At 33.3% G+C, this 57671-nt stretch carries 49 protein-coding genes (2 of these 49 cut by a window edge); 20 read left to right on the top strand and 29 right to left on the bottom strand.

Going from position 1 to position 57671, the window contains the following annotated elements:
• The 3 genes from DFQ09_RS15290 to DFQ09_RS15280 all read right to left on the bottom strand — a co-directional run.
• A protein-coding gene (locus tag DFQ09_RS15290) for a M14 metallopeptidase family protein (RefSeq protein WP_115811872.1) crosses the window boundary here: on the bottom strand, nt 1-2006 show its 5' portion. 502 nt of this gene lie to the left of the window's left edge; only the first 2006 of its 2508 coding nucleotides appear in the window; its start codon is at nt 2004-2006; its stop codon lies off the left edge, out of view.
• Between the two features lie 85 nt (nt 2007-2091).
• Nucleotides 2092-2481 (bottom strand): PUR family DNA/RNA-binding protein, encoded by a 390-nt coding sequence (locus DFQ09_RS15285; RefSeq protein WP_115811870.1) that lies wholly within the window; start codon nt 2479-2481, stop codon nt 2092-2094.
• A gap of 64 nt (nt 2482-2545) precedes the next feature.
• Entirely contained in the window at nt 2546-4300 is a 1755-nt protein-coding gene (locus DFQ09_RS15280) for an ABC transporter ATP-binding protein (RefSeq protein ID WP_115811868.1), read from the bottom strand.
• A 132-nt stretch (nt 4301-4432) separates the two neighbouring features.
• Here DFQ09_RS15280 and DFQ09_RS15275 point away from each other — a divergent pair, with 132 nt between their 5' ends.
• The 4 genes from DFQ09_RS15275 to yajC all read left to right on the top strand — a co-directional run bounded on the left by DFQ09_RS15275 (nt 4433) and on the right by yajC (nt 7649).
• Nucleotides 4433-5536 carry a Glu/Leu/Phe/Val family dehydrogenase gene (locus DFQ09_RS15275; RefSeq protein WP_115811866.1) on the top strand — a complete coding sequence of 368 codons (1104 nt, stop codon included), beginning with the start codon at nt 4433-4435 and terminating at the stop codon, nt 5534-5536.
• A 107-nt stretch (nt 5537-5643) separates the two neighbouring features.
• Nucleotides 5644-6588 (top strand): transcription antitermination factor NusB, encoded by a 945-nt coding sequence (gene nusB / locus DFQ09_RS15270; protein ID WP_245940371.1) that lies wholly within the window; start codon nt 5644-5646, stop codon nt 6586-6588.
• 173 nt (nt 6589-6761) lie between these two features.
• Nucleotides 6762-7334, top strand: coding sequence for a DUF1573 domain-containing protein (locus DFQ09_RS15265; protein WP_115811864.1), 573 nt, complete (start codon nt 6762-6764; stop codon nt 7332-7334).
• A gap of 24 nt (nt 7335-7358) precedes the next feature.
• A complete protein-coding gene (gene yajC / locus DFQ09_RS15260; protein WP_115811862.1) occupies nt 7359-7649 on the top strand; it encodes a preprotein translocase subunit YajC in 291 nt (96 codons plus the stop codon).
• 160 nt (nt 7650-7809) lie between these two features.
• Here the strand turns inward: yajC and DFQ09_RS15255 are convergent, their stop codons facing one another.
• The 5 genes from DFQ09_RS15255 to DFQ09_RS15235 form a co-directional block, all read right to left on the bottom strand.
• A complete protein-coding gene (locus DFQ09_RS15255) occupies nt 7810-7962 on the bottom strand; it encodes a DUF1801 domain-containing protein (protein WP_181897197.1) in 153 nt (50 codons plus the stop codon).
• 115 nt (nt 7963-8077) lie between these two features.
• Nucleotides 8078-8698 carry an SMI1/KNR4 family protein gene (locus DFQ09_RS15250; RefSeq protein WP_115811861.1) on the bottom strand — a complete coding sequence of 207 codons (621 nt, stop codon included), beginning with the start codon at nt 8696-8698 and terminating at the stop codon, nt 8078-8080.
• A gap of 59 nt (nt 8699-8757) precedes the next feature.
• On the bottom strand, nt 8758-9123 hold the full coding sequence (locus tag DFQ09_RS15245; protein WP_115811860.1) for a DUF2200 domain-containing protein: 366 nt from the start codon (nt 9121-9123) through the stop codon (nt 8758-8760).
• A 133-nt stretch (nt 9124-9256) separates the two neighbouring features.
• On the bottom strand, nt 9257-10486 hold the full coding sequence (gene pepT / locus DFQ09_RS15240; RefSeq protein ID WP_115811859.1) for a peptidase T: 1230 nt from the start codon (nt 10484-10486) through the stop codon (nt 9257-9259).
• Between the two features lie 21 nt (nt 10487-10507).
• Entirely contained in the window at nt 10508-11338 is an 831-nt protein-coding gene (locus DFQ09_RS15235; protein ID WP_115811858.1) for a universal stress protein, read from the bottom strand.
• Between the two features lie 136 nt (nt 11339-11474).
• Here DFQ09_RS15235 and DFQ09_RS15230 point away from each other — a divergent pair, with 136 nt between their 5' ends.
• The 6 genes from DFQ09_RS15230 to DFQ09_RS15205 all read left to right on the top strand — a co-directional run bounded on the left by DFQ09_RS15230 (nt 11475) and on the right by DFQ09_RS15205 (nt 16548).
• Nucleotides 11475-12509, top strand: a complete 1035-nt coding sequence (locus tag DFQ09_RS15230) for a quinone-dependent dihydroorotate dehydrogenase (RefSeq protein ID WP_115811857.1) — start codon at nt 11475-11477, stop codon at nt 12507-12509.
• Nucleotides 12510-12511: 2 nt separating this feature from the next.
• Entirely contained in the window at nt 12512-13129 is a 618-nt protein-coding gene (locus DFQ09_RS15225; protein WP_181897196.1) for a LysE family translocator, read from the top strand.
• A 144-nt stretch (nt 13130-13273) separates the two neighbouring features.
• Nucleotides 13274-14137, top strand: coding sequence for a hydroxymethylglutaryl-CoA lyase (locus DFQ09_RS15220; RefSeq protein ID WP_115811855.1), 864 nt, complete (start codon nt 13274-13276; stop codon nt 14135-14137).
• A 199-nt stretch (nt 14138-14336) separates the two neighbouring features.
• Nucleotides 14337-15494, top strand: a complete 1158-nt coding sequence (locus DFQ09_RS15215; RefSeq protein WP_115811853.1) for a porin — start codon at nt 14337-14339, stop codon at nt 15492-15494.
• A gap of 26 nt (nt 15495-15520) precedes the next feature.
• Nucleotides 15521-16042: an FMN-binding protein gene (locus DFQ09_RS15210; protein WP_115811851.1), complete on the top strand. Its 522-nt coding sequence runs from the start codon at nt 15521-15523 to the stop codon at nt 16040-16042.
• Nucleotides 16042-16548, top strand: coding sequence for a hypothetical protein (locus tag DFQ09_RS15205; RefSeq protein WP_115811849.1), 507 nt, complete (start codon nt 16042-16044; stop codon nt 16546-16548). Before DFQ09_RS15210 ends, DFQ09_RS15205 begins: the two co-directional genes overlap by 1 nt.
• Nucleotides 16549-16645: 97 nt before the next feature.
• On the opposite strand, the gene DFQ09_RS15200 is transcribed toward DFQ09_RS15205, so the two are convergent.
• Both DFQ09_RS15200 and DFQ09_RS15195 read right to left on the bottom strand, forming a co-directional pair.
• A complete protein-coding gene (locus DFQ09_RS15200; RefSeq protein WP_115811847.1) occupies nt 16646-17743 on the bottom strand; it encodes an HmuY family protein in 1098 nt (365 codons plus the stop codon).
• A gap of 12 nt (nt 17744-17755) precedes the next feature.
• Nucleotides 17756-19894 (bottom strand): TonB-dependent receptor plug domain-containing protein, encoded by a 2139-nt coding sequence (locus DFQ09_RS15195; RefSeq protein WP_115811845.1) that lies wholly within the window; start codon nt 19892-19894, stop codon nt 17756-17758.
• A gap of 102 nt (nt 19895-19996) precedes the next feature.
• Here DFQ09_RS15195 and DFQ09_RS15190 point away from each other — a divergent pair, with 102 nt between their 5' ends.
• The 5 genes from DFQ09_RS15190 to guaB all read left to right on the top strand — a co-directional run bounded on the left by DFQ09_RS15190 (nt 19997) and on the right by guaB (nt 26685).
• Nucleotides 19997-20899: a DUF6607 family protein gene (locus tag DFQ09_RS15190; protein WP_115811843.1), complete on the top strand. Its 903-nt coding sequence runs from the start codon at nt 19997-19999 to the stop codon at nt 20897-20899.
• Between the two features lie 26 nt (nt 20900-20925).
• A complete protein-coding gene (locus tag DFQ09_RS15185; RefSeq protein ID WP_115811841.1) occupies nt 20926-22407 on the top strand; it encodes an ankyrin repeat domain-containing protein in 1482 nt (493 codons plus the stop codon).
• 13 nt (nt 22408-22420) lie between these two features.
• Nucleotides 22421-22906, top strand: coding sequence for a DUF2271 domain-containing protein (locus tag DFQ09_RS15180; protein WP_115811839.1), 486 nt, complete (start codon nt 22421-22423; stop codon nt 22904-22906).
• A gap of 10 nt (nt 22907-22916) precedes the next feature.
• Nucleotides 22917-25115: a PepSY domain-containing protein gene (locus tag DFQ09_RS15175; RefSeq protein ID WP_115811837.1), complete on the top strand. Its 2199-nt coding sequence runs from the start codon at nt 22917-22919 to the stop codon at nt 25113-25115.
• Between the two features lie 97 nt (nt 25116-25212).
• Nucleotides 25213-26685 (top strand): IMP dehydrogenase, encoded by a 1473-nt coding sequence (guaB, locus tag DFQ09_RS15170; RefSeq protein WP_115811835.1) that lies wholly within the window; start codon nt 25213-25215, stop codon nt 26683-26685.
• Between the two features lie 120 nt (nt 26686-26805).
• Here guaB and DFQ09_RS15165 read toward each other — a convergent pair whose 3' ends face one another.
• The 12 genes from DFQ09_RS15165 to thrA all read right to left on the bottom strand — a co-directional run bounded on the left by DFQ09_RS15165 (nt 26806) and on the right by thrA (nt 37643).
• Nucleotides 26806-27534, bottom strand: coding sequence for a siderophore-interacting protein (locus tag DFQ09_RS15165; RefSeq protein WP_115811833.1), 729 nt, complete (start codon nt 27532-27534; stop codon nt 26806-26808).
• A gap of 11 nt (nt 27535-27545) precedes the next feature.
• Nucleotides 27546-28406, bottom strand: coding sequence for an SDR family oxidoreductase (locus DFQ09_RS15160; RefSeq protein ID WP_114309540.1), 861 nt, complete (start codon nt 28404-28406; stop codon nt 27546-27548).
• Between the two features lie 13 nt (nt 28407-28419).
• A complete protein-coding gene (locus DFQ09_RS15155) occupies nt 28420-28620 on the bottom strand; it encodes a hypothetical protein (protein ID WP_147298357.1) in 201 nt (66 codons plus the stop codon).
• Between the two features lie 87 nt (nt 28621-28707).
• The gene (locus DFQ09_RS15150) at nt 28708-29571 is read right to left on the bottom strand and encodes a helix-turn-helix domain-containing protein (protein WP_115811829.1); all 864 of its coding nucleotides are present in this window, start codon (nt 29569-29571) and stop codon (nt 28708-28710) included.
• Nucleotides 29572-29717: 146 nt separating this feature from the next.
• Complete coding sequence (locus DFQ09_RS15145) at nt 29718-30485, bottom strand: thioredoxin family protein (RefSeq protein WP_115811827.1); 768 nt, start codon at nt 30483-30485, stop codon at nt 29718-29720.
• Between the two features lie 7 nt (nt 30486-30492).
• Entirely contained in the window at nt 30493-30969 is a 477-nt protein-coding gene (locus tag DFQ09_RS15140) for a TlpA family protein disulfide reductase (protein WP_115811825.1), read from the bottom strand.
• 136 nt (nt 30970-31105) lie between these two features.
• A complete protein-coding gene (locus DFQ09_RS15135) occupies nt 31106-31456 on the bottom strand; it encodes a ribose-5-phosphate isomerase (RefSeq protein ID WP_115811823.1) in 351 nt (116 codons plus the stop codon).
• Nucleotides 31457-31612: 156 nt separating this feature from the next.
• A complete protein-coding gene (locus DFQ09_RS15130; RefSeq protein ID WP_115811821.1) occupies nt 31613-32449 on the bottom strand; it encodes a DUF6503 family protein in 837 nt (278 codons plus the stop codon).
• A 34-nt stretch (nt 32450-32483) separates the two neighbouring features.
• Nucleotides 32484-33773 carry a threonine synthase gene (gene thrC, locus DFQ09_RS15125; RefSeq protein ID WP_115811819.1) on the bottom strand — a complete coding sequence of 430 codons (1290 nt, stop codon included), beginning with the start codon at nt 33771-33773 and terminating at the stop codon, nt 32484-32486.
• Nucleotides 33774-33823: 50 nt separating this feature from the next.
• Complete coding sequence (locus DFQ09_RS15120; protein WP_020894840.1) at nt 33824-34180, bottom strand: four helix bundle protein; 357 nt, start codon at nt 34178-34180, stop codon at nt 33824-33826.
• A 60-nt stretch (nt 34181-34240) separates the two neighbouring features.
• Nucleotides 34241-35164: a homoserine kinase gene (locus DFQ09_RS15115; protein ID WP_115812052.1), complete on the bottom strand. Its 924-nt coding sequence runs from the start codon at nt 35162-35164 to the stop codon at nt 34241-34243.
• Between the two features lie 4 nt (nt 35165-35168).
• Entirely contained in the window at nt 35169-37643 is a 2475-nt protein-coding gene (thrA, locus tag DFQ09_RS15110) for a bifunctional aspartate kinase/homoserine dehydrogenase I (protein WP_115811817.1), read from the bottom strand.
• Between the two features lie 386 nt (nt 37644-38029).
• Here thrA and DFQ09_RS15105 point away from each other — a divergent pair, with 386 nt between their 5' ends.
• A complete protein-coding gene (locus DFQ09_RS15105) occupies nt 38030-39583 on the top strand; it encodes an NAD(P)H-hydrate dehydratase (RefSeq protein ID WP_115811815.1) in 1554 nt (517 codons plus the stop codon).
• Nucleotides 39584-39644: 61 nt separating this feature from the next.
• Here DFQ09_RS15105 and DFQ09_RS15100 read toward each other — a convergent pair whose 3' ends face one another.
• Nucleotides 39645-40682 (bottom strand): TlpA family protein disulfide reductase, encoded by a 1038-nt coding sequence (locus tag DFQ09_RS15100; protein ID WP_115811813.1) that lies wholly within the window; start codon nt 40680-40682, stop codon nt 39645-39647.
• 128 nt (nt 40683-40810) lie between these two features.
• On the opposite strand from DFQ09_RS15100, the gene hutH reads away from it, so the two are divergent.
• Nucleotides 40811-42340, top strand: coding sequence for a histidine ammonia-lyase (gene hutH, locus DFQ09_RS15095; RefSeq protein WP_115811811.1), 1530 nt, complete (start codon nt 40811-40813; stop codon nt 42338-42340).
• A 38-nt stretch (nt 42341-42378) separates the two neighbouring features.
• Here hutH and DFQ09_RS15090 read toward each other — a convergent pair whose 3' ends face one another.
• Both DFQ09_RS15090 and DFQ09_RS15085 read right to left on the bottom strand, forming a co-directional pair.
• On the bottom strand, nt 42379-42750 hold the full coding sequence (locus DFQ09_RS15090) for a hypothetical protein (RefSeq protein WP_115811809.1): 372 nt from the start codon (nt 42748-42750) through the stop codon (nt 42379-42381).
• Nucleotides 42751-42834: 84 nt separating this feature from the next.
• Nucleotides 42835-45384: an ATP-dependent Clp protease ATP-binding subunit gene (locus DFQ09_RS15085; protein WP_115811807.1), complete on the bottom strand. Its 2550-nt coding sequence runs from the start codon at nt 45382-45384 to the stop codon at nt 42835-42837.
• 423 nt (nt 45385-45807) lie between these two features.
• Here DFQ09_RS15085 and gyrA point away from each other — a divergent pair, with 423 nt between their 5' ends.
• Together gyrA and DFQ09_RS15075 are read left to right on the top strand one after the other, a co-directional pair.
• Nucleotides 45808-48351 (top strand): DNA gyrase subunit A, encoded by a 2544-nt coding sequence (gyrA, locus tag DFQ09_RS15080; protein WP_115811805.1) that lies wholly within the window; start codon nt 45808-45810, stop codon nt 48349-48351.
• 26 nt (nt 48352-48377) lie between these two features.
• Nucleotides 48378-49664 (top strand): tetratricopeptide repeat protein, encoded by a 1287-nt coding sequence (locus tag DFQ09_RS15075; protein ID WP_115811803.1) that lies wholly within the window; start codon nt 48378-48380, stop codon nt 49662-49664.
• 50 nt (nt 49665-49714) lie between these two features.
• Here the strand turns inward: DFQ09_RS15075 and DFQ09_RS15070 are convergent, their stop codons facing one another.
• Nucleotides 49715-50464 carry a C40 family peptidase gene (locus tag DFQ09_RS15070; RefSeq protein ID WP_115811801.1) on the bottom strand — a complete coding sequence of 250 codons (750 nt, stop codon included), beginning with the start codon at nt 50462-50464 and terminating at the stop codon, nt 49715-49717.
• 9 nt (nt 50465-50473) lie between these two features.
• Nucleotides 50474-51652, bottom strand: coding sequence for an acetyl-CoA C-acyltransferase (locus DFQ09_RS15065; protein ID WP_115811799.1), 1179 nt, complete (start codon nt 51650-51652; stop codon nt 50474-50476).
• Between the two features lie 114 nt (nt 51653-51766).
• Here DFQ09_RS15065 and DFQ09_RS15060 point away from each other — a divergent pair, with 114 nt between their 5' ends.
• Nucleotides 51767-53818: an HD family phosphohydrolase gene (locus DFQ09_RS15060; protein ID WP_115811797.1), complete on the top strand. Its 2052-nt coding sequence runs from the start codon at nt 51767-51769 to the stop codon at nt 53816-53818.
• A 399-nt stretch (nt 53819-54217) separates the two neighbouring features.
• Here DFQ09_RS15060 and DFQ09_RS15055 read toward each other — a convergent pair whose 3' ends face one another.
• Nucleotides 54218-56485 (bottom strand): T9SS type A sorting domain-containing protein, encoded by a 2268-nt coding sequence (locus tag DFQ09_RS15055; protein ID WP_115811795.1) that lies wholly within the window; start codon nt 56483-56485, stop codon nt 54218-54220.
• Nucleotides 56486-56591: 106 nt separating this feature from the next.
• Nucleotides 56592-57671, bottom strand: the 3' portion of a protein-coding gene (locus DFQ09_RS15050; RefSeq protein WP_115811793.1) for a tetratricopeptide repeat protein. Its footprint extends 558 nt past the window's final position; only the last 1080 of its 1638 coding nucleotides appear in the window; its start codon lies off the right edge, out of view — the gene reads right to left on this strand; the stop codon is at nt 56592-56594.

Below are 57671 nucleotides of genomic sequence, written 5' to 3'. Positions count from 1 at the left end.
TTTTTTGTGTTGTTCGCATCTAAACCAGAATTAGAATTTACCATGATTATTGTATTGTAACGGCTTAAATCTGCTCTGCTCATACTTTTAGTATCTAACTTCGTTGCTATAATATCATAACGTGTATCAAATAAATGCCATATTTCACCAGCATCGTAAGAGGTCATTCCGTCACCAACTAAAAGTGCGATTTTTGGTAATTCTAAATTGCTGAAATTGCGGCTTCCTAAGTCAATACCTTCGTTTAAACCTGTAGAAACAACATCAATTTTAATATGACTGTCTTGTGCTGTTTTATTTAAAAAGTTATAAATTTCAGTAGTGCTTAAATCTTGGTTTTTTGCAGGAATCATAATCGTACCATAATCGTATGATTTGCCATTAGCCTTAAAACGCTTTAAGGCCACTTTAGCTCTTAAACCTTTCTTTAAAATTGAATTTAAAAGTTTAGGAGAATAGTATTCGTGCCACTCAAATAAGTAAGCGTATTCACTTTTAGAATCAACACCTCCATTTAGGTGTTCTAAATTGGTGACTTCATTTCCTGCATTTGCAGTTGTTGTTTCTGTATAATCCAAATTAAACGCTAATGGGAATGTCCAAGCAGAAATATCATAAAACAAGCTGTCTTCAAACGTTGTTCGTTTTTCGAACATGGCATTTATCAATCGTGTGTTTTTTTGATTTTTTGGAACCACATAACTATACCCTTTCTTGTAATTCTTCCCGTTCTTTGAAAAATCAGATTTTAAGTCGTGAAATGTAATACGATGACGTTTTAATATTTCGGCTAAATGATACGTTTTAGCTGCATCTTTCTCATCCCCAAAAACTATCGCATTTTTACCTTCTTTAGAGGCTTCTGCTCTGGCATTCTTAAAGAAATTATGCTGATATTCTAGAATATCTTTTCGCATAGCACTTGCAGCGGCAAGCGTTGAAAAAGCAGCTGTATATTGATTTTTAATCGTGAATGGAAAAGTTAGTAAACCATTCTCACTTTCTTGCACATGACCACGAGAACTTGCTTGTTCAAACAATATCCCAATACCTCCATTAATATCTGGAAAGGTTGAGCCTTTTCCGTAGTAGAAATCATCAAAACTTTCTTCAGAATAATACAAAGAGCCAATTTTATCTAAAGCTTTAGCATGATATGTTGCAATACTTTTTGTGAGATCTTGGTTTAATTGTGGAGTTAACGGATGTGTACGTGATGGGATGCCTGGTTGAAAAAAGAAACTAGTGTTGGTACCCATTTCATGATGATCCGTTAAGATATTAGGCATCCAATTATGAAACGTTTCTATGCGTGCTCTAGATTCTGGTAACTGTACCGGTAACCAATCTCTGTTCATGTCAAACCAATAATGATTGGTACGCGAACCAGGCCAAACTTCGCTGTATTCTCTGTCGTTAGGATCTGGATTTAGATTAATATTTTTATTGGTATTAGCCCAATACGCAAAACGTTGTAAACCATCTGGGTTTAAAGATGGATCTAATAATATAACTGTATTCTTTAATAAATCCTCAATTTCTGCACCTTCTGCAGCAGCTAAATAATAAGCGACTAATAATGCGGCATTTGAGCCACTTGGTTCATTACCATGAATGGAAAAGCCTTGGTACACCACAATCGGGCGGTTTTTTGTATTTGCAGAATTTGATTCTGTTGCTTCAATATGTGCTGACTGAATAGCATCTAAATTTTCATGGTTTTCTACAGCTGTAATAGTCAGTAGTAATAGTGGTCTGCCTTCAAACGTTTTGCCTCTATCCTCAATTGTAATTCTATCGGACGCATTTGCAAGGGCTTTCATGTACTCAGCGAGTTTATCGTGAGTAATGTGCCATTCTCCAACATTATGACCAATCACACTTTGTGGTGTTGGTATCTCTGGGTTTAATTCCGCATTCTGAGGTAAATAATAAGATAGTTCTGTTTGCGATTGCGAAAAGAGGGTTGTGGTCGCTAGAATTAAAAGTAAAAGGATACGTTGCATAGTACGGAAGGTTGGTTAGAGTCTAAAAATAAAAAAACCCTGACATAATTGTCAAGGTTTAGTGTTATTTAACAGAAGCTAATTTTTAAATATCGTCGAAACTAATATCTGTAAAGCTGTCTATGTTTTTTGTGTCTTCAGGTGTTTTTGCTTCTTGAGTTACAAAATCATCTTCGCGTTTAAAGTCTTTTTGGTGACGTTCGCTAATGACTTCCTGACCTTTTTCGTTAATGATATAATCAGTCATTTCAGATAAGATTTCTTTAAACTCAGTAAAATCTTCTTTATATAAGTAGATTTTATGCTTTTTGTAATGAAAAGAACCATCGTCATTCGTGAATTTTTTACTCTCAGTAACCGTCAAATAATAATCACCAGCTTTTGTAGCTCTAACATCAAAGAAATAGGTTCTTCTTCCTGCACGTAATACTTTAGAATATATTTCTTCCTTATCCATCATTTCATAATCACTCATAACTCAATCTATTTTTTATTTCAATCCAAAAATCTAAAAAAAAACTTACCTAAACAACAAATAATTACATTTCTTTTTCAGAGAGTTGTTTGTTATATAATTCCTTGTAGTAGCCATTTGTATTCATAAGGCTTTCGTGATTTCCAGACTCTATCACTTTTCCTTCATCTAAAACAATAATACGGTCTGCATTTTTTGCAGAAGACACACGATGGCTTACTATAATCGTAGTTTTATCCTTGGTCAGTTTTACAAGATTTTTAAGAATTTTTTCTTCTGTTTCGGTATCTACAGCAGATAAACAATCGTCAAATAACAAAATATCTGGCTTTTTAATAATGGCTCTAGCAATAGAAACACGTTGTTTCTGACCACCAGATAATGTAATACCACGTTCACCTAAAATAGTATCGTAGCCTTTAGTAAAACCGATGATATTTTTATGAACTTTAGCGTTTTGTGCAGCTTCAATAACATCATCATCCGTAGCATCTTCTTTTCCAAATTTGATGTTATTTTTTATAGTATCAGAAAACAAGAATGCATCTTGTGGTACATAACCAATGCTGTTTCTTAGGCTGAAAAGATTCAAATCAGAAATACGCGTATCATCAATTAAAATAGAACCTTTATCGATATCATATAAGCGACCAATTAAATCTAAAATGGTTGATTTTCCTGAACCTGTATTCCCTAAAATAGCTAAAGTTTCTCCTGATTTTAAGGTGAAACTTACATCTTTTAAAGCTTCAATATTAGTGTCTGGGTATACAAAAGATACATTTTTAAATTCGATATCCCCTTTAATAGGTGTTAATTCTTTCGCATTGTTTTTAATATCGGGTTCAGTATCTAAAAACTCATTGATGCGTTCTTGCGAAGCTTCAGCTTGCTGAATTAAAGAGGTTACCCAGCCTACAGTAGCAACTGGCCATGTTAATAAATTGACATAAATAATAAACTCAGCAATGGTACCTATTTGTTCAATTTCGCCATTCATATATTGCATACCGCCAACATAAATAACAATAAGGTTACTAATCCCAATTAGTAAAATCATCATTGGAAAAAACAAAGCTTGTACCTTCGTAAGATTAATTTGTTTTTGACGGTTTTCTGCTGAAAGATTTTCAAATTCTAGATTTGTTCTAGGTTCAATACCATAAGATTTTATAACCGAAATGCCACTAAATGTTTCTTGCGAATACGTAGAAAGTGTAGAAAGTGATTGTTGCACAATAGTACTTCGCTTGTTAATTAAACGACTTAATTTGTATATAACGGCCGATAAAAAGGGTAGAGGAAGTAGTGTATATAATGTTAATGTAGGTGACCTATCGATCATATAAATTATGGCAACGGCAAATAAAGTAATGGTGTTAATGGTATACATTATAGCCGGACCAACGTACATTCTTACTTTTCCAACGTCTTCACTGATACGGTTCATTAAATCACCAGTTCGGTTTGATTTGTAAAATTTTAAAGACAGAATTTGGTAATGCTGATAGATTTCATTTTTAAGGTCAAATTCGATGTAACGCGATACGTTAATGATGGTTTGACGCATTAAAAAAGTAAATATTCCTGCGATAATAGCCGCTCCAACCAGGTAGAAAACGTTAATCATTAACTCACTTCTAAAAATTTCATCGGAAATTTTTCCATCCAATCGGTCAGAAACAATATTAATTGATGCGCCGACTAATCGCGGTGTGAAAAGGGCAAAGATCTTGGCAACGATGGTAATAAGGATGCCAATGATTATGCGGAATCTGTACTTGTAAAAATATTTATTAAGATGTTTTAGTGCCTTCATTCTATGACTTTAATACCTCAAAAGTATTATGATAATCGCATTTAATAGTTAATGTTTTGCTAATCCTTTAATTATGATTTACTTTTGCATGCTGTTTTTAGAATATATTTAAACGCCCTTAAATTAACAAAAATGACTTCAGATATTATTACTGCAAAAGAATTGAAAAAAATGGATCCTGTTTTTGGACAACATTCTTTTGATGACCATGAGCAAATTGTTTTTTGCAATGACAAAGATACTGGTTTAAAAGCTATAATTGGTATTCATAATACAGTTTTAGGCCCAGCATTAGGTGGTACTAGAATGTGGAATTATGCAAACGAGTGGGAAGCACTTAATGATGTATTGCGCTTGTCTAGAGGTATGACATTTAAATCTGCAATTACTGGTTTAAATCTTGGTGGTGGTAAAGCCGTTATTATTGGCGATGCTAAAACGCAAAAAACACCGGAATTAATGAGGCGATTTGGTGAGTTTGTACATTCACTAAGTGGACGTTACATCACAGCAGAAGATGTTGGTATGACCACTGAAGATATGGATACAGTGAGAGAGGTGACTCCTTATGTAACCGGAATTTCAGAAAGTAAAGGAGGAGCTGGTAATCCGTCTCCAATTACTGCTTATGGTGTTTTTATGGGAATGAAAGCTGCTGCCAAATTTAAGTTTGGTTCAGATATTTTAGAAGATAAAAACATTTACGTGCAAGGTATTGGCAATGTAGGTGAAGCGCTTGTTGAACATTTGGTTAACGAAGGTGCTAATGTCACTATTGCGGATATTAGTCAAGAACGATTAGAAGAAGTGCGCTCTAAATACGGAGTCACAATTTATGGTGGTAATGATATTTACAGTGAAGAGATGGATATCTATGCACCTTGTGCTCTAGGAGCGACTATAAATGATGATACTATTTATAAGTTGAAAGCAAAAGTAATTGCTGGAGCTGCAAATAATCAGTTGGCAGAAGAGAAAACTCATGGTTTAATTTTGCAAGAACGTGGTATCGTTTACGCACCAGATTTTTTAATTAATGCAGGTGGAATTATCAATGTTTATGCAGAGTTAGAGAATTATGATAGACAAGAAATAATGCGTAAAACGGAGAATATTTATAACACGACGCTCGAAATTTTAGATAATGCTAAGGTGAATAATCTTACAACGCACAATGCGGCCTTAAATATTGCTAGAGAACGTATTGAAACTCGTAAGAGAGAAAACTTAAAATAGTCTCAATTATTTTCGGATATAAAAATTAAATAATAGTATTTTTGCAGGGTGAATCTTTAATAGGTTCACCTTTTTTAATAACCAATACTAAAAGTGAGTTCTTACACATGCTAAACCGAAGACACATCAGAATTAAAGCTATGCAATCCATGTATGCTTTTAAAGGTACAGAAAGTGATGATTTAATAAAAGAACAAAAGTTTTTGTTACACAGTTTAGATAGTATGTATGACCTATACTTATCGCTTTTAGCGCTGCTGACAGAACTGCATAAGAAGAGTAAGAATCATAATGATAGGCTACAAGGTAAACTTTTAGGAACGGAAGCCGATAAAAATCCGGATTTAAAGTTTCAAGAGAATCAACTATTACATCTTATTAGTAGTAATACAATGTTGCAAGATGCCATTGCTAACAAGAAGTTGAATTTTTGGGATTTAGATTTTGAGTATGTCGATATTCTTTTTAAAGCGATTTTAAAAAGTGACATTTATCAAAACTACACAGAAGACGCAGAGCCGAGTTTTAAGAAAGATAAAAGCTTTGTAATTGATGTTTTTACGGAAATCATAGCTCCAAACGAGAAACTTTACGATTTCTTTGAAGACAAAAAGATTACATGGGTAGATGATTTACCAGTGGTAAATACAGCCATGTTAAAAGTATTGCGTAAACTAAAGTTAACGTCACCAGAGACGGCCTTGTTACCAAGTTTGTATAAAGACGATGATGACAAGGAATTTGCAATTGAGTTATTTAAAAAAACGTTTTTAAATAGTTCTAAGTTCGCAGAAGAAATTAACAAGAAAACGACTAATTGGGATTCTGAGCGTTTAGCAAGTTTAGACGGTGTATTGTTGAAAATGGCACTTTGCGAATTTCAAAAATTTCCTTCTATTCCTCATAAAGTTACGATTAACGAATATCTTGAAATCGCTAAAGAATACTCAACACCAAAGAGTAGTTTGTTTATTAACGGGATTTTAGATAAGATTGTAAAGGAGTATCAATCTGAAAATATTCATCCTAAAGCTGGAAGAGGTTTGATGTAATGTTCGTTAATTTGAGTAGAATCTTATTGAGGTCATATAATTCAGTTGAATCGTAGTAATTTAGAAAGTGGTTTCTTACTAAGAATATGTTAACAAGGACTTAAAAATTTTAATTCCTTAAAATAATCATTAACTTCGTAAGCTGAAACAATTTTTAACAAAAAAAGAGAATAATGAAAAAAGTAATTTTAGGACTTAGTGCATTATGCATGGTAGCTTTTACATCTTGTAAGGATGACGCTGCGAGTAAAGTTAAATCTGAAAATGTTGCTGTTGCTGCAGAAAGAGATGCTAATGCTGGTGATTTTGCAGTTTTAACTTTAGATAAAACAGAACATGATTTTGGTACAATAGCCGATGGAACTCCTGTTGAAACAGTTTTTAAATACACAAACACCGGAAACTCTATGTTAGTGGTAAGTGATATTAAAAGTACTTGTGGATGTACTGTACCAACAAACTATACAAAAGAAGTTCAGCCAGGTGAAACAGGTCAATTTACTGTAAAGTTTAACGGTAAGGGTAACGGAAAAACAACAAAGTCATTAACGATGGTAACGAATACTGAAAAAGGTCAATTACCAGTTAAGATTACTGCTTTTATTGAAAAAGATCCAAATGCACCTGCTGCTGCAAAACCAGCAACACCAAGTATTAATCCTTTAGCTACAGATAATGGAGCTGCTGCTGCTGCACCTAGAAAATATTCTACGCAACCAGGTCACGAAGGACATAATCACGATTAATTAATAATTATTATAAATTTCTGAATGGAAGGATTAGGATCATTTTTACCGTTTATCGCTATTTTTGCAGTGATGTATTTCTTTATGATTGCACCACAAATGAAACGCTCTAAACAAGAGAAAAAGTTTGCAAGCGAGTTAACACGAGGAACTCGTGTAATTACTAAAAGCGGTATGCACGGAAAAGTTGTAGAATTAAATGATAAAGATAACAGTTGTGTTATTGAAACATTAGCAGGGAAAATTAAATTTGACCGTTCTGCTATTTCTATGGAAATGAGTAATAAGTTAAATGCACCAGCTGTTGTAAAATAAGCCGGTTTGTATCATAAATTATAAAAGACTGTTCATTTATTTGAGCAGTCTTTTTTTTTGTTTTAAATTTTACCAATTACCAATTACCAATTACCAATTACCAATTACCAATTACCAATTACCAATTACCAATTACCAATTACCAATTACCAATTACCAATTACCAATTACCATTTAGGCAGTAGGTTGGCATGCTCCATTTTATGGTTTCTTCTAATTCAGTGGTATTCATAATACGTCGCAAAATGCTAAGTGCATCTGCGAAGTGCTGATTGACTTCAATGTATTCTTCTACTGAGGTTACTTTTTTCATTGGAATTGGTTTAGCTTCCGAAAAGGCGTTTAAAGAATCCTTTTTTACTTTTTTTAATAGCCCAAATTAATTCTCTTGGATGACGTTTTATTTCACTATTAGGTCCAAATTTCCCTCATGCAAATCCTGTTTTATTTTTAGCATTTCTTAGATCAGCTATAGCCCAATCATTACCTTCCAATTGATTAAAAAATGGAAAATAAGATGTGTTAGCTTTTTCAAAATCGATTTTATCGAATAATTGACCTCCGTTTTCCCAGATATCATAAACAACTTTATCATGGATGTCATTGAGGTAATTTTCTGTAGGTGATTCATGAAATTCTAATAAGCTACTTAAAAAATCATTTAAATTATCAGCGTAGCGTATAAACACAGCCGGATCGTGGCAAGCGTAATATACATGCCCTAATGAGCCATCATTTAATATATCTAAAACCCAATGATTACCTAATCCATCGTGTCCTAAAGTCACAGAAAACGGGCATAATTCAGTGAATCCAAATTGTCCTATTGAAGAAAAATCAATATCATCTAAACCGTAATCTTCCCAACCACGAGTCTCTTTTAAAATGTTAATAAGCTCATTGTCAATGGTATGATTGGGGAATAATGGTTTTAATTTTTCAATTTCTGAAGCTGTTAAACCATCTTTAAAATCTAAAGTATAAGTTTCACCATCTTCATCGGTAAAGGTTGAAGATTTTAGTTTTTTAAGAATTGCTATATTATTCATGTTTCGACTTTGCTTCGTATTATATACTATGCTGATTATTCAGAAGTTTATGATGTGAATTATGCGCTACGTAATACCTTTTCCATTTTTCGTCCTTTTGCTAATTCATCAACCAATTTATCTAAATAGCGTACTTCTTTAGTTAGTTGAGTTTGTATATCTTCAATTCGGTACCCACAGATAACACCCTTAATGAGATGTGCATTTGGGTTTAGCTTAGCTTTCTCAAAGAAGGTTTTAAACGTGACTTTATTCGTGATGAGTTCTTGTAGCTTAGTGTCATCAAAGCCAGTTAACCATGTAATCACTTGATGTAATTCTTCTTTTGTTCTGCCCTTCTTTTCAACTTTTGTAATATAATGCGGATAAACCGATGCAAATGTCATTACAGCAATGCGTTCGTCGTGTTTTGGTGTTGTTGTCATAATGAATGTATTGTAATTGAAAACTAAAGTATTTTGGTTCTTAAATTTAAGCATAAAAAAAAATAAGCAGTAAACTAAATGCTATAGTTTACTGCTTATTGAAATTATTATGAGTCTTTATAAAGGACTGAAACTATTTTTCTATAGCCGTTAACTCTGCGATTTTACAAATAACTTCTACAGCTTTTTGCATACTTTCTACGGGTACATACTCATAACGTCCATGAAAATTATGACCACCTGCAAAAATATTTGGGCAAGGTAATCCCATATAAGACAATTGAGACCCATCAGTTCCTCCACGTATCGCTTTGATTAAAGGAGTTACACCAACAGCTTTCATTGCTTCTTCTGCAATATCTACAATATGCATTACAGGTTCCACTTTTTCTTTCATGTTGAAGTATTGATCTTTTATTTCAATCTTAAAAACTTCACTTTCGTATTTAGTGTTTAAATCAAAGACCACTTTTTCCAATAAAGCTTTTCGAGCTTCAAACTTATCTTTGTCATGATCTCTAATAATATATTCGAGCGTTGTTTCTTCAACATCTCCTTCTATATTATGTAAATGGAAAAACCCTTCGTAACCTTCTGTACATTCTGGTGTTTCTAATCGTGGTAAAATATTAATAAACTCTGAAGCATAATACATGGAGTTGATCATTTTACCTTTTGCGTAACCAGGGTGTACAATTTTACCTTTCACTTTTACTTTAGCTCCTGCAGCGTTAAAGTTTTCATACTCTAATTCTCCAACTTGGCTACCATCCATGGTATAAGCCCAATCTGCACCAAATTTTTCAACATCAAATTTATGCGCTCCTCTGCCAATTTCTTCATCAGGAGTAAAACCAATTTTTATGGTTCCATGTTTAATTTCAGGGTGATTAATAAGGTATTCCATAGCTGTTACAATCTCAGTAATACCAGCTTTATCATCAGCACCTAAAAGGGTTGTACCATCTGTTGTTATTAAGGTCTGACCTTTGTAAAGTAATAAGTCGTCAAAATAATCTGGAGACAAAATAATATTCTCTTCAGCATTAAGAACGATATCTTTTCCGTCGTAATCATTAATAATTTGAGGTTTCACATTAGCACCTGTAAAATCTGGAGAGGTATCAAAATGAGATACAAATCCTATAACAGGTACATCGTGACTGACATTACTTGGTAAGGTTGCCATGATGTATGCATTTTCGTCAATAGACACATCACTTAAGCCAATTGTTTTTAATTCTTCAACTAATTTATTGGCCAAGTCCCATTGTTTTTTGGTACTCGGAGTGGTTTCAGAATTAGGATCAGATTCAGTGTCTATAGTAACGTAACTTATAAACCGATTTATAATATGCTGCATAAAATTATTTGTATTTAAAAATTAAAGCTTAAAGGTAATAACTGGAAGTTTAGAATGGTTAACGACATCTTCAGAAATACTTCCACCAAAGAAATGACTTAGACCTTTTCTTCCATGAGTAATCATTGCTATGGCATCAGCTTGTTGTTTTCTAGCAAAATTTGAAACACCATCTTCCACATTGTGATCTGATATGCGCGCAATGGTAACGTCGCTTTCGTTTAATTTAGCCAACTTTAAGAACGTTGCTATTTTCTCATCAATTTCATCAGTACTTAAAAAGGTTAAGTTTGGTGAGTTAATATGTAATAAAGTCGTTTTTTGACCTAATTCAATTAATAATTCATGTGCCTTTTTAACAGCAGGAACACTTTCTTCAGAAAAATCTGTAGCTAAAACGATATGTTCAAAATTAACAGATTTTGGTTTAGACTTTATAACTAATACAGGTGTATTACTGTAACGTACAACTTTTTCGGTGTTAGAACCTGTAAAGACGCCATCGTGATCACTGTGTCCTCTAGAACCCATAACAATTAAGTCTGCTCTAACATCAGCGGCAACTTCTGCAACTTCTTTTAAAACTTTATGATATTTAACCATTGGTGTAACTTCAAGTCCTTCAAGATAAGGTTGATCTAAAAAAGCTTCAAACTTTTTATTGGCAACCATTAACATAAACGCATTTTCTTCACCTCTTTCAGCGCTAGAAGCAGAGAAAATAGACTCAGACATTTCTAACATATGCATTACTATTAATTCTGAATTGTGTTGTTTTGCTAATGCAGCTGCCGTTTCTAAGGCATATTCTGAGTGTTTAGAAAAATCTACGGGAACTATAATTTTTTTCATGATATTTTGATTTTGATTAGTGTTTCAAAGTTAATAAATTTAGAGGGCATTAATTATGATAATTGACAGTTTATGATAAAATTATTACTTCATTATAAAGAATAGATGCTTATTTTTGTAAAGCAAAATCGTTCTCATGTATAAAGCTTTAGTCAGACCCTTTTTATTTCTTTTTGATCCCGAAAAAGTACATTATTTTACCTTTTCGTTAATTCGGAATCTATCTAAAATACCAGGAGTTAAAAGTATCTTTAAATCTCTTTATGTTATTGAAGACAAACGATTAGAACGTGAATTATTTGGATTAAAATTTAAAAACCCTGTAGGTTTAGCTGCAGGTTTTGATAAAAATGCCGTTTTATATAATGAATTGGCCAACTTCGGATTCGGTTTTATTGAAATAGGAACGGTAACTCCAAAAGCACAAGAAGGAAATCCTAAAAAACGCTTATTCAGACTAAAAGATGATAAAGGCATTATTAACCGCATGGGTTTTAATAATGACGGTTTGCAAGCCGCTATTTCTCAACTTAAAAAGAATAAAGGGCAACTCATCATTGGTGGAAATATTGGAAAAAATACGCAAACCCTTCCTGAAAATTATACTAAAGATTATCTAGAGTGTTTTAATGCCTTACATCCTTATGTCGATTATTTTGTACTTAACGTCAGCTGTCCAAATGTCGGTAGCCACGCTAAACTGAATGATAAAGATTATTTGTTAGAGCTGATTTCTAGCGTAGAAAGTGCCAATACTACATTTAGTAAGCAGAAACCCATTCTACTTAAAATAGCACCAGATTTAAACGACGTGCAATTAGATGAAATTGTAGAATTAATTGCAGAAACAAATCTCGATGGTGTTATTGCAAGTAACACGTCTATTGACAGAACAGGTTTAAAAGCGAGTGACGCACGACTTAACGAGATTGGCAATGGTGGTTTAAGTGGACAACCAATTAAAGACAAATCGACTAAAGTCATTCAGTACTTAGCGGATAAAAGCAATAAATCCTTTCCTATTATTGGAGTCGGAGGTATTCATTCTGCAGAAGATGCTTTAGAAAAAATAGCAGCTGGTGCCGATTTGGTTCAGGTGTATACTGGTTTTATTTATGAAGGACCTTCTCTAATAAAACGCATTAATGAATTGATATTGATTAATCAATAATTTTGAATTTCGAAATTCTTACCGCATTTATAGGTGCCACAATGGCTTTGGCATTCGCTCCAGGACCAGATAATATTTATGTCTTGGTCCAAAGTATTAGTCATGGTAAATCTTATGGAATGGCAACCGTTTGCGGTTTAATAACAGGTTGTATAATTCACACGACTTTATTAGCCTTTGGGGTTTCTGCTATCATAGCAGCAAATGAAAACCTATTCTTTGGTATTAAACTTTTAGGAGCGATTTATCTGTTATACCTAGCTTACAAAGTCTTTAAATCTGATGCAAGTCTTAATTTTAATTCCGAACATGTGCCTAAGAAAAGTCTAAAACAATTATTTGTTCAAGGTTTTTTTATGAATGTTCTCAATCCAAAAGTGACCATTTTCTTTTTAGCTTTTTTTCCGGGGTTCTTATTTAGTGAAACGATGAGTACCGTTTGGCAGTTTTATATTTTAGGAGGCCTTTTTATGTTGGTCTCTTTTATTATTTTTTCTATTATAGCGTTGCTTGCAGGACAAATTAAAACCTACACCTTAAAGCATAAAAACTCAGGTTTCGTTTTAAAATGGCTTCAGATTGTGGTATTTGTAGGGATTGCGGTTTTTATTCTCATTTAGAAAGCTATTCTATATGACTTATGTTAACACATTGAGATAGTTATCGGAATCACTAATTTAGAAGAATCATTTATGCTAATTATTATCGCCTTCAAATTTAACTTCGAGTTCAATTTCAATTTCAATTAATGTATATTTGAACTAATGAATAAAGCGGTTAAAATAATAGAATGCCCAAGAGATGCCATGCAAGGCATTAAGGCTTTTATACCTACAGAAAAGAAAGTACAATACATTCAATCATTGCTTCGTGTCGGTTTTGATACTATTGATTTCGGAAGTTTTGTATCTCCAAAAGCAATTCCGCAAATGGTTGATACGGCTGAAGTTTTAGCGCAATTAGATCTGAGTAAAACGGAAAGTAAATTGCTCGCTATCATAGCAAATACAAGGGGAGCAAACGATGCTTCGGTGCATTCTGAAATTGATTATTTAGGATTTCCATTTTCAATATCAGAGAATTTTCAGATGCGTAATACTCATAAAACGATAGCTCAATCTGTTGTGACCTTGTCTGAAATTTTAGAAGTCGCAGATAAAAGCAATAAGCAAGTTGTAGTTTATATTTCAATGGGTTTTGGAAACCCTTATGGTGATCCGTGGAATGTAGATATCGTAGGAGAGTGGACGGAACGCTTATCTAAAATGGGAGTTAGTATATTGTCATTAAGCGATACCATTGGAAGTTCAGATCCAGAGAATATTAACTATTTATTTTCAAATTTAATTCCCGAATATTCAAACATAGAATTTGGTGCCCATTTGCATACCACACCAACGTCTTGGTTCGAAAAAATTGACGCCGCCTACAAAGCGGGTTGCCGACGTTTTGATGGAGCTATACAAGGTTTTGGTGGTTGCCCAATGGCAAAAGATGATCTTACAGGTAATATGCCAACTGAAAAAATGTTGTCGTATTTTACTCAGAAAAAAGCTCACGATCTCAATGCGATGAGTTTTGAAAGTTCTTATAATGAAGCGACTAAGATTTTTAGTGTGTATCATTAGTAATAGATTCAAAGTTGTATTTTTTTTTCTTATTCAAGACTTCAAATGAGTAAAGACTTAAAATTCCATTGTTTAAGTCAGAATTCACTACAAAGTTTATTTAAAATTAATCTAAATAAACTTTGTGTAATTACTATTTGTTTTAAATTTGCAGCTTAAAATGAAAAATAATTCATATCAAGTCTAAATAAGAATACTAATGAAGAAAATTACCCTTAGTCTTATCCTTTTAATTGCATCATTTACATATGCGCAAACTGTTCCAGATTCGTTGTCTACTAATCCACAAACGCAACAAAATGCCGCACAGCGTATTTTATCAGGAAATATAAATACAGGTGTTACGGTTGGTGGTTATGGAGAGATAACATACAATCAACCAGAAGCAGATAATGGCGAATTAGATGTACAACGTTTAGTATTACTTTTTGGTTATAAGTTTAACGACCGTGTACAGTTTGTTACAGAAATTGAATTAGAGCATGTAGAAGAAATTTTTGTAGAGCAAGCTTTTGTGCAATATAGTTTAACTGATAATGTAAACCTTAGAGGTGGTTTAATGTTAGTGCCTATGGGAATTACTAATGAGTACCACGAGCCAACAACTTTTAACGGAGTTGAAAGACCAAGTATAGACAAAAGTATAGTGCCAACCACTTGGAGAGAAATTGGTTTTGGTGTTGCAGGTCGTTTAGATGATGTGTCATTGCGTTATCAAGCTTATGTTTTTAACGGTTTTAAATCTGTAAATGGTACTAAGGTTTTAGGAGGAGCAAATGGTTTGAGAAATGGAAGACAAAAAGGAATTCAATCTACAGTAGACTCACCAAATTTTGCGGCTAAACTAGATTATTATGGTTTACCAGGTTTACGATTGGGATTGTCTGGATATTTTGGAAGAACACAAGCTGAAGATGACATTGAAGATATCGATGGTACTAGTGTTGGTATTTCTATGATTGGCTTAGATGCACGTTATGCTTACAAACGTTTTACGGCAAGAGGTCAATATATACATGCTAATATTTCAGATACCGAAGATTATAACACACTTAATAGTGCTGATTTAGGTAGTGCATTGCAAGGTTGGTATGTTGAAGGTGCTTATAATTTATTACCACAAAACAAGGAACAACAGTTATTTGCATTTGCACGTTATTCAGATTACGATACACATGCTTCTGTTGAAGGTGCGTTAGTAAAAAATGATGCTTACGACAGAGATGAGTGGACATTTGGTTTAAGCTATAAAATTGCACCAGGAGCTGTTGTAAAAGCAGATTATCAATTTTTTAGTGATGCAACCGATGTAGATAGTCCTAACCAATTAAATATTGGCTTAGGAGTTTGGTTCTAATAAAAACAATTTAATACTATTGTAATATGAAATTAAGTAGCATTATCATTTTAGTAATATCTATTCTTGCCTTCGGGTTGCCTAAAAACATTAAAAAGAAAGTAGATTCTGAAATAAAGAAAACGTATTCAGTGGAATCATTTTCTTTCGATGCTAAAATAATAGATTCAAATGTTGCAAAAGAATTACCTTCAAAGTTTGGTGCTGATAATTTTTTCGAAATTAAAAAAGACACTAAACCTTTAGGATATGCATACGTGTCTAAAGCACCAAGTAAAACAGATCAGTTTGATTATTTGGTGCTATTAGATCCTAATTTAGTTATTGTTAAAACGAAAGTTTTAATTTATCGTGAAGATTACGGAGGAGAAATAGGAAGTAAACGTTGGTTAAAACAGTTTATTGGTAAAACAAAGGATGATGAGTTTAGATATGGTGATAATATCGATGCTATTTCTGGAGCAACCATTTCAGTAAGATCCATGACAAATGCTATGGATGACTTAATGAAGTCCTTAAAAATATTAAGTGATAAAGATCTCATATAATGATAGTAAATGGCCTCATTGAAACATTTCCAAAGGAATTAAAGCTGCTTATTGCAGCTTTTGTTATTGTATTAAGTGTTGGTTTTTACACGGGGCTTTTGTTTGTGGGTGAAACATCTTCAGCAAATCCTAATGGAATAGAAGAACAATACTTAGGTAACGAAGATGATGAAGAAGCCGATGTAATGAGGTTTAAAAAAAGTGAACAAGAAATGCTCACTTTAGTCCACGGACATATTTTATCTATGTCAATTATTTTCTTTCTAACTGGCTTAGTTTTAGTAACAACAAGACTTAATTCTAAGTTAAAGATCTTCTTATTAATAGAACCTTTTGTTTCTGTAATTTTAACTTTTGGAGGACTTTTTCTTTTGTGGAAAGGCATGCTTTGGGTAAAGTATGTGGTTATGTTTTCTGGTTTATTAATGACATTGTCTTATACAGTTGCTGTTTTTATAATTCTGAAACAATTAGTAAAATCATCATCACGTTATAAACAATTATAGAATTAATTATTAGGGTAATCATTTAGATTTTCACATGATAATAAAAAAAAAGCCTTCATTGAAAAATGAAAGCTTTTTTAATATCTATTTAAAAAGTTTACTGTAATAAACTATATACAAATTCAGGATGACCACGTTCTCCTTCTGCATTTGTTAAGGCTAAGAATTTCAATTTGTAAAGATTACCATCTGTATCATTAATTATATAAAAGACGTTATCTTTAAGAGAAGGTAATGAACCTGGTCCTCCACCATTTCTCCAGCTGCTTCCTACAATTCTTTGATCATTAGAAAAATTAGACGCAGTAACATCATTTATCGTGAAATTGTCATAAGATAGTTCCGTATTTTCTTCAGTATCTATCCTATAAACATCTACGTTAGCTAGGTTATTTGAAGCTACAAAATCTCCATAGAAATAAGCACCATAACTATCTGGTCCGGCGAAAACTTCATCGGTGAAAGTTGTAAAGTTTAAATCCCAACTTGAAGATGTTGGTTCAACGTTAACAATACTCTCTGTATTAAAGCTAAAGAATGTAAAGTTATAGTTGCTGTCTTTAGAGATTGTGATTTCTTCATGTGTAGTGGCGTCCAAGTCGGCATATTGAATGGTGTAGTCATTCCCGTTTCTTAATACTCGGATTTTTTTCCAACCTCTTTCTTCATCTTTTAAATCAACAGAACCAGTTGTAGGTGTTTCTGTGCCTACTTCACTACCTAGATTAATCAAATATACTTTGTTTTCAGAGTCTGTAGCAGATATTTCACTGATAGCAGTACCATATATGTTTCCGTCAAAAGCATCAACAAAAGCTAAATTTGCAGTATCAAAAATACCAACTTTAGCTAGAGGTTGTAAATCTATTACTTCTTGAGTTGTTGAATTTACGGCATCAATATCATCAAATGGTAATTCTGCTGCAGCCATTTCTATAGAACCATTAATAGCAACCCTGAACTCCGAACCAGAGTAAAATCCTAAGTCCCAAGAATCACGTTGCGCTGATGTTGTTGTGTTTGTACTTAAATCAATATAAACTTGGTTTTGTTGATTAGGGCCTCCAACTTCTGGAGCGATAGAAGCACCTTCAATCACAATAGTAAGCGGGCCAGAAACGTCGTCGTCGCTACTACAGCTAGAAAATGCAATAATACATAGGCATAAAGCCGTTTTTAAAAATTTATTTGTCATAATATTTAGTGTTTAAAAATTTAGGTTATATAATAGTTTTAAATAAAAAGATCTTCCATAGCCTAACAATAAAGCATTACTGTTAGTAGAGTGTGTGTCACCAGTAGCAGTATTGCTAACGTTTACATTGGTGACATCGAATAGGTTTCGTGCACCAAGCGTAACTTTAATTTTATTGTCTAAAAATGATTTTTTAATAGAGGCGTCTAACCAACTGTAAGCATCCGTTGTTGCTTTTGAGAATGTTGAATTACCATCCGTATCAGATCCAGACGCTAAGTATTGTTCTTGCTCTCCGTTGTATTTTAATAATAAGGTGAATGAGGTATCCCAAGGCTCCACAAAATAGGATGCACTTGTATTGACTTGAAAATTGTACAGAAAATCATCAGTGCCATTAACTTCATTACTATTGATTCTAGAAATGCCTTGAAACGTTGCGCCTAAGTTGAATGATAACTTATCTAATTTTAATGAATTTTCTAATGAAAGACTCCACAGTTTAAATTTATCAATGTTTATAAATTGATATCGCAATGGGCTGGTATTAACGACAGCCAAATCAATTCTATCTGAAACATCTACATAGCTTAACTTTAAGTTGTTGACTAAAGAAAGCTCATTAAACCAACTTCTCTTTTTTAGATTCACAAAGGCTGAAAACCCATTCTCTGGATTTAAGTTTTCATTACCCTGAACATCATGATTAGAATCTACAAAATAGTAGTATAACTCTTCAAAATTAGGTGTTCTATAGGAGGTGCCAACGTTGGCTCTAAGTTCAAAACCATGATCCATTAAATAACGCGCACTTAAAGAGCCCATTAATTTCGATTTAAAAAGTGAATTATATTCATAGCGTACACCAGGACGTAAAGAGAATGCATTGGATAAGTTTAATTCCGAAGACCCAAAAATGGCTGAATTAGTCTGCTTATTGGTTTTATCTTGTTGGGTAACATCACCTGAAGCTTGTGTGTCAAAGCCTTCAATATAGCGGGCTTCATAACCGAGTTGGAAATTATAAAAATCACTTTTCACTAAGTTGTCTATAGTTCCTTTAGAAAAGAAGACTTTACTAGATTGGTAGGTTTCATCCGTTTCATTGCTGCGTTCTTTACTTAAAATGAAATAGTTAAATTCGTTTAAGTCGCGTTCTTGTTGTTGGTAGGAGAGTGCTACGTTATAGTTAGCTCCAGAATTTAAGTTGCCATCAATATTAAGGTTGTTGACAAATCGGTTGGTGGTAAATATACGATCTGTAGCAGATGGATTACTCGTTTGATTTTGAGTATCAATATTCGCTCTTACGGCGGCATCATAGTAGTTAATTTGCTCGTTAAAGTATTCAAACTTGTATAGTACTCTAAAATTATTGCCTTTATAATTAATTAAAGCATTGGTGTTTAATTGTTGTTTAGGTAACCATTCATAACCTCTAAGACCGTCATTTTGGTAATAATCTTGTCCTTGGCGTTCGTTGAAAAAACCTGCGAAATCATTTCGGTTAGCTCCAATTTTAGCCATCCATTTCTCATTAATATTATGAGCTACACTAAAGGATTGTATATGTCTACCTTCATCAAACAAAGCATACTCATCACTTACGGTTTCTTCTTGTAAATAGGCTCGAATGTTCCATGTGTTAGCAATAGACTTTTTAGTTATGATATTAATCACTCCAGAAACAGCATTCGCACCAAATTCTACTCCCATGGCACCTTCAACGATTTCAATACGTTCAATATCATCGAGATTAATTTGAGTTAAATCAATGTCATTCCCTAAACCATTATCACTAACCATGGGGATGTTATCCACCAAAATATTGAAATATTGCGAGTCTAATCCAAAGAACGAAATCGTAGAGCGTCCTGTTTGGGCATTAGGAATTATAGTAAGGTTAAGGTTGAAATTTAATAAATCGGCCAAATTGTTTGCCGCAACTTGCTCAATCTGAGTTCTATTAATAACAATGACATTATGTACGGACTTTTTAATAGAGGTTGGATTATACTGGCCAGTAACAACGACTTCTTCTAAAGGTTTAACTTTAATACTGTCCGTTGGTGTTTCACTTTTTTGAGCAAAAGACCACGAAAAGAAAATAATTGAAAAATAAATTGGGATTTTATTTTTATTTAGACTCATTCTTGATAAATTTGTCGCAAATATATAATCTTATTTTAATTCATTCTAAATAAGAATAGTTTTTTTTAAATAATTTTTAAACACATCATTTATCTTTTAAATATGAAAAAAGTAGTATCAGTTTTAGCCATTGTATTAGCATTTACTTTAAGTAGTAACGCACAAAAAAAGAAGACTCTAGATCAGGAAGCCATTAAAGATATGTGTGGTTGTTTTGAAGTAACGTTCAATTTTACAGAGACCTTCAACTATAGTAATGATTCGCTTTACAGACCTTCAGAAACCAAAGTTGATAAAGGTTTAGAGTACGCTTTTGCTATAGAAGATGAAGATGATAAAATTTCAATTCAACATTTATTACAAGTTGGGCGACCTGATAGTCCACATATTGTAAAACACTGGAGACAAGATTGGTTATTTCAAAACCAAGACTTTTATATGTATAATGGCGATAATAATTGGACCTTTGAAAAAAAATCTAAGGATGCTGTAAAAGGACAGTGGACACAGAAAGTGTTTCAGGTAGATGACAGTCCACGTTATGAAGGTTCTGGTACTTGGGTTCATGTAGATGGTAAGAATTACTGGGAAAACACAACAACAGCGCCATTACCGAGACGTGAATACACCAAACGTAGCGATTACAATATTACATTAAGAGGTAACCGTCACGAGATTACTAACTATGGTTGGGTTCACGATCAAGATAATGATAAAGTGTTACGAGAAACTGGAAAAGAAGATGTTATTATTGCAAAAGAAAAAGGATTTAATACGTATAAAAAAGTAGATGATAGTAGATGCCAAGCTTCAATAGACTGGTGGAAAGCGCAACAAGGTAAATGGGCTTTAGTAAGAACCAAATGGGATGCTGTTTATGGTAGAAACAAAGATTTAACTCTTGCTGAAAAAGTGGATAATAAAGTGTTATTCAAATACTTATTAGATGACGAGATTACAGCGAAAAAAGATATCAATAGTATTATAGAATCTTTTGTAAAATAAATAAGTTTAAAATAAATCAATCATATATGAAAACAATTAAATCGATATTAGTCACCCTTTTTGTGGCCTTGTCTTTATCTACCTTCGCACAGAATGAAAATATTTTTTTAGATCGTGAGTTTTGGGGAACCCAACCAACGGTAGAAACTGTGAAACAGAAAATAAAAGAAGGTAACAATCCTGCTGAAGCCAATGGTAATAATTTTGATGGAGTCGTTTATGCAACCTTGCAAGATGCACCTTTAGAGACGATTACTTACATGATTTCTCAAAAAGGAAATGACGTTAATAAATTAACGCACGATGGTAGAACCTATGCCTTTTGGGCAGCTTATAAAGGCAATGCTGAATTAGTGCAATACCTATTAGAAAATGGGGCAAAAACTAATATAACAGACGATAAAGGGAATTCTATAATTAATTTTGCTGCCGGTTCTGGTCAACAAAATACTAAGGTATATGATCTTGTTATTAAATATGGATCAGACGTACAGAAAGATTTAAATCCAGATGGAGCAAACGCTTTATTAATAGCAGCGCCCAATGATCCATATTTTAAATTGGTATCCTATTTTCAGTCTAAAGGTTTAGATATTAATAGTGTAGATAGTAATGGTAATGGCATTTTTAATTACGTCACCAAAAAAGGTGAGATAGAATCTTTAAATGCTTTATTAAAAAAAGGAATCAAAGGCACTGATCAAGCTTTTATATTTGCAGCAAATGGCGCACGAGGTACAACTAATGGTATTGAGGTTTATAAGTACTTAGAAAGTGTAGGTTTAAATCCGAATGTAACTAATAAAGAAGGTGAATCGGCACTACATATTTTGGCAGCTAGAAGCAAAGATTTAGATGTAATTAAATTCTTACTAGATAAAGGCTTAAAGGTGAGTACTAAAGATTCTAAAGGAAATAATGCCTTAATGCATGCAGCTTCAAGCAATAACTTAGAGGTCGTAAATCTTTTAGCTGATAATTTAAAAAACCATGATGATATAAATAAGAAAGGCCAATCGGCTTTAACTTTAGCTGTAGGTGGTAATACTTCAGATGTTGTAGCGTTTTTAATCAAAAAAGGTTATAAAACTGCTCTTGTTGATACAGATGGAAATAATTTAACCTATTATTTAATCGAATCATATTCACCTAAGAATAAAGATGTATTTTCTAAAAAAATGACATTATTAAAAGCGAATAAGGTCGATTTAACTAAAGTGCAAAAAAATGGAAATACTTGGTTTCATTTGGCAGCTGAAAAAAATAGTCTTGATTTATTAAAGTTGGCATTAAAAATGAATCAAGATATCAATGCAAAAAACAGTGAAGGAAATACAGCTTTACATTTGGCTGCATTAAAAGCTAGTGACGATGCTATTCTTAAGTTTCTTATAGAAAATGGAGCAAAGAAAGACATAGTTACGGATTTTGAAGAATCTGCTTATGATTTAGCAAAAGAAAATGAGTTGCTAAAAAAGAGTAATACCTCAATTGAATTTTTAAAATAATATAATTTTGAATATGAAGAACATACGTACAATAGCATTATTATGTGTCGTAATATTTAGTTTAGTATCATTTACTAATCCAGTAGAATCTACAAAGTACAAATGCATGATTCAAATGACTAACTATACAGGTGAAGGTGCCTATATTGTTATTTCATTATTAAATTCTGAAGGTGACTATGTAGAAACCTTAAACGTCATTGGAGACGATGATGAGTGGTATAATACAGTAGAGTCTTGGTGGGATTTTTACGGCAAAAAACGTAACGATATTGATGCTATCACAGGAGCCACAGTGAGCGGAGGAGAGCGTACCATTAATGTTATTGAAATTGATAACGACAAACTAGATAAAGGTTACAAGTTAAGATTCGAAACCGCTGTTGAAGATCAAGACTATTATGAAAGTGATGTGGAATTTGAGTTAACTTCAGAGACCATTAAATCTAAAGTTGAAGGAAAGGGATTTATCCGTTACATCCGAATGATGCCTCAATAAAACCGACACTATGACCATTTCCATTTGGAGATACAGTCATTTAGTTTTGGCTGTCATATCTTCTTTGTTCATTTTAATAGCATCGGTAACAGGTGCTATTTTGGCGTTTGAACCCATTACAAATCAGTTGCAACCGTATGCTGTTTCTGGGGCGAACGAGATTTCTCTTGCTGAAACCTTAAGTGTGTTGCAACAAGAGTATGATGAAGTTTTTACACTCGAAATTGATAATAACGATTTTGTAAGTGCGTCAGTCATTACCAAAGAAGGAGACAGTCAAACCTTTTATATCAATCCTATTACCGGCGAAAAATTAGGTGATATTATAAAGAAAGCACCAATTTATGAATTCGCAACCAACCTTCACCGCTCGCTATTTTTAAAAACAACAGGTCGTATTTTAATTGGAGTCGTATCCTTTTTGTTATTTCTGATTTCAGTAACAGGAATTCAACTCATATTGAAGCGTCAAGGTGGTATCAAACGTTTCTTTTCTAAAGTGGTTAGAGAAAATTTTGATCAGTATTACCATGTCGTTATTGGTCGATATACCTTGATTCCTATTGTGATTATTACGCTTTCAGGTGTGTTTCTATCACTTGAAAAATTTGATTTACTTCCAGATTCGAAAATTTCACATAACTATCCAGAACAGGATGACGTTGAAAACAAATTAGACATCATAGAGTTTCAAACATTTCAAGATATAAAACTTGAAGATGTGAGCTATGTAGAATTTCCATTTTCAGATGATATTGAAGATTATTTCACTGTTAAATTATCTGATAAGGAAATTTTAGTCAATCAATATACAGGAGCTATCGTCAGTAATCAAAACACTTCGTTTGTAGCATTAGCGTCTAATTGGAGCTTAATTTTGCATACAGGTCAAGGGACTATTTTATGGTCAATAGTGTTGTTATTAGCGAGTTTGGCCATTTTGTTTTTTATGTATTCTGGCTTTGCCATGACGTTAAAACGACGAAAAGAAACTTCTAAAATTAAGAATAAATTCAAAAAAGATGAGGCAGACTATATCATTTTAGTAGGTTCAGAAACAGGAAACACTTTTAATTCTGCCAAGCTATTTTATGACGCATTAATCGCAGAAGGTCATTCGGTTTTTATTGCGGCTTTAAACGCGTATTCAGAATATAAAAAGGCTAAACATGTCATCATTTTTTCATCGACTTATGGCGAAGGTGAAGCTCCAACAAGTGCTTCAAATTTTGAAAAATTATTTCAAAAAGTGCAGCAGAAGCAAACGATGAAGTATGCTGTTGTTGGTTTTGGATCGCTTATGTATCCTGACTATTGTAAATATGCCATTGAAGTGGATGAGATGTTTCAAAAGCAAGACAATTTTATAGAACACCTTCCGCTTTTCAAAATTAACAATCAATCGTTTGAAGCTTTTAAAACGTGGATTAAGGAATGGAATGAGCGCACTAATCACGATTTAAAAATTAAGTTTCAAAAACCTCAAATCAATTTAAAAAAATTAAAAGAGTTTAAGGTTATTAATAAATCAGAGCCTAATAATGACGATTCATTTTTAGTACAATTGCGACCACATAAAAAAGTAAAATTTGAGTCTGGTGATTTATTGTCTTTATATCCGGAAGCCGATTTTATTGAGCGTCAATATTCCATTGGTAAAATAGAACATGACATTATTTTAAGCATCAAAAAACACGAATTTGGGGTCTGCTCTAATTATTTTAATGACTTAAAAGTCAACGAAATCGTTAAGGCGCAAGTTAAACGAAACTTAGATTTTCATTTTCCAACCGATGTAAAAGACGTGGTAATGATAGCCAACGGTACAGGAATTGCACCATTTTTAGGAATGATTAATGATAATCAAAGTCAAATAAAAACCCATTTATTTTGGGGAGGACGCACACAAGATTCTCTAAGTATTTATGAAAATATTATAGATTCAGCGTTTAGTAAAAAGACCTTATCTAGTTTTCATATTGCGTATTCACAAGAGCAGAAAGATAAAATTTACGTTCAAGATTTAATTTTAGAGCATCAAGAACTGTTGAGTGGTGTTTTGAATGCTAATGGAGTCATAATGATTTGTGGTTCTGTGGCTATGCAAAATCGCGTTTTAGAAGTGTTGCATACCATCACTACAACACACTTAGACAAACCGTTAAGTGCTTTTGAAAACAACGATCAGCTTAAAATGGATTGTTATTGATTATTAATAGATTGTTAAGTGTTGCAAATAGCCTTTCAATATGTTATAATTTGTCAATATTAATTGTACTTTTGCGTGCAATTAAATTTTAATTGCCATGACAGCACACGAAAATAAAATTGTTGGAGAAGGTCTTACTTACGATGACGTACTCTTAGTTCCAGCATTTTCAGAAGTTCTTCCTCGCGAAGTCAATATTCAAACTAAATTTACACGAAATATAACCATCAACATTCCTGTGATTTCCGCAGCTATGGATACGGTTACCGAAAGTAAAATGGCGATTGCCATGGCGCAAGAAGGTGGAATTGGCGTGTTGCACAAAAACATGACGATTGAGCAGCAAGCGGATAAAGTACGAAAAGTAAAGCGTGCAGAAAGCGGTATGATTATCGATCCTGTAACCTTACCATTAACCGCTACTGTTTTTGATGCCAAGTCTAATATGGCCGAGCATGGTATTGGTGGAATTCCAATCGTTGATGACAACGGAATCTTAAAAGGGATCGTTACCAACAGAGATTTACGTTTTGAGCACGAAAGCAAAAAAGCCATCGTTGATGTTATGACTAAAGAAAATTTAGTCACTGCAGCTGTTGGAACCTCTTTAAAAGATGCTGAAAAAATTCTTCAACAAAACAAAATTGAAAAATTATTAATTGTTGATGATAATTATAAACTAAAAGGTCTAATTACGTTTAGAGATATCACTAAGGTGACGCAAAAGCCAAATGCAAATAAAGATTCTTACGGAAGATTGCGTGTTGCAGCAGCTATTGGTGTTACTGCAGATGCGGTAGAACGTGCTTCTGCATTAGTAAATGCCGGTGTTGATGCGGTAATTATTGATACTGCTCATGGTCATACCAAAGGTGTGGTTTTAGTTTTAAAAGAGATTAAAAAGAAGTTTCCAAAATTAGATGTTATTGTTGGTAACATCGCTACTGGTGAAGCTGCTAAATATTTAGTGGAAGCTGGAGCTGATGCTGTGAAAGTAGGAATTGGTCCTGGATCAATTTGTACAACTAGAGTAGTGGCAGGAGTTGGTTTTCCTCAGTTCTCTGCGGTTTTAGAAGTTGCTGCAGCTATTAAAGGTTCAGGTGTTCCTGTGATTGCAGATGGTGGAATTCGTTATACAGGAGATATTCCTAAAGCGATTGCAGCTGGTGCAGATACGGTAATGTTAGGATCGCTTTTAGCTGGAACAAAAGAAAGTCCAGGAGAAACGATTATCTACGAAGGACGTAAATTTAAATCTTACCGAGGCATGGGATCTGTAGAAGCCATGAAACAAGGAAGTAAAGACCGTTATTTCCAGGATGTTGAAGATGATATTAAAAAATTAGTTCCTGAAGGTATTGTTGGTCGTGTACCATATAAAGGTGAGTTGGTAGAAAGTATTCATCAGTTTATTGGTGGACTTAGAGCAGGAATGGGCTATTGTGGTGCTAAAGATATTGCCACTTTAAAAGAAACCGGACGTTTTGTGAAAATCACAAGTTCTGGTATTAATGAAAGTCACCCACATGATGTTACCATTACTAAGGAAGCACCAAATTATTCTAGATAACCAAATTCCTGCGACAGTAGGAATCTATATATTAGCAAAAAAAAACAGCATCTTTAAAGGTGCTGTTTTTTTTGTGCCTATAATAATCTAGGGGTTGTTTTAACGTCTTTTTATTGGGAATTATTCTAGACCTTGTTTTTCAGGGTTCCAAAAAGGTTTTGTTTTTATTCGTTTGGTGTCCCAATGCAATTCTTTTTTAAAAAAGTGATTTAAAGCAATACAGGTTCTGCTATCACCAGCAATATAAACTAGCGTTTTATCTTTAAGAGTAGGGATGATGTCTTTTATTTTAGTGATGATTTCACGGTATGGATTTTCAGGTAATTCATAAAAATTAAAAGGAAAATGCCCATCTATATCCGGAAATAATTCACTTTTATTAGAATTGTAGATGACACTAACGATTTGTTTATCCTTGCCAATATTTCGGTTAAACATGTATAAATGAGACAAAGCAGAAAGATCTCCTATCATGATATAGCTATCCGCTGAATCATCTGCTATGAAATTACCTTTCTTCCATTTGTAATAAACGGTATCGCCTTCTTTACAATGTTTTGCCCATTTCGAGCCTACACCATTGCTATGTGTAGCAATTGCTAAATCTAATGTGCCTTTTTCTTTATCAATATCCCAAACGCTGTAACTTCTTATTTTGTCTTTCATTGACAGTTCTTCTTTGCCAATACCTACAGCCATTCTTAAAAAAGCACCAGGTGTAAACGATACATTACGAATGCTGTCTCCTTGCAGACGAATTCTAAAAGCACTCTTAGAAAGTGTAACCTTTTCTATAATAGTAGCTTCTTCTAAGATTATATTTTTTAATATGTTTTCTAAAATACGCAATAGTCTTAAATTTAGTTTTGAACGTGACTTTGATAGTAATGTTCTATTAATTCTAAAGCCGGTTTATGTGCTCTACCAGTAGCTCTTTCGTAATCAGAAGGCACATCATTAGCACCATTCTTAATGCCTTCGTAAATTCCGGCGATGATAGTACCTAGAAACTCACCAAGCTCAGCTATTCTATCTGCTTTATAAGCTGCTACAGAAAGAGCATTATAAACTAGTTTTGTACCGTAAACCTGATTAATAAAATCGGCTAGTTGCTTTTGGGAAATCGCTTCACCGACTAAATTATAGGTATTACCATTATGCTTTTCTTCTAATAACATTTTAGCATAGGCAAATCCTAATTCTTCTCGACTCGTATACGTACATTTACCATGGTCTGCAGAATTTCTTATCTCACCTTCTTTTATGTAGGTATCTATATATTCTAAATCGGGTTCAATATAAATGCCGTTTCTACCAATAACCCATTGTAAACCGGAATTACGGATGTCTTCTTCTGTTTGACGATTACTTTGTACCACAGGACTAAAAGCATTGTTTTCTTCAGTACCTACAATACTCGTATAGACTATTTTCTGCACACCGTTTTGTTTAGCTGCATTGATAACATTGCGGTGTTGTTGTATTCGTTTCTGTGGCTCATCCATACCTGAAACTAACAATACGGTGTCTATACCTTTTAAAGCGGCATTGAAATCTTCAGGACTATTGTAATCTCCTTTTCTAACTTCTACTCCTAAGTGTTCTGCTTTTTCTGTGGTTCGTGCTATGGCTATAACATTTTCTTTTTTAGTAGCTTTTAAGAGTGCTTTTACAATAGCTGCCCCTAAATGTCCGCTTGCCGATGTTACTGCAATTTTCATAATAGGTGTTTATTTATGAATGTTTCAATTTTAATTCTTCTAACTCTTTTTCAAGTTGATCGGCTTTCATTTTAAATTTATCCATAGCCTTTTTTAGTTGCTGGATTTTTTTAAAAGCCTCTTCATCCTGAACTGCTTGATATGTAGTTTCTCCTTCTTTTACTTTTATTTTAGAATAGCTCCCACAAGTTGGGCATTTTGCGACGTCGCTCATAATATGTTTTATAGCAAAGGTCTTCATATAACTACGATTGTAAAAGGTAAATCCGTTATTAAAAATGGTAAATCTGAAACCTTAAGACTAAAGTGAGGATTTGAATTCCTTAGGAGAAAGGCCTGTGTGTTTTTTGAAAAACTTAGAGAAATTGGTGACTTCATCAAATCCATTTTGATAAGCCACTTCTTTTAGACTTATAGTGCTACTAAAAATGTCTCGCTTAATTTCTAGAATCACGTAGTTATCAATAAAATGTTTGGCAGTATTTAAGGTACTTGCTCTAACTATGGTGTTGAGATGTTTTGTAGATATGTTTAGTAGTTGTGCGTAATCTTTGACGTTCCGTGTTTTAATATGATTTTCTTCCACCAAATTTTTAAAATTCATAAAAAGACTTTGGTGTTTTTTATTGAACGTTTCATCAGTGACTTTATGAGCTTCGCGCTCTAATTTCAATAAAAATAGCTCTAATATTTTAGCAATTATTTCCTTTTGAGCGTAAGTGTATTTGCTTTGAATCTCTTCAGTTATCCTTTCTAAAAAAAAGTCAGTTAAAGTGCTGTTTTCAACTAATGGATCTGAGATATGATAGTTGTATAAATGCGAAATAAATTTGACCGATGATTTTGAAAAATATTTTAAAATAAAATCCTCTGTAAATACGACGAGATACCCATCGTATTGAAAATGATCTTGAAAAGCATGTACCTGCCCTTTTGCAATTTTAAGTACAGAGCCTTTTTGGATGTTGTAAGTCTTTAAATCGATTTGATGTTCACCTTTACCTTCTGTAACAATCAATAAGGCAAAAAAGGAAATTCGGTGAGGCTGATATGGGTTGTGATTAGGATCTTTTTTAATTCGTGAGAATAATTCGTCTAATGAAATACATTCAATATCCGTAGCTCCTTCGCTACTTTTAAAAGCTACATTTGGGAAATGATTCAATGATGAATTGATTTATAAATTTTGAATAAAAATAACAATTAATATTGATTGTGCTGAGTTATACAAAATAGTCAATCGTTAACTAGTATTAAAAAAAAAGCAGCATCAAGAAGATGCTGCTTTATAACTGTTATTTAAGTGTATCCTTAAGCTTTACTAGCTTTTACCGGACAACCTATAGCTTTAGTGAAATTCGGACTTGGTTTCTCTCCCTTTTCCAAAGCTTCAATAGCGCCTTTAACAAAGTTGACTTTTACATCTTCAGGTGATTTTGCATTATCATCTATAGTACCAATATATTGTACTTTACGTTCTGCATCTAATAAGAAAACATGAGGTGTTCTTACAGCTCCATACTGAGGATATATTTTTTGACCTTCGTCTACTAAGTAAGGAAATGTAAATCCTTTGTCTTCTGAACGTTTTTGCATCGCTGCGTAACCTTCTTTTTCGTTTTCAGGACTGTTAGGGTTAATCGCAATTACAGGATACCCTTTTGGTGCATATTCATTGTTTAATGCAATTAAACGGTCTTCATATAATACCGAAAATGGACATTCGTTACAGGTAAATGTCACGATATAACCTTTTGCATTTTCAATACTAGCTAAAGAAATCATAGAACCATCAACGTTCTTAAGATTGAAATCCGTAGCAACATCACCAATTTTGTAACCTCCAATTTCTTCTAGGGTTTTTGTTTGTTCTGGACTACCTCCTTTAGGTGGTCCTTTTCTATCGCCTCCATGTGGTGGCCCTTTTCGGTCTCCGTTATGTGGAGGGTGTTCTCCTTTATGATCTTTATGTTGATTTTCAGCAGAAGGTTCTCCTGTTGTATTTCCTTCATTTTTACAAGATACAAGTACACTTGCAGATAAGCCAATAATGGCAATTAGGACACTAATTCTTTTCATGTTTGTTTTAATTAAGTTTATGTATTTGGTTTTCTATGTCTTCTAAATTCTCGAATGAACGTTCATAAAATAAGCGTTCATCTTTGTTGAACATAATGGTAAATGGAATGGCTCCAGACCAATTAGGATCTATTTTGTCTATCCAAGTATTAGAATCCGGATCATCTAATAACACGACTTTAGAGCTTATATTTTTTTCCTTTAAAAAAGGCTTAAGCTTTGTTTCAATATCTTTTGGGAAATCTAAGCTTACCAAAATGACTTCAACATCAGGATGTTTTGCTGCAAATTGTTCAATGTATGGTAATTCTTTGACGCAAGGAGCACACCACATGGCCCAAAAATTAATGAGATAAGTCTTATCAGATTCCGTATAAATTAAGGGTTCAAATTGATTAAAATCATAAACAGGAATGTCTTGATTAACATTCGTAGTCGTATTGGATTGTAATGTTTTATCTGATTTAGTGTTGTTGCAACTCATAAGAAGGCTGAGTGCTAAAACGAGATATAGTGGTGATTTTAGGGGTTTTATTTTTAATAAATTCAAAATGATGTATTCTATTATTTTTTGTAAGACTCCATCAATGACAAAAGGTTTAATTTAAAAGTGATTTTTATTAATTAAACCAAACAGCATAACCTTCGCGTCGCAATTCTAATGCTATTTGTTCTTCTGCTTTTAAAGCTTCAGCTCTAGTGAAAAATGGATCGATATGATTAAAAAGACTCGGACGTAAATAGGTACCGTATTTCTCGACAATATTCGCAGATATTTTATAACCTTTTTTATTTCGATGCCCTGTTTTATGTTGAAGAAAACGTTCTTTTGGAGTTTTACTTGTCATGCCAACATATAAACATTCTAATACACCATTAAATTGTGGATTGGCATTCCTGAACTTAGCATTGTCGGTAAAGACACGCTTAGATAATTCTATAACATATATGGTGTAAAGCGTTTTTGCCATTTTTAGATGTATAGACTCTATTTGTCACCGCTTAGTACGCGATAATAATGGAGTAACTCTTTATCATTATTTGGTAGTCTGCCAATACCTTTTTAACTAAAACCTAAACGCTCTAATAGTTTTCTAGAAGCTAAATTAGTTTCAAATGTTTGGTTTTTATTTTTTGAAATCGTCCTTGGTTAAATTAGTATTGAATTTTATGTTAGTCCAACTTACGATAATCCATGGCTTGTCATCGACGTCTGCATTCCATGTTGAAAGCTTATATTTTCGTTTTGTCGGCATTAATAAACCGTCAACTTCTTCATAGTCTAAAACCATCAAATTTGGAGTTTCCATTTTTCCAAAATCAGCTACTGTAAATAGAAACTGATCAACTAAGTTAGTGTCTTTATTAATATACAATTGGTAGATGTCTGTAGGTTTATCATTTTTTGAATCGAAACTCACCTTTACAACATCATAAGTTTTGCTGTCGATAGTTTTTTCTTCGATAAATTCATAATTCACTCCTGGATCTAATAATTTTTGAAACATAGTAAACCAGTAAAAATTTGTAGGTCTGTTAAAAGCCGCTCTTTTTAAGTAGTCTTCATTAGTTAAAACGTCACCGTTATGTTTTAACCAATAGTCGTTGCCGTCATAACCTTGTTCTATTACCCCTTCAAGGTTGGCTAATGTTCTTTCATGGGTATTATATGCTCCGTATGATAATTCACCGTCAAAAATATATTTTTCAGTAGAGCTATCTGTTTTTCCATCTGGTGTTTGGTAAGTATACGTGTAAACAACATCTTTTAGTTGACTTAACTTTTCGTAGTTACCTACGTTCTGAACCATATTAAAAACTAGTTCATGCCCTTTATTTTGAAATTTTGGAGCCTGTTCCTGTTCTACAGTGCTAGTTTTATTTTCAGGTTTTACTTGGTTCTCGTTTTTACAAGATACCAAAAGGCTAATTAAAAGAATACTTGTTGTTAGGTGAAGTCTCATTTATGGTAAAATTAAGTTAGTTATTATGCAGTCATTATTGTAGTAAGAAGGCTTTTAATACGTCATAAGAATTAATAGCGATTGCTACTTTTTCTTTGTGCATTACAGCTTCAATTTGTGGAGGTAAATCTATGTTTTCTCTAATTACGTCCTCAACAACATCTAAGAATTTTGTTGGGTGAGCCGTTTCTAAAAATACAACATGAGCCTCATTTTCTTTTAAGTAGTCTTTAGCTCCCAAATACCCTACAGCTCCGTGAGGATCTGCAACATAATTAAAATCATTATACAATTCTAAAAGAGCAGCTTTTGTCTCATCATCAGTGTAGCTGTACGATGATAAATTAGCTTTTAACGTATCAAAGTCATTATTGTGTAATTCTTGAATTCTGATAAAATTACTCGGATTTCCAACATCCATAGCATTACTAATCGTTTGAACAGATGGCTTAGGATTGTACGTTTGAGAAATCATATAATTAACAACCGTAGCATTTGCATTGTTGGCTGCAATAAAATGTTTAATCGGTAAGCCTAATTTTTGAGCCACCATACCAGCACAAATATTACCAAAATTACCACTTGGAACTGAAAATACCAGTTCTTTGTTTTTAGACTTGAGCTGTTTGTAGGTAAACATAAAATAGAAAAGTTGCGGTAACCAACGTGCAATATTAATGGAGTTGGCTGAAGTCAATTGCATTTTGCTCGTTAATTCAGTATCCATAAAGGCTTGCTTTACCATGTCTTGACAATCATCAAAAACACCATCAACTTCTAAGGCAGTTATGTTTTGACCTAGTGTCGTTAATTGTTTTTCTTGAATATCACTTACTTTTCCGCTAGGGTAGAGGATAACGACATTAACACCTTTAACACCTAAAAAGCCATTAGCAACCGCTCCGCCTGTATCTCCAGAAGTCGCGACTAAAACGGTAACATCTTTAGTGTTAGTTTTATTAAAGTACCCTAAACAGCGTGCCATAAAGCGCGCACCAACATCTTTAAAAGCCATTGTTGGACCATGAAATAACTCGAGCGTTGAAATGTTTTCATTGATTTCAACTACTGGAAAATCGAAGTTTAATGTTTCTTCCACAATAGTTTTTAAAACGTCTTCTGGAATTTCAGGAAGTATGAATTGCTTTATCGCTTCAAAAGCAATTTCAGAATTGGACTTGTCTTCAATAGTCTCAAAAAATGATGCATCTAAAGGTGTAATAGATTCAGGAAAATATAAACCTTTATCTGGTGCTAATCCTCTTACAACAGCATCTTCGAAGGTTGTATTTGGAGCTTTTTTATTTAAAGAATAGTAATTCATAGTGTTTTGACAGAAGACGGGAGACTGAGGACAGACTGCCGAATTCATTTTTAGTTAATGTTTCTTTTGAATGCTGCCATTTTGTTCATTAAGTGAAAAGCAGAATTGTATAATTCGATAAAAATTTCTTCTGAGATATAATTTCGTCGTTTTGCTTTAAATAAACAAGTTACTACTTCAGCCAAAGAACGAATTGAGTATCCAATAAATTTACGTTGTTCAGGATTTGATTGACCAATTGAACCTTCAGAAATATTAAGAGCAATAGAATCTACAGCTCTCATAATTTGCGATGTTAAATTAAACTTTTCTTTATTTGGAAAAAGTTGAGAAACATCATTTATAACTTCTCCGAAATCCATAGCATCTTGCCAAATAATCAGTTTTTCAAATTTGAATTTATTCATAATCTCAATTTTAATTCTCTTCCATTTCTGTCTTCCGTCAATAGTCTTCCGTCATTTATTCTACAAAACCCGAATCCCTTCGGTATTAATCTTAGAGACATAAGTTTCAAATTTTAGATCTGTTTTTGAATAGACCTCTTTAATCGCCTTTTCTACATTTTTGGCAGTAACTTCTCCTTTACTTAGCATAAAAATTGAAGGTCCAGAGCCAGAAATTGCACAGCCTAAAGCACCTGCTTGTAATGCTGCTGTTTTAATGTCATCAAAATGTGGAATCAATTGCTTACGATACGGTTCAATCACCACATCGTGCAATGCGTCTTTAATTAAGTCGTAATCTGAAGTATGTAAAGCATGCACCAAACTACCCACATTTGCCCATTGTGTAATAGCATTACTTAATGGAATCTCTTTAGGTAAAATAGCGCGAGACTCTGAAGTTTTAATTTCAATTTGCGGATGAATTAACGTCGCAAATAAATCCGATGGAGTAGGTAGCTCTAATATTTGTAAAGGTGAGGCACTTTTTACAAGTGTAAATCCACCAAAAATAGCAGGAGCCAAATTATCCGCATGTTCACATTGACTAGCCAAAGCTTCGCCTTTCATAGCAAAGTACGTCAGCTTCGTTTTATCTAATGGTCTTCCGAGGAGTTCGTTCATTCCAAAAACACTTCCCGCTGCACTGGCTGAACTACTTCCAATACCACTGCCTGGTTTTATGTTTTTATAAATTTCTATTTCAAAACCACAATCGGGTTGTAAAGCGTCATACATGGCTAAAGCCGAAACTCCAGCGACATTTTTTTCGGCTTCAAACGGTAAATCATAGCCTTCAATTTTGGTGATTTTAATACCTTTTTGATCCATTTTTCTAATCACCATTTCGTCACCAATAGTGTCTAAACAAAATCCAAGTACGTCAAATCCACATGCCACATTAGCTACCGTTGCGGGTGAAAATATTTTAATTTCTTCAGTCATCATATTAGTTATTAGCGATTCTAATGATATCAGCAAATAACCCAGACGCTGTAACATCTGCACCAGCACCAGCACCTTTAATAATTAAGGGTTGCTCAGGATAGCGTTGCGTGTAAAACATTACAATATTATCTTTTCCTTTTAAGTTGTAAAACGGATGGCCTTCAGGAATTTCTTGAAGTCCAACTTTAGCTTTTCCATCATTAAATTCTGCTACAAACTTTAATTGACAGTTATTGTCTTGTGCAGATTTAAACAAGCCTTGATAATATGCTTCGTCTTCAATCAATGTTTTGAAGAAGTCATCAACCGTATCAGAATTTGAGGCGTTTTCGGTTAAGAAATTGTCACTTTCAAGTTGAGATAATTCAATAGCATGACCACTTTCACGAGCCAAAATTAAAACTTTACGAGCGACATCAATTCCGCTTAAATCTATTCTAGGATCTGGTTCAGTATAGCCTTCTTCTTGTGCTTGCTTTACAACATCGTAAAAAGTAGTTTCAGCATTAAAATTATTGAATATAAAGTTTAAGCTTCCAGATAATACAGCCTGAATAGTGTTTATTTTATCCCCGGACGTAATTAAATGACTCAAGGTATCTAGTACCGGTAATCCTGCACCGACATTAGTTTCAAATAAAAATGACGCATTATATTGTCGTGATAAGGCCTTTAATTCATTATAGTATTCAATATTACCAGAACAGGCTATTTTATTACAAGCGACTACAGAAATACTTTGTTTTAAATAGTTGCCATAAATATTAGATACGGCTTCATTTGCTGTAATGTCCACAAATACAGAATTTCTTAAGTTCAAGTTTTTAGCGTGTTCAAAAAAGCCATCTAAACTTGCTTTTTCACCGTTCTCTAATTCTTCCTTCCAGTTTTTTAAATTAATGCCTTCATCATTAACGACCATAGTTCGAGAATTGGATAACCCAGCAATTCTTAGGTTGATTTTAAAATTCTCTTTGACGTAGGTTTTCTGCTGTTTAATTTGCTCAATCAGGCGTTCTCCAACATTACCAACTCCAGTAATAAAGAGATTAATTTGTTTGGTTTTGATTTCAAAAAACTGCTCGTGTAAACTATTTAATGCTTTTTTTACATCGTTTTTATGAATCACAGCCGAAATATTACGTTCAGAAGCCCCTTGAGCAATGGCTCTAATATTCACGTTGTTTTTTCCAAGTGTACTAAACATCTTCCCGCTTATACCTTGATGATTTTTCATTTTATCACCAATTACGGCGATGATAGATAAGTTGGTTTCTAAAACAATAGGATCAATTTTTTGCAGCGCAATTTCATATTCGAAAACAGAGTCAATGGCTATTTTGGCACGTTGCGCATCGAGATCAGATATTCCGAAACAAATAGTATGTTCTGAAGATGATTGTGTAATTAAAATGATATTAATTTTCTCTTGAGCAAGCGTTTCAAATAACCGTTTACTAAATCCGGGCACACCAACCATACCATTACCTTGTAAGGTAAGTAGGGCTACATTATCAATATTGCTAATTCCTTTTACAGGCGAATTTCCATTTGGAGTTACATTTTGAGTAATTGTAGTGCCAATAGCATCAGGATCTAAAGTATTCTTAATCACAATAGGAATTTTCTTTTTAAGCACAGGCATCACTGTTGGAGGATACAATACTTTAGCACCAAAATGAGATAACTCTACAGCTTCTTGATAGGACAATTCTACAATAGGTGCGGCTTGTTTTACTAATTTAGGATTAGTGGTGTACATACCACTAACGTCTGTCCAGATTTGTAATTCATCAGCATCCATGGCCGCTGCAATAATAGCCGCTGTGTAATCTGAACCACCACGACCTAAAGTTGTTATTTCACCATTGATAGAGTTTGATACAAAACCAGGCAATAAAACAATAGGGCTAGAGTTTGAATTAAAAAAGGATTGGATATTAGTGTTTGTAATATCGAAATATACCGTAGCATTATTAAAATTTGAATCTGTAACAATTAGTTCTTGCGAGTTCTTCAATGCCGCATCGATTGCTCTAGACTCTAATGTATAGTAAATTATAGTCGAAGATAATTTTTCACCAAAACTTAATAATTTATCCTTAGTTTTTGGAGACAATTCATTAATAAGATAAATACCATCTAAGAGACTTTTTAGGTCACTTAATTTTTCTGTAATTAAATCATGTAAATCATCCTGCTTTTTTTGTATTGATTTATCGTTATCAGGATTTAAAAATAAACCTTCAATTACAGCATTGTGAATAGACCAAATGGTATCATATTTATTTTTGTAGTCTAAATCTTTATTACAAGCCAAGTTTCCTGCTTCTAATAATTTATCTGTAATGCCACCAACGGCAGAAACCACAACGGCAATATTGGTTGTTTTAGATTGTTGGTCTAAAATAGAAATAACTTTATTTATGTTTTCGGCTGAACCAACTGATGTTCCACCAAATTTGAGAACTTTCATACTAAATATATTTTAAGAGAATAAAATGTCTGTATAGACAATTAGGGACGGAGAACATATTATAAATTACCCCAAAGGGTAATAATCGTTGTAATAAAAAACATAAATGCACACATAGCGTGTGAATTGGAAATTATTGATATGTTATTTTTTTTCTTCATTACATCTCAAATGTATTATTTTTATAACAATAAAAAAACAATTCGTTTCTTTTTAGGGATTTGTTAAAAATAGCGCTTCTAATTATTAAAAATGAAACGAAACTTGCTGTTTGCAAGCGCTTTTAAAATCATACGAGTGCTATTCACGAATAAATTTTTCAAGCTTAAGAAAAATTACGTTATGAATATGCCATTAAACATCTATAAAACAATACTTATAATAACATGAAATTATTTTCGAAAGCACAAATTTACGAAGGAGATAAATTAACCACAGAACGCCAAAATATATCTTCTACAGATTTAATGGAGCGCGCAGGAACTCAGATATTTAATTGGATGCATATGCGAATGCAAGGGGCGCAAGTGCCAATTCATGTATTTTGTGGTATCGGAAATAATGGAGGTGATGGCTTGGTTTTGGCAAGGCATTTAATTACCCACGGCTATAATGTGGTAACTTACATAGTGAATTGTAGCGATAAGCGTTCTAAAGATTTTTTGATTAATTACGATCGTATTAAATCCGCGTCTAAGAAATGGCCAATAATGTTGAGCTGCAAGGAGGATTTTACCGAAATTGAAATTGGAGTGGATGACATAATTGTAGATGCTATTTTTGGTATTGGTTTAAACCGACCACCAAATGATTGGGTAGCTAAATTATTTCAGAAGTTTAAAGCCTCTAAAGCATTTACCTTGTCTATTGATATCCCTTCAGGATTATATACAGATAAAGCAGTAGAAGACGAGAATGCCGTTGTTTCTGCGGGTTATACTTTGAGTTTTCAATCTCCAAAGTTGGTGTTCTTTTTGCCGGAAACGGAACATTACATTGGACAATGGGAAGCATTAGATATAGGCATAGATCGCGATTATTTAATGCAAACCGAAACGGAGGTAGAGTTGATTTCAAAACATGAAGTCTTACCTATATATAAACCGAGAAGAAAATTTGCGCATAAAGGAGATTTTGGGCATGTTTTGATTTTAGGTGGAAGTTACGGAAAAATAGGAGCTGTTAACTTAGCGAGTAGGTCAGCTTTAAGTGCTGGTGCAGGATTGGTAACTGCGTACATTCCAAAATGTGGATATCACAGTTTGCAAACGGCTATACCAGAAGTTATGGTTGTTACAGATGAAAATGAAACGCATATTTCAAATATTAATTTTGAGATAGAACCAACTGTAATTGGTCTTGGCGTAGGGCTTGGTACTTCTGCAGAAACGGCAAAAACACTCGAAGCATTTTTAAAGAAAAATAAAGCTTCATTAGTGATTGATGCAGACGGTTTAAATATTTTGTCACAAAAGAAAACACTATTAAAATTGTTGCCGGAACAAACCATTTTAACGCCACACCCAAAAGAGTTAGAGCGGTTAATAGGAAAATGGTCCAATGATTTTGAAAAACTAGAAAAAGTAAAAGCTTTTTCGGAAAAATATAATGTTATTATCTTAATTAAGGGAGCCCATTCTATAACAGTAAATAAAAATAAGCTTTACGTTAATACGACCGGAAATCCAGGTATGGCAACCGCAGGAAGTGGTGATGTCTTAACCGGAATCATTTCGGGTTTAATAGCACAAGGCTATACAGCTTTGGAAGCAAGCATTTTTGGTGTGTATCTGCATGGTAAATCTGCTGATATTTCTTTGGAAGATTATGGTTATCAAAGTTTAATAGCGAGTCACATAATTGAAACTATTGGTGAAGCTTATATCGATTTATTCAAACAACCAGAGCAGCCAAAAGAAGAAGCGCAACAAGAAAAATAAAGACATAAAAAAAGCCTGTTTAAATAAATTTAAACAGGCTTTTAATTCTCTGATGTTGGAATTAGATATTCAACTCGTTAAATAAATCAATTAGAGCAGAACTAGAAGGTCTCGGTGCATCTGCACTCACAATATTTCCATTAGGATCTATTAATAAAAATCTAGGAATACCATTAACCTTATAGTCTTGTATAAACTGTGATCTAAAACCGTTATCTGCAATTAATTGCATACCACCTAATTCTTTCTCGTTAACCATCTTTTTCCAGCCTTTATAGGCTTCAGCAGCATCACCTTTGTAACCACGACCTTCATCCACAGAAATGCTTACAAACTCTATATTTTTTCCTTCGTATTGTTTTTCAACCTTTTTAAGAGCGGGTATTTCTTTAATACAAGGACCACACCAAGTTGCCCATAAATCGATATAAACATATTTACCCTTTAAATCAGAAAGTGACGTGTTACCTCCGGCATAATTTTCATAATTTTCAAAAGCAGGAGAAGCTGACCCTTTAGGGAAAGCGTTAAGTGTGGCTTGTTTGCTTTCCATAAATTTAGAAAGTTGCTGTACCGTCATATCTATGTTTTTATCCATAGAGGCAACATGAGTAGAATCTACATCAGTATATTTAATTTTTAAATCTTCGTATGCAGATTTATAACCTTTAATAGCTTCTTCAACTTTTTTCATATCACTAGTACCTACTAAATCTTCAGTAAAATAGTTTTTAGAGATTAAAAAAGACTGAACAGAAAAATTATTTAGATCTGACGCATCACCTTTAAACACCATAGAATCTATAAACGATTCATAATCGGTTTCAAAAGATGTTGTGTTGTCATTTTCTAGGTAGATCTGACCATATTCTTTTCCATGTTGGAAGTTATAATCACCAGCGACAACTTTTAAAGTATCTTTAAATGTACCATCCTCATTAACGGTAATAATTTTTTCGAAATCTCTTCCTTGAAAAACCTTAAGAGTTTTACTTTCATCAGGATTTGCTATCTTCCCAGAAAGTGTAACATAATCTTTAGGTTCTCCTTTGCATGCAAATAAAGTTGCAGCAATACCAAGTAATAATAATCGTTTCATAACTCGTTTTTTTGTTCGAATGCAAAAATAAACATTAAAAAATTAATGCTTTGCTGGAATGAATTATTAACAAAATCTTGTAAAATCCAATTATATTCCCAAATTTTGAGAACTTAAAATCATTCCTTATGGATAACTATCATATCATTTCTTCTGACGCTTTAGATATTGTAACTATTTACAATATTTTTTATAAAAATAAAAAGCTAAAACTTTCAGAAGCATCAGCAAACAATATACAGAAATGTAAAACATATCTAGACGAAAAGTTAGCTAGTGAAAAAAAACCAATGTATGGTATTAATACGGGGTTCGGTTCTTTATATAATGTAAAGATTTCAGATGCTGATTTAAGTCAATTGCAAGAAAACTTAGTAATGTCTCATGCCTGTGGAACAGGTGATCGTGTGCCAGAATCTATAGTTAAGGTGATGTTGCTTCTAAAAATACAATCACTGAGTTATGGTCATAGTGGAGTACAGTTAGCTACAGTAAATAGACTTATTGAGTTTTTTAACAATGATATATTTCCATTCGTTTTTACCCAAGGTTCTTTAGGGGCTTCGGGTGACTTAGCTCCATTAGCACATTTAGCTTTGCCGCTGTTAGGAAAAGGAAAAGTGGTGCATAACTCAAAGGAGTACGATGCCGCAACTATTTTAGAAGAGTTTAATTGGCAACCAATTACATTAGAAGCTAAAGAAGGTTTAGCTTTGTTAAATGGCACGCAGTTTATGAGTGCTTACGGTGTTTACTTACTGTTGATGTCTCATAAAACATCCTATTTAGCTGATATTATAGCTAGTATATCGTTAGATGCTTTTGATGGTCGCTTGGATCCTTTCCATGATTTAGTACATGCGGTAAGACCACATCCAGGACAGCGTAAAGTGGCAAGGCGTTTTAATGAGTTTCTTAAAGGAAGTGAGCTTATTACGCGAGAAAAAGAACATGTACAAGATCCCTATTCGTTTCGTTGTATTCCTCAGGTGCATGGAGCAACAAAGGACACCTTAGATTTTGTTGAGAAGGTGATTTTAACTGAAATCAATTCTGTAACGGATAATCCTAATATTTTTCACGAAGAAGATTTAATTATTTCAGGAGGTAATTTTCACGGTCAACCTTTAGCTTTGGCATTAGATTATTTAAAGATCGCCATGGCTGAGATTGGTAATATATCTGAGCGTCGTGTTTTTCAATTGGTATCTGGTTTAAGAGGTTTGCCTGCATTTTTGGTTGATAATCCTGGTCTTAATTCTGGGTTTATGATTCCACAGTACACCGCAGCAAGTATTGTTAGTGCTAACAAGCAAATGGCAACACCCGCAAGTGTAGATAGCATTGTGTCTAGTAATGGCCAAGAAGATCATGTAAGTATGGGCGCTAATGCTGCCACGCAGGCTTATACTTTAGTTACAAATGTAGAACGCGTAATTGCTATTGAGTTGATGAATGCGTCACAAGCCTTAGAATTTAGAAGACCTTTAAAAACATCTCCTTTGTTAGAGTCGTTTTTAGAGCAATACAGAAAAGTGGTGCCATTTATTAAAGTAGATGAAGTATTACATGATTCTATAGAAGCTTCAATTCAATTTTTAAAAGATGTAGATATTGAAATTGATGAATTGTTTTTGAATCATTACGATTTAAAATAAAATTGAATTTTAATAACTGATAAACCTAATAGGTTTTATTAATCCATTTGAGTTGTTTCTTTTGCCCATGTCACAGCATCTTCTAATTCAGTAAAAATCTTGAAGGGCTTTTTGAAAAACATTTTTTCTATTTGGGCATTTAACTTTGCCTGATAATTTTGAGAAACCACTGCAAAACCGATTAAGTTTTTAATTTTTTCAGTTTGATAATAGATTTGTGGATCCACAGAATACGAATGCACTCTGTGTGTAATATAAATAAATTGTTTATTATGGAAATAGGTTGCACTGATATCAATTAAAACATCATTGTAATTGGGAGAAATAGTGACGCCTTCTTTCATTACGGCCAATACATAATTGTCGTAAATCGTTAATTCTCCAAAGATAAAAGTTAGCTTTTTTATCATATTTTTTTATAGAAATATCTTTGTTAAGATAAAAAAAAACTCCTTCATTACGAAGGAGTTTAAAATTATAATTTTTAATTAGATTTAAGATTCAGTCGTTTTACTAGATGAAGTTATGTTAATACTAAGTTCACCTGTTTCACTATCTAAGTCCATCATAATGGTATCACCTTCATGAATTTTAGAATTGATAATTTCTTCTGCAAGTGCATCTTCAACATATTTCTGAATCGCTCTATTAAGAGGTCTTGCACCATATTGCTTGTCAAAGCCTTTTTCTGCAATATAATCCTTGGCTTTATCTGTAAGTTTTAGTCCATAACCCAAGTCTTTTATTCTGTCTATAAGCTTAGTCATTTCAATATCAATAATTTTACCAATATCTTCTTTTTCTAAAGCATTAAATACAATAACATCATCAATTCTGTTTAAAAACTCAGGTGCAAATGCTTTTTTAAGAGCATTCTCTATCACAGCTTTGGCATGATCTGATTCTTGAGCAACTGCGGCTGCAGTACCAAAACCAACTCCACTTCCAAAATCCTTTAATTTTCTGGCTCCAATGTTAGATGTCATTATAATGATCGTATTTCTAAAATCAATTTTACGACCTAAACTATCCGTTAAATATCCATCATCTAAAACTTGCAATAACATATTAAAGACATCTGGATGTGCTTTTTCTATTTCATCTAAAAGGACTACAGCATAAGGTTTACGTCTTATTTTTTCTGTTAATTGACCACCTTCTTCGTAACCTACGTATCCTGGAGGTGCACCAACTAAACGAGAAATAGCAAATTTCTCCATGTATTCACTCATGTCGATTCTAACAAGGGCATCGTCGCTATCAAATAACTCGCGTGCCAATACTTTTGCTAGTTGTGTTTTACCAACACCAGTCTGTCCTAAAAAGATAAATGAACCAATTGGTTTATTAGGATCTTTTAATCCTGCTCTATTTCTCTGAATGGCTTTAACTACTTTAGAAACCGCTTGGTCTTGACCAATAACTTTTCCTTTTATTAGTTCTGGTAATTTAGAGAGTTTTGTAATCTCTTTTTGCGCAATTTTATTTACAGGAATACCTGTCATCATAGAAACGACATCAGCAACGTTGTCTTCTGTTACAATTTCGCGATGTTGTTTGGTTTCTTCTTCCCATTTTTCTTGGGCAGTAGCCAATTCTTTTTCTAATCGTTTTTCATCATCTCTAAGCTTTGCAGCTTCTTCATATTTCTGCTTTTTAACGACGCTATTCTTGGTTTCTTTAACTTCTTCAAGTTTCTTTTCTAATTCAAGAATCTGTTTTGGTACATCAATATTAGTAATATGAACACGCGAACCTGCTTCATCTAAAGCATCGATAGCTTTGTCTGGTAAAAAACGTTCCGTCATATAACGACTCGTTAATTTTACACAAGCTTCAATCGCTTCATCGGTATAATTCACATTGTGATGCTCTTCGTACTTACCTTTAATATTGTTTAGGATTTCAATCGTTTCTTCTACTGATGTTGGTTCAACAATGACTTTCTGAAAACGACGCTCTAAAGCACCATCTTTTTCAATGTATTGTCTGTATTCATCTAAAGTAGTTGCACCAATACATTGTATCTCTCCTCTTGCTAAAGCGGGTTTAAACATATTAGAAGCATCTAAGCTTCCGGTTGCTCCACCAGCACCAACAATAGTGTGAATTTCATCTATAAAGAGAATAATATCATCGTTCTTTTCAAGCTCGTTCATCACGGCTTTCATACGTTCTTCAAACTGCCCTCTATATTTTGTGCCAGCCACTAAACTTGCTAAATCTAAAGTTACGACACGCTTATTAAACAAGGTGCGTGAGACTTTACGTTTTACAATTCGTAAGGCTAGACCTTCAGCTATGGCAGATTTACCAACGCCAGGTTCTCCTATTAATAAAGGGTTGTTTTTCTTTCTTCGACTTAAAATTTGAGATACACGTTGTATTTCTTTTTCTCTACCGACAACGGGATCTAATTTATCCTCTTCTGCAAGTACAGTTAAGTCTCTTCCAAAGTTATCTAAAACAGGTGTTTTTGATTTTTTATTCGTTTTATTAGATTGTCCACTAAATGGATTCTGTTTTGTTTCTTCCTCTTCATTCATGTCATCATCAGAAAACGATTCTGCTTTGGGAGTGTCTAAATAATCATCTTCGCTAGTTATCATAGATTTAAATTCTTCTTTAACGTTATCATAATCTACTTTTAGCTTATTTAAAAGCTTTGTTGTAGGGTCATTTTCATTTCTTAAAATACACAATAATAGATGTGCCGTATTTATTGAGGTGCTTTGAAATAATTTGGCTTCTAAAAATGTTGTTTTTAAAGCACGCTCTGCTTGTCTGGTAAGGTGTAAGTTCTTTTTTTCGTTAGATGTTGTTACGATATTAGGGTTAGCCGGACTCAATATCTCTACTTTACGTCTTAAGTGGTTTAAATCCACATCTAAGGCGCTTAAAATATCTATCGCTTTGCCATTGCCATCTCTTAAAAGACCTAGCATTAAATGTTCAGTACCAATAAAGTCATGACCTAAACGCAATGCTTCTTCTTTGCTATAAGCAATAACATCTTTAACTCTTGGGGAAAAATTATCATCCATATTATATTCCTTTCTGCTTTAAAAATAATAAAAACATATTGACTATAGGTCAAAAACTATACCTAAACCAAATGAATTTTAAAATGAGTCCTAAATAACTTGAATTTAATTGTACTTGAATGAATAATTAAAACCTTAGGGTTTGTTTGTTAAGGTTTTGTCTATTAGTGAAATATGAGTGCAATAGAAACGAATTATTGGTGTCGTTTTAATACTTATTTGATATTTATCAAATGCTTGAAACGAAGAGAGTAAAAAAGCATTTTAAATCAAAGGAAAATAAGAGATACTTATTAACGAAAAAGATATCCAAGATTGTTAATAAAAATTCCCAAAAACCTGATTAATTTTGACTATAAACAGTAGTATTTTGGTTATATTAGCACGTTATTGAAATTCACAAAAAACTAATTTATTTTATATATGGCAGAAGGAGAAAAACTCATTCCAATTAACATTGAAGATGAAATGAAATCGGCTTACATTGATTATTCAATGTCGGTCATTGTGTCACGTGCGTTACCAGATGTAAGAGATGGTTTAAAACCAGTTCATAGACGTGTGCTTTACGGTATGCACGAGCTTGGTATTAGAGCAAATAGTGCACATAAAAAATCAGCAAGAATAGTTGGTGAAGTTTTAGGTAAGTATCACCCACATGGAGATACCTCGGTTTATGATGCAATGGTTCGTATGGCTCAGGAATGGAGTTTACGTTATATGTTAGTTGATGGACAAGGTAACTTTGGATCTGTTGATGGTGATAGTCCTGCAGCAATGCGTTATACAGAGGCTAGAATGCGTAAAATATCTGAAGACATGTTGGCAGATATTGATAAAGAAACTGTAGATCATAAATTAAACTTTGATGATACATTAGAAGAACCGACTGTTCTTCCAACGCGTATCCCAGGGCTTTTAGTAAATGGTGCATCTGGTATTGCCGTTGGTATGGCTACCAATATGCCTCCGCATAACTTAACCGAAGTTGTAGATGGTACTATAGCTTATATTGAAAACAATGATATTGAAATCGATGAGTTAATGCAACACATTAAAGCACCAGATTTTCCAACAGGTGGAACAATATATGGTTACGATGGTGTTAAAGAAGCTTTCCATACAGGTCGTGGACGTATTGTAATGCGTGCAAAAGCTATTATCGAAGAAGTACAAGGTAGAGAATGTATCATTGTATCTGAGATACCTTACCAAGTTAACAAAGCAGACATGATTAAAAAGACTGCTGATTTAGTTAATGAAAAGAAAATGGATGGTATTGCTTCTATACGTGATGAATCGGATAGAAATGGTATGCGTATCGTTTACGTTTTAAAGCGTGATGCAATTCCAAATATCGTTCTTAATAAATTATATAAATATTCGGCTTTACAAACGTCTTTTAGTGTAAATAATATTGCACTAGTTAATGGTCGTCCACAATTATTAAACTTAAAAGAATTAATTCATTATTTCGTAGAGCATAGACATGATGTTGTGGTTAGACGTACAACTTATGAGTTGCGTAAAGCAGAAGAACGTGCACATATCTTAGAAGGTTTAATTATAGCTTCTGATAATATCGATGAAGTTATTAAAATTATTCGTGCGTCATCTAATGCAGAAGAGGCTCGTAATAGTTTAATTGAACGTTTTAAATTATCTGAGATTCAAGCAAAAGCCATTGTTGAGATGCGTTTGCGTCAGTTAACAGGTTTAGAACAAGATAAATTACGTTCTGAGTATGATGACATCATGAAAACAATTATAGACCTTAAAGATATCTTAGACCGAAAAGATCGTCGTATGGCTATTATTAAAGAAGAGCTTGAGGTTGTAAGAGACAAGTATGGTGATGAGCGTCGTTCTGTAATTGAATATGCAGGTGGAGACTTGAGTATTGAAGATATGATACCAGATGCACAAGTTGTGATTACTATTTCTCATGCAGGTTACATTAAGCGTACATTACTTACAGAGTATAAAACTCAGCATAGAGGAGGAGTTGGACAAAAAGCATCAACAACACGTAACGAAGATTTCTTAGAACATTTATTTGTAGGTACTAATCACCAATACATGTTATTCTTCACGCAAAAAGGGAAATGTTTCTGGATGCGTGTTTATGAAATTCCAGAAGGCTCTAAAACTTCTAAAGGTAGAGCGATTCAGAATTTAATAAATATTGAGCAAGATGATAAGGTGATGGCTTTTATTTGTACGCAAGATTTAAAAGATGAAGCCTACATTAATAGTCATTATGTCATTATGGCAACGAAACAAGGTCAGGTTAAGAAAACATCTTTAGAGCAATATTCTAGACCAAGATCTAATGGTATTAATGCCATTACTATTAAGGAGGATGATGTATTATTAGAAGCGAAGTTAACAACAGGTGAGAGCCAAGTGATGTTAGCCTTAAAGTCTGGTAAAGCTATTAGATTCGAGGAAGCTAAGACAAGACCAATGGGTAGAAATGCTTCTGGTGTTCGAGGTATTAGACTTCAAGATGAAAAAACAGATGAGGTAATAGGTATGATTGCTGTCGATGATATGGAAAGCAATATTCTTGTAGTTTCTGAGAATGGTTATGGAAAACGTTCTAGCTTAGAAGATTACAGAATTACCAATAGAGGAGGAAAAGGTGTAAAAACTATTTCCATTACAGAAAAAACAGGTAACTTAGTATCTATTAAGAATGTAACCGATGAGGATGATTTAATGATCATCAATAAATCAGGAATAGCTATTAGAATGGCTGTAGCTGATTTACGTGTAATGGGTAGAGCAACACAAGGTGTAAAACTCATTAACTTAAAAGGAAACGATTCTATTGCGGCTGTGGCTAAAGTAATGAAAGATGACGAAGAGGAAATCATAATAGATGTAGATGCTGAGGTATTAGACAATGAAGACTCTATTGAAGATGGCACGGCAATTGATAATAATGACACAGAAAGCGAATAATTAACAACAAAACGATTTAATACAAGATGAAAAAATTACTGACATTAGTGCTAGTTGTAGCAATTACGTCATTGTCTTTTGCACAAAAAAATGAGATAAAGGCAATAGAGAAAGCACTTAAAAATTCAAATTTTGCTGATGCTAAATCAGCAACAACTGAGGCGGAAGCTTTAATTGGAAGTATGGACGATAAGTCTAAGGCTAAATTTTATTTATTGAAAGCAAAAGCATTGTATGCAAACGGCAACGGTACAGATGCTAATGTAGATGAGGCTATAACAAGTTTAGACAACTTGAAAGCGCTAGAATCTAAGATGGGGAAATTAAAGTACACCCAAGAAGCTAATGAAATGACAACAGGTATGGTTAATACTTTTTTAACTAAAGCTAATGACGCATTTACTAATAAAAATTATAAAGTAGCGGCAAAAGGTTTTGAAAAAGTATATAGAATGTCACCTAAAGATACCTTGTATCTTTATTATGCCGCTTCTTCTGCAGTAACAGAACCAGATTACAATACGGCTTTAGATTATTACCTGCAACTTAAAAACATGGGGTATAGTGGTGCACAAATGAATTACTATGCAACTAATGTTGAAACTGGCGAAGAAGAAAACTTTGCTAATAAATCATCAAGAGATTTTTCAGTTAAAGCGAAACTACATAAAGATCCTAGAAATGAAAAAAGTGAATCTAAAACAGCTGAGATTGTAAAAAACATTGCTTTAATATATGTTTCTCAAGGGGATAATGAAAAAGCATTAGGAGCTATGGCAGATGCTAGAGCTGAAAATCCAGATGATATTGGTTTATTATTATCAGAAGCGAATGTTTACCTTAAAATGGGAAATAAAGAGAAGTTTAGATCTTTAATGGAGGAAGCGACTGAAAAGGATCCTACTAACGCAGAATTACAATATAATTTAGGAGTATTAGCTGCAGAAGGTGGTAATTCAGAGGCAGCTATAAAATATTATGAAAAAGCTCTTGCCATTAATCCAAACTACGTTGATGCTTATAATAATTTAGCAGTAGTAATTTTAAATGGAGAGGCTGAAATAGTTGAGCAAATGAATAATTTAGGAACCAGTTCTGCTGATAATAAAAAGTATGATGAATTAAAAGAAAAGCGTACTCAAGTATATCAACAAGCTATTCCTTATTTAGAAAAAGCGTTAGAATTGAAAAGTACTAATGTTGATGCTGCAAGAACATTAATGAATATTTACAGTGCACTTGGTGAAACTGATAAATTCAAAGCAATGCGAGCTAAAATAGAGGAAATTGAAACTTCAGCAAACGGTAATTAAAAATTACAGTAAACCATAAAAGAAAAAAGCGACTGAAAAGTCGCTTTTTTTTATACAATTTTTTTAATAACCCTTAGCTTATGAGTATGTGTGTTTTTATCAATATTATAGATACCACTATGATCTAAGCGATCAATTCTTACTTTACCATGCGCATGGATAATATAATTATCTTCCATTATAATACCAACATGCGTAATGTTACCTTCTGCGTTATCAAAAAAGGCTAAATCACCTGGTTCGCTTTCTTCAATAAAACTTAAGGCTTCACCTTGGGTAGCTTGTTCTGATGCGTCTCTAGAAAGCTTGTAACCGTTAAGCTTATAAACCATTTGCGTAAAGCCAGAACAATCAATTCCAAAGGGCGTTTTTCCTCCCCATAAATAAGGAGCATTCAAAAATAGAAAAGAGGATTTTATAATATGCTCTTTAGTACATTTTGAAGTTAACGCAGCACCATCAAAATTATGATTTAATAAATTCAAGCCATTTAAATCCGATCCAACAGGAATAGGATATAAATTATTAGAAGCATCTGAAACAAATTCAATTAAGTCTTTAGATAAATTAATATCAGACTTATCTAAATTATTATAGTTAGATTCTTCAATTTCTAGATATTGTTTATTATCTATCCAACCTTCATACTTATCAAAAGCAAAACGAATACGGCTCCATTGCTTACGTTGTTCTAAGACCTTAAAGTAATCACCATATAAAGCTTGCGTTACCATTTCACTGGTATCGGTAGGTTCTAATCGTATTGGTACAATTCCAAGATTGCAAATGCCGTATTGCATAGGGTTTAGTTAAGCGCGTTCTAATACCATTGCAGATGCACCACCACCACCATTACATATAGCAGCTGCACCTAATTTAGCGTCGTTTTGGTGTAATACATTAATTAACGTAACTAATATTCTAGCTCCAGAGCAACCTAATGGATGGCCTAAAGAAACAGCACCTCCATTTACATTTACGTTTTTATCAGTTAATCCTAAGATCTTCATATTTGCTAAACCAACAATAGAAAATGCTTCATTAAATTCAAAGAAATCAATAGCATCCAATTCTACATTTGCTTTAGCTAGTGCCTTTGGTAATGCTTTAGATGGTGCAGTCGTAAACCATTCAGGTTCATGTGCAGCATCAGCGTATCCTTTTATAGTCGCAATAGGCTTTAAGCCTAATTCTTCTGCTTTTTCTCTGCTCATTAAAACTAAGGCGGCAGCACCATCGTTAATTGTAGACGCGTTTGCAGCAGTTACTGTGCCGTCTTTTGTAAATGCAGGTCGTAATGCAGGAATTTTATCCATCCTTACATTAGTATATTCTTCATCTTTATCTACAATAACAGGTTCTCCTCTTCGTTGTGGAACTTCAATAGAAATCACTTCATCATTAAATTTTCCATTCTCCCAAGCCGCTTTTGAGCGGTTATAAGATTGAACAGCATAAGCATCTTGATCTTCCCTAGAGAAATCATATTCCGTAGCACAGGCATCTGCACAAACGCCCATAGCGTTATTATCATATGCATCTACCAAGCCATCTTTCTGCATGCCATCTTCTAATGTTGCTGGTCCGAATTTAGTTGCGCTTCTTGCGTGGTAATAATGTGGAATTAAACTCATGTTTTCCATACCTCCGGCAACAACAATATTAGCATCACCTAATTGTATCGCTTGCGCAGCTTGCATTACGGCTTTCATACCAGAAGCACAAACTTTATTAATAGTGGTACAAGGAACGGTGTTTGGTAAACCAGCATAAATAGCCGCTTGTCTCGCAGGTGCTTGTCCTGAACCAGCTTGAACAACATTTCCCATAATGACTTCATCCACCAATTCAGGTTTCAAGTTTATTTTATCTAAAGCTCCTTTAATAGCAGCAGCTCCTAATCGTGGTGCTGGTACTGTAGATAGGCCACCTAAAAAACTTCCGATAGGTGTTCTTACTGCTGAAACTATAACGACGTCCTTATTCATTGTAATTATATTTGATGTTATTTGATGCGAAATTAAACATTTTTTGAGAGATTTGAGAATGTATTAATGATATTAGCCTTCTAAAATTCTAATATTTATTACATTTGATTGTATATGAATGTATTCTTCAATAAGTGGTATAAGAATCACGCTTTAGTCTATAAGATTTTGTTGTTCATTGTAACAACATTGTTTATAGTATATCTGTTTCCTAAAACAGGAAAATTTAGATATTCATTTGAAAAAGGGAAACCTTGGCAATCTGAAAATTTATACGCTCCTTTTAATTTTGCTATTAAAAAGTCTCAAGCGGAAATTGATGCCGAGAAAAATGAAATTAAAGACCGAAGTCTTGTTTATTTTGAAATAAATAGAGACGTTAAAGATGAGGTGTTTTCTGATTATTTAGCACGATTTAATCAGGTGTTTAAAGACTCTAGTAATTTTATTAGTGAAAACTCAGACTTATATAAAAAGGGAAAAACAATAGTTAATAATCTTTACAACGTTGGCGTTTTAGATTTAGATTACAATTATGCGGATGATAGACCGGTAAAATTAGCGACAGCCAATAAAGTTGAAAAAGAAATTCAATATGGCAGCTTATTTGAATTGAGTAATTTACGGAGTCGTGTTGAGTCTGATATGGGGAATTCAATTCCTATTGATGTAAAAAAGCGCATGATATCTGTTTTTTTCGATGTTATAAAACCTAATATTAAATTAAATGGAAGCCTAACAGAGAAGGCATTAGAAGAAGAATTGTCTAGAATATCCCTAACAAGAGGTCGTGTAGAGAAAGATCAGCTTATTATTTCAAAAGGTCAGGTTATTGAAGAAGCGCAATATGATATTTTAAGCTCGCTAAAATCTGAATATGAATCGCAAGTATGGAATTCAACCAATTACAATTGGGTACTTATAGCCTATACTTTGTTAGTGGCTTTGGCTCTTCTTATGCTATTATTATTTCTTAGTAAGTACAGAAAAGAAGTTTTTTTAAACAACACTAAAGTTACATTCATATTTTTTAATATCGCGTTAATGATATTTTTAAGTACGTTAGTCATCAACTTTAATTCTCAATATATATATGTAGTGCCACTATGTATTTTACCATTGGTTTTAAAGGCTTTTTTCGATGCGCGATTGGGGTTGTTTACGCATGTGCTTACCGTGTTGCTTTTAGGTTTTGTAGTGCCTAATAGTTACGAGTATATGTTCCTTCAGATTATTGCAGGTATGGTTACTATATTAACTGTTTCTGAATTGTATAAACGCGCAAATCTTTTTATATCTGTAGGACAAATAACGTTTATATATATCATAGCCTACTTTGCGTTTTTCGTAATTCACGAAGGGCAATTAACAGGTTTAAAATTTGAGATTTTTGGCATGTTTATTCTTTCTGGTTTGGCAACATTATTTGTTCAACCTTTGATTTATATATACGAAAAAATATTCGGATTAGTCTCTGATGTATCACTCTTAGAGCTTTCTGATACCAATACCAAATTATTGAAAGAATTATCTAACAGAGCACCAGGAACATTTCATCACTCGTTAAACGTTGCCAACTTAGCAGAAGCATCAGCCAACGAAATCGGAGCAAATGCCATGTTGGTTAGGGTAGGAGCCTTGTATCATGATATTGGTAAGATGAATAATCCGACGTATTTTACAGAAAACCAGAGTACAGGTATTAACCCACATGATGAATTATCGAATAAAGAAAGCGCGAAAATTATTATAGATCATGTTTTAAACGGCATTGAAACCGCTAAAAAATATAATCTTCCAGATCGTGTTATAGATTTCATAAGAACGCATCATGGCACGAGTTTGGTTTATTATTTCTATATGAAGGAAAAGGCAACAAATGAAAATGTTGATATCAGAGATTTTACTTATCCTGGACCAACTCCATTTAGTAAAGAAACAGCCATACTTATGATGTGCGATAGTGTTGAAGCAGCTTCTAAAAGTTTAAAAGAACCAACAAGCACTAAAATTAATGATTTTGTTGAGAACATAATTAACAAGCAGATGGAAGGTGGTCAGTTTCTAAATGCTGATATCACCTTTAAAGAAATTCAATCGCTTAAAAAAGTACTTAAGTTTAAGTTGGCTAATATTTATCATTTGAGGATTGAGTATCCTGAATAAATACAAGTAAAATCTATTCTTTTTCTGATTTAAATGTAATTTAAAGAGTAAAAAAGTTTATTCTATTTCTAAATGGATTATACTGTAATGGTTTGATATTTATTGAAATTACTCTTGCGGAATAGGGTGTCTTAATTAGTTATATGTTAAGGTGTAACAAAGGAACAGAAGCTAAATGCTAGTAAGATGAAAGAGTAGCTTTTGAAAAGTACAATCCTAATAATGTTTTGAATTTCTTTAGATTAAGATCGTCTTTTTAACCGATTTTTGAGATAGATTATATATCCAAAAGGAAATTCTATAAATGATATAAATTCAGACTATAATTATATATTGGTTCTAACCCAAAAAAGCCCTAGAAAATGAATTCCAGGGCTTTTTAAAAGTATAAAATAATAATTAATCAATAATTATTTTTTTAAGGAAAACCTTATTAGAACTAGAAATTACACGTAACAAATACATGCCAGGAGCGAGGTGACTTATGTCTAATTTTTCAATACCATCTGCATTTAGCATTTGCTGCCCGGTCATATTATAAAGGGCTACTTTAAAACTTGCATTATCCTGTAGTTTTATGTTTAGAACATCATTAACAGGGTTAGGGTAAACCATAACTTGGTTTGTTTTGTCGTAATCTGAATTACTCAACGACGTAAAATCTATAGTGTACGTAAGCAGTCCTAGGTCAAAACTTCCTATATAAACTTTAACTGAATTTTCATAAAATTGATAGGCAGCAGAGCGGCTAGAGATACTCAACAATTGTCCATTATTAAAAGTGTCCCAGCTATCACCACTATCCGTAGAAAAACTCAAGGAAAATTCAGATACTTCCGATGTATAGGTTGTGGCAACAATAGCGCCTTCTGTTTCTGTTGAAAAGCACAGTTTAAAAACCAAATCGGTAGACTTCTGTACCCAATTTTCTCCACTATCTGTAGAAATAAATATTCCCTTTGAAGTTGCTATAGCTAATGTATTGGCATTAAAAGGATCCCTTTTCAAATCGAAAATAAGATCATCTGACGTCATAACTTCTAGTCCGTTACTATCGTTACTCCATGTGTTACCATCATCGGTAGAAGAGTATATTTCTACCCCTACAGATAAAGTAATTTTACCAGAACTGTCTATTAAGATACCGTTTATTATATCTAGAAAGGGTAGTGTAATATCTGTTTGCACTACACTATTAATATCTGTAAAATCAAACTTTTTCAATACAGTATCACTTGGCGAAAAGCCTGAAAAAGCAACCATTACCGTTTCATTAGCTTGAGGGTAGGTGCCTAACGCCGTAAACCCATTCATATACAAGGAGGTCAAAAAATGCTTTGTAACACCATTGTCATGGCTCACTTCAAAATTAGAACCCATGAAACTTGGGGTTAAAGTAAATATTCTATTCGCTGTTATTTTATCTGCTAAAACAGTTGGACCTGGGTTAGATGACGAATAATTAAACGGCAAAACATTGTATTCTAATTCTAACTCTGTATTCAAATCGCGATGCACAAAACCAAATCGCACACCATAATATAAATTAGCATTTTCATCGTCCAAGTACAATTCCAAATTGCCTTCACTTGCATAATATGGACTTTTTAACCATGTAACGGTCTCACCTCCATCTGTTGAAAATAATGGGACATAATTACTCGTTATAAGTACTTCTTCAGAGTTCTGTGGGTTGAAACTAGCATGTTTCCCGAAACTATAACTTAAAGGATTATCCTCCAAATACACTATATTTTGCCAAGTAGCACCAGAATCTCTAGAAATTACAATTTCATTTTCTTCCAAAATAATAATCTGTGAAGGATTAAGAGGATTGTAATGAATTGTATTTATACCATCTAAAACTCCCGTAGTCCATGTTATTGGTACAATATTGAAAGTCTCGCCTCCATCTGTAGATTTATATAGATTTTCAATTGTAGAATCAAAAGTTCCAGCTGTTCCAATTAAAAGGGTTTCTGTATTAGAAGGGTCAAAAGCTATAGCTTCTAAACTAACACCGTCAAGCTTAACCTCCCATGTTTGTCCTGCATCTTCTGAAATAAGTAAGCCAGCTTCCATACCTCTAGCAAGAAATAATTTTTCAGGATTATTAGGGCTTATAGCAACATTAAATATAGACACGGCATCATAGTCTTGAGCATCGTAAACTGTTTCCCAGCTTAATCCGCTATCTGCGGTGTAAAACGTTTGACCTAAATTAGTGTCTACTAATAATATATCGGAATCTCCTTCGTAAAAAGAATATGATACTGCATTACCGTTTAAATTTTGGTTAGGCAAATTAAAAGTTTTTGAAACTTCATTCGATGTAATATTATAAATCATTATAGCACCATATGGACGGTTTGGTGTTATAGCTATAAAACTTAAGCCTGTACCATCTGCAGTTAGTTTCATCTCTTCAATTGAGGCAGATTCACCAATAGGCAAAGAGTAAAGAATATCCCAGCTTCCTCCATTATCTGTAGATACTAATATATGATTTTTTAAAGTATGAGCGTAAACCTTATTAGGTACATTGGCGTCATAAGTGAGAGAGAAAATTCTCCCATAATCTTCAGAACCTAACACTTCGAATTGAGCAAAAATAGGTTGAATACAAAAGCTTAAAAAGAAAAGGTAAGCAGTAATTAATTTTTTCATGGTTTTAATTTTGATTAGAATTCAATACTATGCACAAAAATTCTTAATCTTAGAAATTACCACATAATTACTGTGACAGCTCAAATAAAAAGTGTGACATCTAATGCTAAATACTTGATATGTAGCTATATAGTTGCTGACTGTCCTTTAGGCCAATTTTACTACTTATCCTTTCTTTACGTTTACGAGAAGCTTCTACGGTAATATTAAAAAGTGACGCAATTTCTTTACTAGAGAGGTCCATGTAAAGATTACTTAAATAACGGATATCGTTAACAGTGAGTTCAGGATGATTTTTTTTTAGGGTTGAAAGAAAACCATGATTCACCTCTTCAAAATGTGTTAGAAAACTCTCCCATTCTGCATCACCTTTCAAAAGCATTTTCAACTCTTTTACTTTTTTTGATAGCAATGCATTTTTGGTTACTTCTGTTTGCCCTGAAAGACTATTAATTACTTCTTTTAATAACTCATTTCTGCTTGAAATTTGTAATGCTTTTGTTGCAAGTTTCCGGTTCCGATTTTCAATTTCATTTCGTAACCGTTCTTGCTCTAGTAGTGCCATAGTTTCTTTTGCAACTAACTGTTTTTCCAAAAGTAAATTGTCACTCTCCTTTTTTTGAAGTTCCAAATTTATTATTTCTTTGCTACGTTTATTAAGTATTTTGCGTTGCTTGTTTTTTAAATACATATTCCTTAATGCCCAAGCAATTAGAAAAATGACCAATATAGCAGCACCCAAAAGTCCGTAAAGCGTCGTTGTTTCCCTTTGGTTTAGCTCCTTATTAAGTTTTAATTCTCGTTGGTAATCTGCAATTTCAAATTTAACCCTATTGGTTTCAAATAGTTTGCCGTTCTTCATATTATTAACCGATGCATTCAACGAAATCAGAGAGTCTTTGGCTCGCAGTGCTTTACTGTACAACTTGCTTTTTTCATAAACAGTGGCAAGTTGCTCGTATGCCATTATTTTATTTTCATAATTTTCTGCTGCATGCAGCGCTTGTTGGGCATATAAAATTGAATTTTCGCCTTCATCAATATCTTTTGCAATGTTGGATAGTAGAATAAGAAGCAACACGCGTTCTTCAATATTGGCAATTGGGTCTAGTTTTGGTAATATTTGTTGTGCTAAGGATTGTGCCACTAGAAACTCTCCTCTTTTATATTTATTTTCAGCCAGTGC

Source organism: Winogradskyella pacifica (assembly GCF_003386275.1).
Lineage (GTDB): Bacteria > Bacteroidota > Bacteroidia > Flavobacteriales > Flavobacteriaceae > Winogradskyella > Winogradskyella pacifica.
This window is presented reverse-complemented; position numbering and strand designations above follow the sequence as displayed.

Excerpts from the sequence above, each read along its gene's own strand:
- DFQ09_RS15285 (WP_115811870.1), bottom strand. The coding sequence starts at position 2,481 with ATGAGTGATTATGAAATGATGGATAAGGAAGAAATATATTCTAAAGTA.
- DFQ09_RS15280 (WP_115811868.1), bottom strand. The coding sequence starts at position 4,300 with ATGAAGGCACTAAAACATCTTAATAAATATTTTTACAAGTACAGATTC.
- DFQ09_RS15275 (WP_115811866.1), top strand. The coding sequence starts at position 4,433 with ATGACTTCAGATATTATTACTGCAAAAGAATTGAAAAAAATGGATCCT.
- nusB (WP_245940371.1), top strand. The coding sequence starts at position 5,644 with ATGCTAAACCGAAGACACATCAGAATTAAAGCTATGCAATCCATGTAT.
- DFQ09_RS15265 (WP_115811864.1), top strand. The coding sequence starts at position 6,762 with ATGAAAAAAGTAATTTTAGGACTTAGTGCATTATGCATGGTAGCTTTT.
- yajC (WP_115811862.1), top strand. The coding sequence starts at position 7,359 with ATGGAAGGATTAGGATCATTTTTACCGTTTATCGCTATTTTTGCAGTG.
- DFQ09_RS15255 (WP_181897197.1), bottom strand. The coding sequence starts at position 7,962 with ATGAAAAAAGTAACCTCAGTAGAAGAATACATTGAAGTCAATCAGCAC.
- DFQ09_RS15250 (WP_115811861.1), bottom strand. The coding sequence starts at position 8,698 with ATGAATAATATAGCAATTCTTAAAAAACTAAAATCTTCAACCTTTACC.
- DFQ09_RS15245 (WP_115811860.1), bottom strand. The coding sequence starts at position 9,123 with ATGACAACAACACCAAAACACGACGAACGCATTGCTGTAATGACATTT.
- pepT (WP_115811859.1), bottom strand. The coding sequence starts at position 10,486 with ATGCAGCATATTATAAATCGGTTTATAAGTTACGTTACTATAGACACT.
- DFQ09_RS15235 (WP_115811858.1), bottom strand. The coding sequence starts at position 11,338 with ATGAAAAAAATTATAGTTCCCGTAGATTTTTCTAAACACTCAGAATAT.
- DFQ09_RS15230 (WP_115811857.1), top strand. The coding sequence starts at position 11,475 with ATGTATAAAGCTTTAGTCAGACCCTTTTTATTTCTTTTTGATCCCGAA.
- DFQ09_RS15220 (WP_115811855.1), top strand. The coding sequence starts at position 13,274 with ATGAATAAAGCGGTTAAAATAATAGAATGCCCAAGAGATGCCATGCAA.
- DFQ09_RS15215 (WP_115811853.1), top strand. The coding sequence starts at position 14,337 with ATGAAGAAAATTACCCTTAGTCTTATCCTTTTAATTGCATCATTTACA.
- DFQ09_RS15210 (WP_115811851.1), top strand. The coding sequence starts at position 15,521 with ATGAAATTAAGTAGCATTATCATTTTAGTAATATCTATTCTTGCCTTC.
- DFQ09_RS15205 (WP_115811849.1), top strand. The coding sequence starts at position 16,042 with ATGATAGTAAATGGCCTCATTGAAACATTTCCAAAGGAATTAAAGCTG.
- DFQ09_RS15200 (WP_115811847.1), bottom strand. The coding sequence starts at position 17,743 with ATGACAAATAAATTTTTAAAAACGGCTTTATGCCTATGTATTATTGCA.
- DFQ09_RS15195 (WP_115811845.1), bottom strand. The coding sequence starts at position 19,894 with ATGAGTCTAAATAAAAATAAAATCCCAATTTATTTTTCAATTATTTTC.
- DFQ09_RS15190 (WP_115811843.1), top strand. The coding sequence starts at position 19,997 with ATGAAAAAAGTAGTATCAGTTTTAGCCATTGTATTAGCATTTACTTTA.
- DFQ09_RS15185 (WP_115811841.1), top strand. The coding sequence starts at position 20,926 with ATGAAAACAATTAAATCGATATTAGTCACCCTTTTTGTGGCCTTGTCT.
- DFQ09_RS15180 (WP_115811839.1), top strand. The coding sequence starts at position 22,421 with ATGAAGAACATACGTACAATAGCATTATTATGTGTCGTAATATTTAGT.
- DFQ09_RS15175 (WP_115811837.1), top strand. The coding sequence starts at position 22,917 with ATGACCATTTCCATTTGGAGATACAGTCATTTAGTTTTGGCTGTCATA.
- guaB (WP_115811835.1), top strand. The coding sequence starts at position 25,213 with ATGACAGCACACGAAAATAAAATTGTTGGAGAAGGTCTTACTTACGAT.
- DFQ09_RS15160 (WP_114309540.1), bottom strand. The coding sequence starts at position 28,406 with ATGAAAATTGCAGTAACATCGGCAAGCGGACATTTAGGGGCAGCTATT.
- DFQ09_RS15155 (WP_147298357.1), bottom strand. The coding sequence starts at position 28,620 with ATGAGCGACGTCGCAAAATGCCCAACTTGTGGGAGCTATTCTAAAATA.
- DFQ09_RS15145 (WP_115811827.1), bottom strand. The coding sequence starts at position 30,485 with ATGAAAAGAATTAGTGTCCTAATTGCCATTATTGGCTTATCTGCAAGT.
- DFQ09_RS15140 (WP_115811825.1), bottom strand. The coding sequence starts at position 30,969 with ATGAGTTGCAACAACACTAAATCAGATAAAACATTACAATCCAATACG.
- DFQ09_RS15135 (WP_115811823.1), bottom strand. The coding sequence starts at position 31,456 with ATGGCAAAAACGCTTTACACCATATATGTTATAGAATTATCTAAGCGT.
- DFQ09_RS15130 (WP_115811821.1), bottom strand. The coding sequence starts at position 32,449 with ATGAGACTTCACCTAACAACAAGTATTCTTTTAATTAGCCTTTTGGTA.
- thrC (WP_115811819.1), bottom strand. The coding sequence starts at position 33,773 with ATGAATTACTATTCTTTAAATAAAAAAGCTCCAAATACAACCTTCGAA.
- DFQ09_RS15120 (WP_020894840.1), bottom strand. The coding sequence starts at position 34,180 with ATGAATAAATTCAAATTTGAAAAACTGATTATTTGGCAAGATGCTATG.
- DFQ09_RS15115 (WP_115812052.1), bottom strand. The coding sequence starts at position 35,164 with ATGACTGAAGAAATTAAAATATTTTCACCCGCAACGGTAGCTAATGTG.
- thrA (WP_115811817.1), bottom strand. The coding sequence starts at position 37,643 with ATGAAAGTTCTCAAATTTGGTGGAACATCAGTTGGTTCAGCCGAAAAC.
- DFQ09_RS15105 (WP_115811815.1), top strand. The coding sequence starts at position 38,030 with ATGAAATTATTTTCGAAAGCACAAATTTACGAAGGAGATAAATTAACC.
- DFQ09_RS15100 (WP_115811813.1), bottom strand. The coding sequence starts at position 40,682 with ATGAAACGATTATTATTACTTGGTATTGCTGCAACTTTATTTGCATGC.
- hutH (WP_115811811.1), top strand. The coding sequence starts at position 40,811 with ATGGATAACTATCATATCATTTCTTCTGACGCTTTAGATATTGTAACT.
- DFQ09_RS15090 (WP_115811809.1), bottom strand. The coding sequence starts at position 42,750 with ATGATAAAAAAGCTAACTTTTATCTTTGGAGAATTAACGATTTACGAC.
- DFQ09_RS15085 (WP_115811807.1), bottom strand. The coding sequence starts at position 45,384 with ATGGATGATAATTTTTCCCCAAGAGTTAAAGATGTTATTGCTTATAGC.
- gyrA (WP_115811805.1), top strand. The coding sequence starts at position 45,808 with ATGGCAGAAGGAGAAAAACTCATTCCAATTAACATTGAAGATGAAATG.
- DFQ09_RS15075 (WP_115811803.1), top strand. The coding sequence starts at position 48,378 with ATGAAAAAATTACTGACATTAGTGCTAGTTGTAGCAATTACGTCATTG.
- DFQ09_RS15070 (WP_115811801.1), bottom strand. The coding sequence starts at position 50,464 with ATGCAATACGGCATTTGCAATCTTGGAATTGTACCAATACGATTAGAA.
- DFQ09_RS15065 (WP_115811799.1), bottom strand. The coding sequence starts at position 51,652 with ATGAATAAGGACGTCGTTATAGTTTCAGCAGTAAGAACACCTATCGGA.
- DFQ09_RS15060 (WP_115811797.1), top strand. The coding sequence starts at position 51,767 with ATGAATGTATTCTTCAATAAGTGGTATAAGAATCACGCTTTAGTCTAT.
- DFQ09_RS15055 (WP_115811795.1), bottom strand. The coding sequence starts at position 56,485 with ATGAAAAAATTAATTACTGCTTACCTTTTCTTTTTAAGCTTTTGTATT.